Consider the following 41,714-nt stretch of genomic DNA (forward strand, 5'->3'; position numbering starts at 1 on the left):
TCACGGAGCGCCAGGTCCGCCACGGGGAAGCCCCGTCCAACGAGGCGGCTTCCAGCACCTCGGCCGGGATCGCCTTGATCCCCGCGTACACGGTCACCATGACGAAGGGGAACGAGCACCAGACGACTTCGAGGAGGACGAGCGTGAAGGCGCTGTAGCGCCCGTAGGTCCAGGAGAAGTCGCCGAGGCCCAGCAGGCGGTTGACGGGGCCGTGGTCGGGGTCGAAGAGGAACACCCAGACGGTCGAGCCGGTGACGGCGGGGGTCGCCCAGGCGCCGAGCGCGGCCAGCATCAGGGCCAGCCCGGGGAGGGCCCGGACCCGGGTGAGCAGCAGGGCGAGCGCGCATCCGACGGCGAGTGTGGAGACCACGCAGACGGCGGCGAAGACGACGGTCGCGAGGAGGACCTGCCAGAACTGGCTGTCGGAGAAGAGCGTCCGGTAGTTGCCGAGCCCCTTGAATGTGGTGGGCTCACCGCCGCTGACCTGGGCCTGGGTGTATTCGAGGAAGGAGATCAGGCCGAGCTGGTAGATCGGGTAGACCAGCAGCGCGGCGAGGACGAGGAGTGCGGGGGCGAGGTAGAGCCAGGGCGTCCGGCCGCTGCCGTGCCGGCCCCGGGGGGCCCGCCGGGGCCGTGCCGCCGGGCGTGGGACGGTCTTCCGCACCGGGACGGTCGTCGCCGGCTCGGCGGTCGCCGCTCGGGGCGTCATGGCGTGATGTCCATGGGTGCGTGCTCCGTGGTCCGTGGGTCCGTGGTCCGTGAGTCCGTCGGTCGTGAGTCCGTCGCTCGTTCGCCTGTGCTTCAGCCCGCGCTGGTGAAGGCGGCGTCCATCTTCTTCGCCGCGTCACCGGAGGCGGTGGCCACGTCCTTCTTGCCGCTGACGATCTCCTGGAACATGGTCGGCAGGACCGTCGAGGCGTCGATCTGGCCCCAGGCCGGGGATGCCGGCACGAACTTGGCGCCCGCGGTGAGGGTCTTGACGAACGGTTCGACGAACGGGTCCTTCCGCGCGGCCTCGGCCCGGACGTCGGTGTAGGTGGGCAGGAAGCCCATCGCGTCGAAGAGCCCCCGCTGGGTGTCCTTGCCGGCGAGCTGCTTCATCAGGTCGACCGCGAGGGTGCGCCGCGAACTGCTCTTCAGGACACCTATGTTGTTGCCACCCGCGAAGGCGGGAGCGATCTCCCCCTCCTTGACGCCCGGCAGCGGGACCACGGCGTACTTGCCCTTCACCGCGCCGGCCTCGACGGCCTGGTGGCTGAAGTCGCCGCCGATGGCCATGCCCGCGTTGCCGGAGGCGAAGGCGGTGACGGTGGCGTTGCCGCCCATGGCCGCGCACTTGGCGGCCGGGCAGTTGTCGTCCCCGAAGAGCGAGGTGTACGTCTCGATGCCCTTGCGCGCGGCGGCGCCCGCGATCGCGGACCTGTGCGCGCCGCCGCTCTCCTCGGCGAGTTCACCGCCGTTGGCCCAGATGAACGGCATCGCGCCGTAGGTGTAGGCGCCGCCCACGGCGATGCCGTACAGCTCGGGCCTGGCCTGGCGGATCCTCTTGGCGGTGGCGACCAGTTCGTCCTGGGTCCTCGGCGGCTGCAGGCCCAGCTCCGTGAAGACGTCGGTGCGGTAGTAGAGGGCCCGTACGCCGACGAAGAACGGGGCGCCGTAGACCTTGCCGCCGACCGTGACCGACTGGACGGCGGTCGGATCGGTGTCCTTGGCGTCCGGCCAGGCGCCGAACTCCGCGCTGATGTCGGCGAGTCCGCCGTCCTTGACGTATCCGGCGGTGTCGGTGTTGCCGTACTCGATCAGGTCCGGGGCGCTCTTCGGGTCGTTGAAGGCGGCCTTGACGCGCTGGGCGCGGCTCTCGACGGGGATGTACTCGACCTCGACCTTCACATCCGCGTTCCGCGCGGTGAACGCGGCGACCGCCCCGTCCACGACCTTCTTCTTGGGGTCGTTGGCGACCTCCTGGAACAGCCAGACGCGCAGGGTGCCGGTCTTCTCGTCCTTGGTGGCGGTGCTGACGGAGGTCTGCGGGGCGCAGGCGGTGGCGGTGAGTCCCGCCAGGACGAACGCGGCGACGGACACGGCGGTGCGGGAGCGGAGCTTCACGGGCGATCCCCAGACGGAAGACGAGCGCGACAGCGTTGCGCGCTGCGCAACGCCCGTTTCGTACTACACAACTGGGAGGAGGCTAGAACGACTTGCGGACGGGGACAAGTGGTCTCGACCACTCCGTGACCGAACGAGCCGTTCCGGCGGAGCCGCGCACGCCGGATCCGGCCCGGAGCGGGCGCGGACAGCACCCGCGCCCCCTCGGCGGACGTACCGAAGGGGCGGAGTCGCGGGCGTGGGGGCGCTCGGGGAGGGGGACGCGGATCAGTCGGCGCAGGTCGGGCAGAGGCCCCGGTAGGTGACCTCGACCTCGGACACGGCGAAGCCGAACCGCTCCTCGTCGGGCAGGCCTGCCATCGGGTCCCCGCGCGGGTGGACGTCGCGGATGAGGCCGCAGCGGCGGCACACGAGGTGCTGGTGCGGGTGGTGCGCGTTCGGGTCGTAGCGCTTCGCACGGCCGTCGGTGCAGACTTCCGCGACCTCGCCCAGGGAGACCAGCTCGCCCAGGGCGTTGTAGACGGTCGCCCGTGAGATCTCCGGCAGCCGCTCCGCCGCGCGGGCGTGCACCTCGTCGGCCGTGAGGTGGACGTGGTCGCCGTCGAGGACCTCCGCCACGACACGCCTCTGGGACGTCATCCGCCAGCCACGTCCTCGCAGCCGCTCCAGCAGGTCACTCATATCGACTCACCTTATTCGGGCTCGGCGGGATGCCCGGTGTTCACGGCGCTGTCCGAGAACCGATCACATATGGGCTTGGTGTTCTTCTTGACTTGGACTCTGTCCATCGTAGGATCGGTTTCGTAGATAGCCAAGGGACAGGAAGACGCCGGAGCGGCAGGACGGGTCCCGGGCCCCAACTGCTCCACCGTTCCATCCGCACGCAGTTCCCGAGCACCGTGATCCGCCTGGTCCGGAAGGATTCCCATGTCTGAGAACCACGACGCAATCGTCACCGACGCCAAGCCCGAGGGCGGGGGCGGCTGTCCTGTCGCCCACGGCCGGGCCGCGCACCCCACGCAGGGCGGCGGGAACCGCCAGTGGTGGCCGGAACGCCTCAACCTGAAGATCCTCGCCAAGAACCCCGCCGTGGCCAACCCCCTCGGCGAGGAGTTCGACTACGCCGCCGCGTTCGAGACCCTCGACCTGCCCGCGGTGAAGCAGGACATCGCCGCGGTACTGACGACCTCGCAGGACTGGTGGCCCGCCGACTTCGGCCACTACGGCCCGTTCATGGTGCGGATGGCCTGGCACAGCGCGGGCACGTACCGGATCAGCGACGGCCGGGGCGGCGCCGGGGCCGGGATGCAGCGCTTCGCGCCGCTCAACAGCTGGCCGGACAACGGGAACCTGGACAAGGCCCGCCGCCTGCTGTGGCCGGTGAAGAAGAAGTACGGCCAGAGCCTGTCCTGGGCCGACCTCATGATCCTCGCCGGCAACGTCGCCCTGGAGTCGATGGGTCTGGACACCTTCGGTTTCGGCGGCGGACGCGCCGATGTCTGGGAGCCCGACGAGGACGTGTACTGGGGTCCCGAGACCACCTGGCTCGCCGACGAGCGCTACACCGGTGACCGGGAGCTGGAAGGCCCGCTCGGTGCCGTCCAGATGGGCCTGATCTACGTCAACCCCGAGGGCCCCAACGGCACTCCGGACCCTCTCGCCGCGGCGCGCGACATCCGCGAGACGTTCCGCCGGATGGCGATGAACGACGAGGAGACCGTCGCCCTGATCGCGGGCGGCCACACCTTCGGCAAGACCCACGGAGCCGCCTCGGCGGACCACGTCGGCGACGACCCCGAGGCCGCCCCGATCGAGGCCCAGGGCTTCGGCTGGAGCAACTCCTTCGGAACCGGCAAGGGTGGCGACACGATCACCAGCGGTCTGGAGGGCATCTGGACGAACACCCCGACCACCTGGGACAACAGCTTCTTCGACATCCTCTTCGGCTACGAGTGGGAGCTGTTCAAGAGCCCCGCCGGCGCGCACCAGTGGCGGCCGAAGGACGGCGCCGGTGCGGGCACCGTGCCCGACGCCCACGACGCGTCCAGGACCCACGCCCCGACGATGCTGACCACGGACCTCTCACTCCGCGTCGACCCGGCCTACGAGCAGATCTCCCGCCGCTTCCACCAGGACCCGGCCGCGTTCGCCGACGCCTTCGCCCGCGCGTGGTTCAAGCTGACGCACCGCGACATGGGCCCGGTCGTGCGCTACCTGGGCCAGGAGGTCCCCTCCGAGACCCTGCTGTGGCAGGACCCGCTCCCCGAGGTGACGCACGAGCTCGTCGATGCCGACGACATCGCCGCCCTCAAGCGCTCGGTCCTCGCCTCCGACCTGTCGGTGTCCCAGCTGGTGTCCGCGGCGTGGGCCTCGGCCGCCTCCTTCCGCGGCAGCGACAAGCGCGGCGGCGCCAACGGCGGGCGGGTCCGCCTCCAGCCGCAGAGCGGCTGGGAGGTCAACGACCCGGACCAGCTGGCGACGGTACTGCGCACCCTGACGGGGATCCAGGAGTCCTTCAACTCCGCGCAGAGCGGCGGCAAGCGGATATCGATCGCCGACCTGATCGTGCTGGCCGGCGCCGCCGGCGTCGAGCAGGCCGCGAAGGACGCCGGCTTCGAGGTGACGGTTCCCTTCACTCCGGGCCGCGTGGACGCCTCGCAGGAGCAGACCGACGTGGAGTCGTTCGCCGCTCTGGAGCCGACCGCCGACGGATTCCGCAACTACCTCGGCAAGGGCAACCGCCTCCCGGCGGAGTACCTGCTCGTCGACCGGGCGAACCTGCTGAACCTGAGCGCGCCCGAGCTGACCGTCCTCGTCGGCGGGCTCCGCGTCCTCGGCGCGAACCACCAGCAGTCGTCCCTCGGCGTGCTGACCACGACGCCCGGCTCCCTGACCAACGACTTCTTCGTCAACCTGCTCGACCTGGGTACGACGTGGACGGCCGCGTCCGGGGACCAGAACACCTTCGAGGCCCGCGACACCGCCACCGGCGAGGTCAAGTGGACCGGCACCCGTGCCGACCTCGTCTTCGGTTCGAACTCGGAGCTGCGCGCGCTCGCCGAGGTCTACGCGAGCGACGACGCGAAGGAGAAGTTCGTCAAGGACTTCGTCACCGCGTGGGACAAGGTCATGAACCTGGACCGGTTCGACCTCGTCTGACCGTTTCGACCCCCGTCCGACCGGGACCTCCGGGCCGGCCCGCGTGTGCGGGCCGGCCCGGACCCGTTCCCGCCGCGCCCCCGACCGCGTACGGATCCGAAGGCCGGTCAGGATTCGAGAAGCGCCGGCCCCCGCGCCGCGCCTAACGTGGGAGCCACGCACTTCGCCGTCGCCGCGACCGCGCCGACGGAGCCTGCGGGAGCGACCCGACCCGGATGGAGACACCACCGATGAGCAAGGCCGACAAGACGGTCCCGACACCGCCCGCGCGGCACGGCGCCGACAGCCACGACCTGATCCGGGTGCACGGCGCGCGCGAGAACAACCTCAAGGACGTCAGCATCGAGCTCCCCAAGCGCAGGCTGACGGTGTTCACCGGCGTCTCCGGTTCGGGCAAGAGCTCCCTCGTGTTCAACACGATCGCGGCGGAGTCCCAGCGGCTCATCAACGAGACCTACAGCTCCTTCGTCCAGGGCTTCATGCCCACGCAGGCCCGCCCCGAGGTCGACGTCCTCGAAGGGCTGACGACCGCGATCGTCGTCGACCAGCAGCGGCTGGGCACCGACCCCCGGTCCACGGTCGGCACCGCCACCGACGCCAACGCGATGCTGCGCATCCTCTTCAGCCGCCTCGGAAAGCCGCACATCGGCTCGCCCAACGCCTTCTCCTTCAACGTCGCCTCCGTCCGGGCCAGCGGCGCGATCACGGTCGAGCGCGGCAGCGGCACCAAGACGGTCAAGCAGACCTTCACCCGCACCGGCGGCATGTGCACGCGCTGCGAGGGCCGGGGCTCCGTCTCCGACATCGACCTCTCGCAGCTCTACGACGACTCCAAGTCCATCGCCGAGGGCGCCTTCACCATCCCGGGCTGGAAGTCGGACAGTTGGTGGACCGTGCGGACCTACGCCGAGTCGGGCTTCCTCGACCCGGACAAGCCGATCCGCAAGTTCACCAAGAAGGAGATGCAGGACTTCCTCTACCGCGAGCCGACCAAGGTCAAGGTGGAGGGCGTCAACATCACCTACGAGGGGCTGATCCCGAAGATCCAGAAGTCCTTCCTCTCCAAGGACCGGGAGTCGATGCAGCCGCACATCCGGGCCTTCGTGGACCGGGCGGTCACCTTCACCAGCTGTCCCGAGTGCGGGGGCACCCGGCTCAGCGAGGCGGCGCGCTCGTCGAAGATCAAGCGGATCAGCATCGCCGACGCCTGCGCCATGCAGATCAGCGACCTGGCCGCGTGGGTCCACGGCCTCGACGAGCCCACGGTGGCCCCGCTGCTGGCGACCCTGCGCCAGACCCTCGACTCGTTCGTGGAGATCGGGCTGGGCTACCTCTCGCTCGACCGCGCGTCGGGCACCCTGTCGGGCGGCGAGGCGCAGCGCGTGAAGATGATCCGCCACCTCGGCTCCCCCCTCACCGACACCACCTATGTCTTCGACGAGCCCACGACGGGCCTGCACCCGCACGACATCCAGCGGATGAACAACCTGCTGCTGAGGCTGCGGGACAAGGGCAACACGGTGCTGGTCGTGGAGCACAAGCCGGAGACGATCGTGATCGCCGACCACGTCGTCGACCTGGGCCCGGGCGCCGGCGCCGCCGGCGGCAGCGTCTGCTTCGAGGGCACCGTCGAGGGCCTGCGGTCCGCCGGCACCGTCACCGGCCGCCACTTCGACGACCGGGCCCGCCTCAAGGAGAAGGTGCGGACGCCCACCGGGACGCTGGAGATCCGCGGCGCGACGACGCACAACCTGCGCGACGTGGACGTCGACATCCCGCTCGGGGTCCTCACGGTCGTCACCGGCGTAGCCGGTTCGGGCAAGAGCTCGCTCGTGCACGGTTCGCTGCCGCACCGGTCGGGGGAGGCCGGCGAGGGCGTCGTATCCATCGACCAGGGTGCGATCCGCGGCTCGCGACGCAGCAACCCGGCGACGTACAGCGGTCTCCTCGACCCGGTCCGCAAGGCCTTCGCCAAGGCCAACGGCGTGAAGCCGGCCCTGTTCAGCGCCAACTCCGAGGGCGCCTGCCCCCACTGCAACGGCTCGGGTGTCGTCTTCACCGACCTCGCGATGATGGCTGGTGTCGCCACCCCGTGCGACGAGTGCGAGGGGAAGCGGTACCAGGCAGCGGTGCTGGAGTACCGGTTCGGAGGCCGGGACATCAGCGAGGTGCTCGGGATGTCGGTGACCGAGGCCGAAATCTTCTTCGGTTCCGGGGAGGCGCACACACCGGCCGCGCACCGCGTCCTGACCCGGCTCGCCGACGTCGGACTCGGCTACCTCAGCCTCGGCCAGCCGCTCACCACACTGTCCGGCGGCGAGCGGCAGCGGCTCAAGCTGGCCACGCACATGGCCGAGAAGGGCGGCGTGTACGTCCTCGACGAGCCGACCGCCGGACTGCACCTCGCCGATGTCGAACAGCTGCTCGGCCTGCTCGACCGGCTCGTCGACTCGGGGAAGTCCGTCATCGTCGTCGAGCACCACCAGGCGGTCATGGCCCACGCCGACTGGATCATCGACCTCGGCCCCGGCGCCGGGCACGACGGCGGCCGGATCGTCTTCGAGGGAACGCCCGCCGACCTCGTCGCCGACCGCTCCACCCTCACCGGCGAGCACTTGGCGGCCTACGTCGGCGCCTGAGCCGTCTCTTTCGGATCTTGTCGGGCGGAGGGCTCAGGGCTCAGCCGTGTCGGGCGGGCGGGAGGCGCGCGGGAGCCGGGGCGGCCCGTCGTGTCGGCCCCGCCGTTCTGCGATGCTGAGGGGGTGAGCCTCGGGACGGTTCGACCGGAGGGCAGATGGCGGAGCAGGGCGGGGAGCCCGAGGGGGTCCTGGACACCGCGCGGCATCGGGCCCTGCGGCTGGCCGGGCTGTCGGCCGCCCCCGACACCGGGATGGACCGCTTCGCCCGGCTGGTCACCCGGCTGCTCCGGGTGCCCGCGGCCTTCGTGTCGCTGGTCGCCGAGGACCGGCAGGTCCTGCCCGGCATGGTCGGCCTGCCCGAACCCTGGGCGGGGCTGCGGGCGCTGCCGCTGTCCCACGCGCCCGGCCGGTACGTCGCGGCCTCGGGACGGCCCCTCGTCGTGTCCGACGCCCGTACCGACGAAGGAATGCGCGGGGACGCCACGGTCGCGGACCTCGGAGCGCTCGCGTACGCGGGGATGCCGCTGACCGACCGCAACGGGCTCGTCCTGGGCTCCCTGTGCGCGATCGACCCGGCGCCCCGCAGCTGGGGCGAGGAGGAGCTGACCGACCTGGCCGACCTGGCGGCGGCCTGCTCCGCGGACCTGCGCCTGCGGATCCTGTCGGCCCGGCGCCGGTCCGCGCGGGACGTGCTGGAGACCGCGCGGGCCGCGGCCGAACGGGCCCGGGGCGACGCGGTGCGCCTGGAGCACGAGGCGCAGGCCGGCCTGGACCACGCCGAGCTGCTGCTGCGGGCCTCGGAGGAACTGGCGCAGACCTCGGGGCTGGAGGACGTCCGGCGACGGCTGGGCGACCTGTTCGTCGGCGTCGGCAAGCCCTCGTACGTGGGCCTGCTCGTCTCCGACAAGGAGGCACTGCACCGGATCCCCGATCCGGATGTCACCTACCTCCTGGAACAGGAGGCGCTCGTCCTGCCGGCGGACGCGGCGTTCCCGAGCGCCCGGGCGCTGCGGGAGCGACGGTCCGTGTTCGTGCCCGACCGGGACGCGCTCGTGGCCGGCTACGGCCCCGAGGCGGTGGGCCTCTTCGACCGGATGGGCTTCTCCACGGTGCTGTGCCTGCCGCTCTGGGGCAGTCGGGACCTGCTGGGCGTCCTCGCGATGTGCTGGAGCGAGCGGCACGAGGTGGGCGTCCCCGAGCGGGCCGCGCTCACCGCCGCGTCCGGCTACGTCGCGCAGGCAGTGGAGCGCGCCCTCTACCTCGACGAGCGGATCTCTGTCGCCCGGCAGCTCCAGACCGCCATGCTCACCGACCTGCCGCCGGTCGGGGCCCTGGAGACCGGCGCCCTCTACCTGCCGGCCGCCGACGACGACATGGTCGGCGGCGACTGGTACGACGCCTACCACCTACCGGACGCCGGAGCGGCCGGCCGCGGCCCCTCACTCATGATCACCGTGGGGGACATCACCGGGCACGACATGCGCGCCGCGGCGGTGATGGGTCAGATCCGCAGCATGCTGCGGCAGGCGACCCTGGACCATCCCCCGTACAGCCCCGCCGCCGCGCTGACCGCTCTCGACGCGGCCTGCTCGGTGCTGCCCATCGACGCCGGCGGCACCCTGGTCCATGCGCGTCTCGACCCCGTCGAAGGCTCCCCCGACTGGTTCCTGACCTGGTCCAACGCCGGGCATCCGGCGCCGCTGCTCCGCGCCCCCGACGGACGGGTGACGCTTCTGGAGGAGCACGACATCCTCCTCCATCCGGCCCTGGGGCCGGTGCCGCGGGCCGAGCACCGGCGGGAACTCCCGCGGGGCTCGACCCTGCTGCTGTACACCGACGGGCTCGTCGAGCGCCGCGGTCACGACATCGACGCCGCCACCGCCCGGCTCGCCGGCCTGATGGCCCGCCACGGGCACCGGCCGCTGACCGAGCTGCTCCGCCTGGTCAGCGACCGGCTGGCGACCCCGCCCCCCGAGGACGACGTCGTCCTGCTGGCACTGCGCGTCCCCTGAGGGGTGCCGCGCGTACGGCCGGGGACGACTCGTCCGCTGGGCCCGTCGGCTCAGTAGTAGTGCTTGCGCCCGCCCACGGCGTGGCCCGCCGCGCCCAGGATCCAGAGGACGGCTCCGATCACCAGCAGCACGATCCCGATGGTCCACAGGATCGAGATGCCGGTGACGAAGCCGATGATGAGCAGGATGATTCCGAGGACAAGCATGGTGTCCTCCCTTTTCACTTGACGGTGGTTTTCCGGCGGTTACGAGGTCACAGGCGCCATATGGAGTCCTTTCCCGTACGGAGTACCGGTGGGCGCCGCCTCCCGGAGGGGCCTGCGGAGCGCGCTGCGCCCCTGGTCCCAGGCCTCGCGGATGTGCGCCGCGAGGCGGTCCTCCAGCAGCACGGTCGCCGCGCACCCGAAGGCGATGTCCGCCTCCAGGCCGGGCTCGTCGGCCAGCAGTCCGCCGATGACCTCGTGGCGCACGACCTGCTCGTGGACGGCGTCGGCCTCGACGTGCTCGGCGTAGAAGTGTTCGGCGGCCGGTCCCGCTCCGCAGCGCCGCATGGCCTTGGCCAGGCGCCGGGACCCGGGCGAGGAGGTGACCTCGACGCACGCGAAGTGGCCGACGAGCGCGCCGCGCAGGGCGCGGTGCAGGCCGAAGAGCGACATCAGGTTCACGGTCGCGAGCAGCGGGGCCGGCGCGTGGTCGAGGTAGTGCCCGTACGCGGGGTCGAGGTCGAGGTCGGCCATCAGGTCCGCGAACAGGCGGGCGTGGATGCGGTCGGCGCGGCCGGCGCCGAACTCGTCGTACTCGATGGCGACCATGGCGGCCTTGGCCCGCCCGGTGAGCCGGGGGACGACCCAGACGTGCGGGTCGGCCTCCTTGAGGTGGTAGACGGAGCGCAGGGCCGCGTACTCGCGCAGCTGCCAGAGCTCGCCCTCGGTGGCCAGGTGGTGGCTGAGGCTGTCGGAGAGGTCGACGGGCTCGACGAGCAGGGGCGCGAAGGCCTCGTCGACCGAGCGGGGGCCGTCGGACAGCTCGGTGCGCAGGGCGTGCAGGAAGCGGGTTTCGAGGGTTTGGCGCAGCCGCAGCAGGTCCGGGTCCCACTCGCGCTCGCCGTCCACGCCCTCGAAGCCGCGGTAGTGCAGCTCGTAGAGGAGGTGGAGGGCGAGCTGGAGGTCCTCGCCCCACGGGTCGGCCTTCAGCACGGACCCGGTGGCGTACTCGGGCGGCCCGCCCGATTCCAGCGCGTCCCGCACGGCACCGGACAGCTCGCCCCGCCCCTCGACCAGTCGGGGGCCGGCGGCGGTCGTCGTGCTCGGAGCGGGAGGGGTCATCGCTGGTTCCTGTCCTCGGGCGGCGAGTCGGCTCGCTCGCGGGGGCGGTGGCTGGTGTCGCACCACGGGTACGTGCGGCTGCGGCGGCAGGTGCACACCGCGACCACGAAGCGGTCCGAGCGGGCGACCGTGCCGTCGTCCAGGGCGATCTCGACCGGCCCCTCGACCAGGACGGGCCCCTGCGGGTCCACGGACACCCGCCGGGCGGGCCCGGCCGCGGCTGCCGGGGACGGAGTGCTGTCAGCGGCACTGGGCACGGATGATCACCAGCTCTTCCCATTCCTCGGCCTCGGCCGCCAGGCCCCGGCGCTCCAACCAGTCCCGTCGCGACCGCAGTACGGGGCCCCACGGCACGGAGACCCGCGCCGTGACCTCGGCGTCCATCCGCGGGCCCGTCAGCCGGTCCACGGTCTCCTCCGCCCCGCACATCCCCGAGTGCACCATCAGCAGGACACCTCCCGGGCGCAGCAGCGCCGGAGCGCTCGCGCAGATCCGGTCGATGACCACGCGGCCGTCGGGGCCGGCGTCCCACGCGCGCTTCGATCCGCGCGATGGCGGGCGCACCCCGGGGGCCGGTACGTAGGGGGGATTGGCGACGACCAGGTCGTAGCGGTGCCCAGCGGTACGGGCCGCGAAGTCCCCGTGCACAACGCGCAGGGGCAGGCGCCGGCGCAGGGAGTTCAGCCGAGCCGTGACCACGGCGCGCCAGGAGACGTCGACGGCGGTGACCCGGGCTCCCCGGCCGGCGGCGTGCAGGGCGAGCGCGCCCGTGCCCGTGCCGATCTCCAGGGCGTCGGTCCCGGGTCCGAACTCCTCACGGTCGAGGGCCTCGCCGAGCAGGAGGGTGTCCGCCTGGGGCCGGTACACCCCGGGCAGGGCGACGAGGCCGGCGTCCGGGCTGGTGCCCGAGAAGCGAGTCGTGGTGGACACCGCGTACCTCCGGTATCGAATGCGGCCCGCGGGGGGCGCATGTGCGGGGTGAGACCCTGCGGCTACCCCGTCACACGCGCCCCACCCGGAATTCTCCCGATCCTCGGAGGATCGGACGGAAATCCCGGCCGGATTCCTACGGAACACCAGGTGGGGCCAGGGGCGCGGGGAGCGGCGATCACAGGTGCGCCCGTGTGGCGGACTGGGCGGCCCGGACGGCGACGTTCGCCGCGTCCTCCAGGAGCGGGGCGGCCGGCCGGCCGCCCCCGGTGAGGGTCCAGCCGCACAGGGCCGCCCAGGCCAGGGCGGAGGAAGCAGCCTTGGCGCGCTCGGCGCGGCGGGCCAGGAAGGTGCCGAAGAGCAGCGCGTCCCCGACGTCCACCGCGATCCGGCCGAGCACGGCCGTACGCAGTCCCGCGCCCTCGGGGGCGGCCAGCATCGCGGCGCCGATGACCGCGTCCCGTACCCCCAGGGCGCGGATGAGCAGGGCCGAGGAGCCGTGCTCGGCCAGGCCGCAGGGGCGTGCCAGCAGTGCGGGGCGACAGGTGACGGCCACGCCGTATCCGAGCGTGGCCGCGCCCATCACCCGTGCGGCTGCGGTACGCATGTCGATCACTCCGTTCGATTCGATGGGCCCGGCCCGCAGTCCGCCCGGGAGCTGCGACTGATCGGCGCGCCTACCCCTGCCGGGGGCGCGTAATCCCTAGTCGTCGCCGGACTGGTCCTCGCTCGGTCGGTTCTCGCGGGTCTGGTCCCGGGGGCCGGGGCGGGGACGGCGTTCGGCCGAGTGGCCCTGTGTGTCCTGGTCGTTCCGGGTGGTTCCCGAGCGTCCGACGACGGCGTCCTCCGCCTGTCGGCGTGCTTCGCGGTCGCCGCTCTCGCCCTCGGCCTCGGACGGCGTGGTCCTCGGGTTGCTCCGGGTCTTGTCCTGGTCCGCCATCGTGTCCTCCTCGCGTGGTGCCGGTGGTCTCCAGCGACTACCCCGGCCCGGCGTGCTGAGACGTCCGTGCCCGATGCGCCTACGCTGGAGGGAGCACACAGCCGCATCGGAGGGCATCATGATCGTCCTCGGCATCATTCTGCTCATCATCGGCTTCGTCACCGGGATCAGCATCCTGTGGACGCTCGGGATCGTGCTTGTCGTCATCGGCGCCGTCCTGTGGATCATCGGCGCCGTCGGACATCCCGTCGGTGGCCGCAAGCACTATTGGTAGCCCTTCGTCCCGGTAGCGGGCACGTCGAGCGCCGGAAGCTCCGCGGAGCGCGGAGAGCGAGGCGCTCCTCCGTCGCAGGAAAGGCAGGCCGGCCCATGGTCAAGCAGCCGAAGTCATCCCAGCCCTCGCACGGCGAGGGGCCGAGCCCGCACAAGGGCACCGCACAGCACGGCTGGTCCCCCGACGTCGACGAGACCCGGCAGCAGGACAATCCGAGCGCCCACCGTTCCTTCCACCCCGACCAGTACGCCCCCGGCAAGGGCAAGGGCCGCACGGTCGCCGCGGAGGAGGCGGGGAACCCGCACGGCAGGCCCACGGAGAGCACGAGCCGCCGCGGCGAGGACCACAGCGAGGCCGGCAGCGACGACAAGGGCATGCACGACACCGGCCCGCGGGGCCGCTCCCGTCGCCCCAGCGGTACCAAGGACGCCTCCGCCACCACCGGCGTCGACCCCCAGGACCCGCCCGGCACCCGCAGCGGCGGCTGACGGGGCCGCGTCGAGCCGGCCCCGTACGGACGCGCCCGCGCGCCACGAAGCGGCCCGCGCGGCCTCCGTGCGCGGCCGTGACCGCGGGGCCCGCCGCGCGCGCCGCCAACCCCAGCCCCACGCGAACGAGGAGCCGCCCACCGTGTCGACGTCGAGCCACGAGATCTCCGGTGCTCCCTGCTGGGTGAGCCTGCTGGCCCGGGACCAGGAGGGCGCCCGGCGGTTCTACGGCGCCGTACTCGGCTGGGAGTTCCCGCCGGGGCGCCCGGGGGCGGGCACAGTGGTCGCCTTCCGCGACGGGGCTCCCGTGGCGGGCATCGGCGCCCTGGGCGGGAGTTCCGCCGTGCCGGTGGCGTGGACACCGTACTTCGCCGTCGAGGACGCCGACGCGACCGCCGCCCGGATCCGCGAGCGCGGCGCCACCGTGGCGGTCGGGCCGCTGGCCTTCGGGACCGGGCGGGCCGCCCTGGCCGCGGATCCCGCCGGGGCCGTCTTCGGCTTCTGGCAGGGGGAGGTCGTGCCCGACTGGGCCGTGGGCCGCGGAAGCGCCCCGGCCTGGTTGGAGTTGCGGACCCGCGACGCCTTCGCCGCGGCCATCTTCTACGGCGAGGTCCTGGACTGGGGCAGCGACCCCGCCGGGCGCTGCACCGTCGCCTACGAGCACGATCACGTCGTCCTGCGCCACGGCCACGACACCGTCGCCCGCATCAGCGGCGGCGCGCTGGAGCAGGCCCCGGATCCCGAGGCACGGCCCCGCTGGCACGTCCATTTCCGGGTGCCCGACCTGGAGGCCGCGATCGAGGCGGCCGGAGAGCTGGGCGGCCGGGCCGCCTCTCCGGTGCAGACCTCCGCCCTGAGCCGGGGGATCGTGCTGGCCGACCCGGAGGGGGCGCTCTTCACCGTGGTGGCGCTCCAGGACCCGCCCACCCGGCCGTCGCCTCCCGTGAGCCCGGCTTCGCGCGCGAGCGCCGGTACGGACACGCCGAGGTCCGTGTGAGGGCGCGAGGTCCGCATGTCACGCCGGGGTCCGTATGTCACGCCGGGGTCCGGGTGGCGGCCGGCGGCCGCCGCGGATGTGCGGCCCGTCCCGTGCACAACGCGCGATAGCGGGTAAGCGACCTGCATGATCCCCTCAGTTTCGCTCGCCGCTTCCAGCAATTCGTCCCTGTACCTGATCATCGCGGGCGTGGCGGTGGCCGCGCTGCTGATCGCGGCGTTCTGGTACGGGTCCAGGCGCACCGCGCGGCGCAAGGACCCCGGTGCCCGGCCGGTCGACCAGAGCCCCCAGGCACAGGCCCGGCAGGACTCGTGGCACACGCCCGAGGACGACCCGGAGCAGCAGCGCCCGCGCCCCTGACGCGGCGCTGGCACCTGGCACCTGGCACCTGGCAGCACCTGACACCTTCACCATCTGGACGCCGTAGCGCCCGGGCCTGCCGCCCGGGCGCTACGGCGTGTCCTCACGCGGTCCGCCGGCCTCCTCGGCCGAGTCGAGCCGCGCGGTGACGGGGGTGGCCGTGATCCCGTGCAGGAGGACCGAGAGCAGGACGGTGAAGGTCACCACCGCCCACAGTTCCTCGGCGGGTGCGGCGAACTCGGCGGCGCCCAGGGCGTATGCCAGGTAGAAGAAGGATCCGATCCCCCGGATGCCGAAGACCGCGATGACGGCCCGCTCCCACCCGACGGCGCGCCCCCGGATCTGCACCGCCCATCCCACCAGCGGGCGGATCACCACGAAGAGCAGCAGCCCGAGGGCGGCTCCGGGCCAGGTCAGCGCTTCGAGCCCGCCGTCGGCGATGAAGCCGCCGACGAGGAAGAGGACGACGGCGGTGAGGAGCCGCTCGATCTGGTCGGTGAAGGCGTGCATGACGCGGTGGTAGCGGTGGGCCCGTTCGGCGCCGCGGATCGTGCAGGCGGTGACGAACACGGCGACGAACCCGTAGCCGTGCACCAGTTCGGTCAGCCCGTAGGCGGTGAAGGTCGCGGCGAGCGCGACGAAGCCTTCACGGTGCTCGGCGAGGCGCAGCGCCTTCCATGCGGCCTGGAAGAACATCCAGCCGAGGAGGCGGCCGACGGCGAGGCCGACCAGCAGCCCGACCGTGCTGCGCACCAGCACGTCGCTCCAGACCCAGTGCCAGAGCCCTTCCGTCGACCAGCCCGTCGCGGACGCCGCGGTGAGGGCGACGGCGGCCAGGACGAAGGGGAAGGCCAGTCCGTCGTTGAGACCGGCCTCGCTGGTCAGGGCGAAGCGGACCTCGTCCTCGTCGTCCTCCTCGTCGGTCGGCTCGCCCACCCGCACCTCGGCGGCGAGGACCGGGTCCGTGGGCGCGAGAGCGGCCGCGACCAGGAGCGCGACGGCGGGCGGCCATCCCAGCAGCCATGCCGCGGCCGCCGCCGTAAGGATGATGGTGAGCGGCATGGCCAGGCCCAGGAGCCGCCACGTGGTCGACCAGGCGCGCAGTCCGGGAGGCCGGTTGATGGCCAGGCCGGCGCCCATCAGCGCGACGACGACGCAGATTTCCGTGAGGTGCTCCACCGCGCTCCGGTGCCGGACGGGGTCGAGGTCCGGGAGCGCGTCGAGGGGCAGCAGGAAGACGAGGAACCCGGCCGCGAGGAACACTATGGGCAGCGAGAGCGGCCGTCTCGCCAGGGCTCTCGGCAGCACCGCCGCGCACAACGCCCCCAGCCCGGCGCAGGCGTACACCACATCGATCCCGGTCAAAGCCAACACAACCACCATTCCCGTACGGAACCCTCGTCCACGCCTACCCGATCCGGTCGCGGCCGGCCGGGAGCCGCGGTCCTCTGCCGCCGAACGGCCCAACCCGTCCTGCCCGCGGCCGTCCCTCTCCGAGCCGGGGCACGGGAAGGGGCCCGAACTCGTCGAGTTCGGGCCCCTTCCCGTGCCGGGCCGGCGCCGGGGGGCGCCGGCTCACCGCCGCCGGATCAGGCCGGGCGGCCGCCGAAGGGGGCGCCGGTGCCGTAGTACGTGCCCAGCTCGTCGCGGTAGCCCGCGTCGCCGAGGTGCTGGTCGCGGTGGAACTCGGGGGCGTCCTTGACCTGCCCCTTGGTGCGGTCGACGTAGATCTTCTCCTCGGCCGCGTCGATGCGGACCACGGTGCTCGCCGGAAGAAGGACCTCCTTGCCGAAGATCCACACTCCGGTGTCCACGACCAGATAGGCGTCACCGACCTCGTCGGAGTGCTTGTCGACCTTGCCGATGCTCCCGTCGGTCGCCTCGACCTTGAAACCGGTGAGATCAGTACCGGCGAGGTAGCCGGAGGTGGACTTGAAACTCCACACATGCTCAGTCACGCGAAAACACTCCTTCGGTAATCAGTCGGCGGCGAGTATGTCCCTCACCGCTCTCCATTGCCTGAACTCCGCATGCCCGGCACCCGGCCCTTCATTCGCCGGAATTCCGCGGAGGGCGCCCCGCCCTGCCGGCCGCGCATTCCCGCCGCGCGTATCCGAGCGCCGCCCGCACCGCCCGCACCGCACGCCGCCGCAGACCCGGATAGCGGCCGGTGCCCCGGGTAGCCGGACGGCATGGACACCACGGAAACCACCCCGCTGCGCGCCGTAGCGCTCGTCTGCACCCTCTCCCCCTCCCCCGCACCCTCCAGCTCCCAGCTGCTGGCCGAGCAGACCATGGCCGCCCTGGCCGAGCACGGCGTCACCGGCAAGACCATCCGCGTCGCCGACCACGACGTACGGCCGGGGGTGAAGGCCGACATGGGTGACGGAGACGCCTGGCCGCACATCCGGGACACGGTCATGGGAGCCGACATCCTGGTCCTCTCCACGCCGATCTGGATGGGCCATCCGTCCAGCATCGCCCAGCGGGTCCTGGAGCGCTTGAACGCGGAGATCTCCGAGACCGACGACGAGGGCCGCATGCTCACGTACGGCAAGGTCGCGGCCGTGTGCGTGGTCGGCAACGAGGACGGCGCCCACAAGGTGAGCGCGGACCTGTTCCAGGGCCTCAACGACGTCGGCTTCTCGCTGGCTCCGAACGCCGTCACCTACTGGGTGGGCGAGGCCATGCAGGGCACCGACTACCAGGACCTCGACAAGACCCCCGAAGCCACCCAGGACACCACCAGGACCCTCGCCGCGAACACCGCCCACCTCGCCCGCCGGTTGAAGGCGAGCCCTTACCCGCCCGCGTGAGCGCAGCGCTCCCGCCGCGCCGCCGCGACCCCGCCCCCGGCACCGGGGGCGGGGTCGGGGTCGGGGTCGGTCACGTCGTACGGGGCTCGCGCAGCGGAGCTCCGGCCTCGTGCAGGCTGGTGAGCGTCTGCCGGTAGGACTCGACCAGGCTGGTCTGCAGGTAGCTGATCCCCAGTTCCTGGCAGTGGCGGCGGACGATCACCTGGGCCCTGCGCAGGTGGGGGCTGGGCATGCTCGGGAAGAGATGGTGCTCGATCTGGTAGTTCAGGCCGCCGAGAACGATGTCGGTGAGGCGGCCGCCGTTCACGTCGCGGGAGGTCAGTACCTGGCGACGCAGGAAATCCGGTCGGTCCGCACCCCTCAGGACCGGCATGCCCTTGTGGTTCGGGGCGAAGATGGACCCGAGGTAGATGCCGAACAGGCATTGGTTCAGGAAGAGGAACGCGACGGCCTTGCCGGGCGGCAGCACCAGGAACAGCGCGCCCAGGTAGGCCGCGCAGTGGGCCAGGAGCAGCAGGCCCTCCCAGGCCCGGTTCTTGAGCGCGCCGTCGGCCAGGGAGCGCACCCCCGACACGTGCAGGTTGAAACCCTCCAGCAGGAGCAGCGGGAAGAAGAGGTACGCCTGCGAGCGCCCCAGGAGCCGCGGGAGACCCCGGGCGGCGCGGGCCTGGTCCTGCGTGAAGACGAGCACGTCCGGATCGAGGTCGGGGTCGAGGTCCTCGTGGTTGGGGTTGGCGTGGTGGCGGGTGTGCTTGTCCTGCCACCAGCCGTAGCCCATGCCGATGCCGAGGTTTCCGGCGATGCGCCCCGACACCTCGCTCGCCCTGCGCAGCCGGAAGACCTGCCGGTGGGCCACGTCGTGCGCGAGGAGGGCGACCTGGCCGAAGACGGCGGCCAGGAAGCCGGCGGCCGCCAGGGTCCACCAGCTGTCCCCGATCAGGACGAAGGCCGTCCAGCCGACGCCGTAGAGTCCGATCACGAGGGCGGACCGCACCGCGTAGTAGCCGGGGCGCCGCGCCATCAGCCCCGCTGCCTGGATCTTCTTGGACAGCCGGGCGAAGTCGCTGCCCGATTCCGTGCGCCCGGGCGGGGGGCGCGTCGTCTGGTGGGAGTCCATGGTCACGGCGCTCTCTTCCGTTCTCGACCGCGAGGCGACGGCGCAGGACCGCGCCTCCGGCGCCTACCCGCATTCCGGGGGGCAACCATCGCCCGCCCGGTCCCGTTTCCCTCGGCGTTTCCCCGGCGGCCCGCGGCGTCGGCGGCGGCCGCGTACGGGCTGGTCACCCTGCGGTGGCGGCGGTCACCACGCGTGGCCGGCGGCCGGGGCGGGAGTCCCGCCGGGCCGGTGCGGCGGGAGTCCCGCCGGGCCGGTCGGGGCCTGTACGGGCCCGGGCGGGCGCGGCTGCGGAGCGGCTACAGATACGGGTCGAAGGGGATGCCCGCCGGCTTGGCCTCCGCGAGGTGCGACTGGAAGGAGCCGTCCTTCAGCCCGAAGTGCGCGCTGCCGAAGTCGGCCTGGCTGAGCTTGTCCCGCAGGGTCGCGGGGTAGCCCGACCATCCGACGAGCGCGGGGAACTGCCAGGTGCCGCGGTGGTTCTCGGGCGGCTCGTCGTTGGTGTTGGCGGCGCGGAAGCAGTGCGTGCCGACGCCGTCCTTGTGATAGACGATCTTGGGATGGGTGCCGTCCCAGCGGATCTGGTCGCGCGCGTGGATGGTGAAGTCGCCGTGGGCGGAGGTCGCCACGTACTGGGCCTCGCCGCCCTGGATCCAGACCACCACGTGCTCCCAGTCGTGGCGGTGGCCGCCGAGGCTGATGCCGGGTATGGCCTGGTCCTTCTCGAAGTACAGCGCGTACGCCACGGCGCACCAGCCGTTGTTGCACGTCCAGCGGGAGTAGCCGTTGGTGTTGGCGAGGTCGGAGGCGTCCCGGCAGTTGCCGTTGAGCGCGCCGGTGGGCTTGAGGCCCGTGTTCAGGACTCCGCCCGGACCTATGGCGGGTGTCGGATAGCAGCCGTCGGTGTCGTAGTCGTAGGCGGGCTGGAAGGTCTGCTCGATCGCTTCGGCCTGGCCGGGCAGGGCCGGGGGCGGCGCCGCGAACGCCACGTGGGGAAGGCCGACGACGAGCGCGAGGGCTGCGCCGACGACCACGAGAGATCTCCGGATGTGACGATTCGTCCGCAAGGCAGGCCTCCTGGCCGGTCGGTTCGAGGGCGGGCGAAATCGCGGCCCTCCTCGGCCGACACGCCCGCAGCATCATTCGCGAACCGGAGCGGCACAGCAAGGGTGCGCACGGACTCTCTCCCGTACGCGGCAAATGTCTGGACTGCCTTATGAACAAAGGGAGTTGAGCAGATGTCAGTTCAGCACGGCGAAACGGTCGCGCCCATGGCGCAACCCCTGGGCAGGGGGCAGCGGCCCGTACCGGCCCTCCGCACTCGTTTCCCCGGCGCGCTTGCCGCGACCCTCGGCGGGTCGGTGGCCGCGGGACGGGTCACTGCCGGCAGTGACCTGGACATCGCGGTCCTCATCGGGGACGGCGGCGAGACCTGCCGGGAGACGATCCGGTTCGAGGGACGTGTCGTGGAGCTGTTCGTCCACACCCGTGCCGGTCTCGCGGAACTCTTCGCCGCGGACGTCGCCGCACGTCGTGCGGTCCTGCAGAACGTGTACGCCACGGGTCTCGTCCTGGTCGATACCGCCGGCGAGGCCGGCCGCGCACGCCCCTGATCGAGGCCGCCTCACAGATCCTCACCCTGGTCGGCGGCCCCCTGCGCGAGGGCTACCGCAGGACAGGGCACGGCATCACCGAACCGACCGTCGCGCCTCCGGGGCACTGACGGAAGCCCGTGACCGGGCGGGGCGGGAGGAGCGGCGTCAGAGGGTGTTCATCAGGATGAGGGCCGCCAGGTTGAGGAGGATGACGGTGACGACGATGCCGACCGCGATCCAGGCTCTGCGTGATTCGTCCATGCGTACGACTCACTTCCCGGCCCGGGCGGGCCGCCGTGCTAGGGGCCCGGCAGCCGCCCGGAGGGCGCGCCGGCCTTCCGCCATGATGACCCGGTCGGGCCCGAAGCACAGTTCGGGGCGGGGCAGCGCGGTGCCGCGGGCCCGCGTGCGGGCCGCGGGGGCCGCTCGTACGGTGGAGTGGACCCCGGGAGGCGTCGTGGCCGGAGCGTTCGGAGAGCACCGGCCCCGGCGCGCGTCGCTGTACGCGCCGGGGTGCCCGGACCACGTGGCGGTCCCCCCGGACGGGGGCCGGGGGGACAGGGCGCGGTATCGAGCGGCGCGGTTCGGGCGGGTCCCGAGGGGTGCCGCGGGGGCGGGTCAGCTCGCGTCGTGCTCCTGGTTCATCCGCCGCTCCTGGAGCTTGCGCACTTCCTCCGGGCTCTTGCCGGAGACCGGCCTGCTGGCCTCGGGGTGCACCGGGTCGGGACCGGGGTGCTCGCTCATCTGCTCCTCGCGGCCCTTGCCCGGCTCCTGGCGCTTGTTGTCCATGCCGCCGGCTCCCTCGGTGTCCTTGGTGTCCTTCATGACGACAACTCCCTCACCGGTCTCGTCCACAGGTACTCCCCCCGTCTACCCGCGAACAGCACGGCAATCCGCGCGCGGTGCGTCAGCCGCCGACGCCGGGGAAGGGGCCGGGTATGCCCCAAACGATCACTAGCTTCGCCACCCGTGTCGTCCGGCGCCACCGCGATCCGGTCGCCGTGCAGGCCCTGCGCTCCACCGCGGCGGCCGTCCTCAGCTATGTCGCCGCCCTGCAGCTGAGCAGCGAGCCGAATCCGCTGACCGCACCGCTGACCGCCCTGCTCGTCGTCCAGGTGACCCTCTACTCGACCCTGACCACCAGCATCCGGCGTGTGAACTCCGTGATCGTCGGTGTCCTCATCGCGATCGGCTTCAGCGCGCTGGTGGGCCTGACCTGGTGGAGCCTCGGTCTGCTCATCCTGGCGTCCCTGGTCGTGGGCCACCTGGTCCGCGTCGACGAGTTCGTCCCCGAGGTCGCCATCAGCGCCATGCTCGTCCTCGGGGTCACCCAGGTCGCGGACACCGCCTGGGACCGGGTCCTGGAGACGCTCATCGGCGCGGTCGTCGGCCTCCTGGTCAACCTGCTCCTCGCGCCGCCCCTGTGGGTCGGCCCGGCGGGTACCGCCATCACCGACCTCGCCGGGCGTATGAGCAGGCTGCTCGACCACCTGGGCGAGGATCCGCTCGGGCCTGCCAAGGTCGAGCGGGCCGCGGCCCGGCTGCACGAGGCGCGACGGTTGGACAACGACATCGCGCAGGTCGACGCCGCCCTGCGGCAGGCCGAGGACAGCCTGCGGCTCAATCCGCGCGTCAAGGAGGGCCTGCTCTTCCGGTTGGTGCTGCGCACCGGCCTGGACACCCTGGAGATCTGCGCGGTGGTGCTCCGTGTGGCCTGCCGGACACTGACCGACCTGGCCAAGGCCCGTCCCGGCGACGGTCCGCTCTTCCCGTCCGAGACCACGGCCGCCCTGCAACAGGTGCTCCGCCACACGGCCGTCGCCGTGGAGAGCTTCGCGCAGCTCATCACCGCGCAGGTCAGCGCCAACGCCGAGGAGGCGGAGGCCCGGCTGACCGGGGAGCTCGCCGTGGCGCGGGCGTACCGCGACCGGCTCGCGGAGCTGCTGGCGGCCGGCGCCCGCGAGGACCCGGAGCACTGGCAGCTGCACGGGGCGCTGCTCGCCGAGATCGACCGCGTCCTCGACGAGCTGGGCGTCGACAAGCGCTCCCAGCGGCTGCTGGAGGAACTGGACGCCCACACCCGCGCCCGGCGCACGGGCCGCTTCCGCGGGCGCCTGCTCACGCGTCTTCGCCGCACTGCCGGGCAGGACGTCCGGTAGACCGGCGCGGCGCCCCCCCGTAGACCCGTACGGCGGTGCCCTGCCGGGTCCGGCCCGGCGGGGCACCGCCGTCCGGCGGGCTCCAGGCGCCTGGACCTGCTACGCCCCCGATGACTGCCGGACGGCCGCCAGGACGAAGGAGTGGCCCGCGGGGTCGGTGTACCGGCGCTGGTCCGTGCGCTGCTCCGGCCCCATGGAGTCCTGTGTCGCGTCCACGGGGCGGGCGCCGAGCCCGACGGCCTCGCGCTCGGCCTCGTCGAGCAGGTCCGGTTCCACGAGGATGCGCAGGTGCGCCTGGAGCGAGTCCTCCGGGCGCGGCCAGCTGGGCGGGGCGTGTCCGAGGTCGCGGCGGATCCCGAGCAGGACCCCGGCGCCGCCGGTGAGGAGGAGGAGGTCGCTGTCGCCGTCGGCCGGTCCGACCTCGGCGTCGAGCAGCGCGGCGTAGAACCGGGCCAGGGCCTCCGGTTCCGAGCAGTCCAGTACGAGTACTCCGGTCTTGGGTACGGTCATGTCCCGCACTTACCCCGCGCGACCGACCCGACACGGGGTGTTCCCGCACCGTTCCCCGCCGTCGGCGCCCGGATGCCCGGCCCGCGAGCGGGTAGGGGCGCGGTGGAGGTCATACCGTGTCCCATGCAGAGTGGTTCCTGGAGTCCGGAGAGCGTGGAAACGCCGCGACCCGCCTGGAGAAGCGCCGTCCCGACGGGGCGGCCTGGTCCGAGGGCAATCACGCCCGCCCGCTGGTGCACGGCGCCACGTACTTCGCCGAACTCCTCACCCGGATCCGGGACATGCGCGAGGGCGATCTGCTGCTGTTCACCGACTGGCGCGGCGATCCCGACGAGCGGCTCGACGGACCGGGTACGGAGATCGGCGCCGTCCTGGGGGCGGCGGCCGAGCGCGGTGTCGTCGTCAAGGGCCTGCTGTGGCGCTCCCACCTCGACGGCCTGCGGTTCAGCGAGGAGGAGAACCGCCACCTCGGCGAGGAGATCGCGGCGGCGGGCGGCGAGTGCCTGCTGGACCTCAGGGTGCGGCCGGGGGGCTCGCACCACCAGAAGGCCGTGGTGCTGCGCCACCGCGGCCGTCCGGAGCGCGATATCGCGTACGTGGGCGGCATCGACCTGTGCCACAACCGCAACGACGACGCCCGGCATCTCGGGGACCCCCAGTCGCTGCCCATGTCGGCGGCGTACGGCCCGCATCCGCCGTGGCACGACGTCCAGCTGGCCCTGACCGGGCCGGTCGTCGGCGACATCGAGGCGGTGTTCCGCGAACGCTGGGAGGACCCGTCGCCGCTCAGCCGCAGTCCCCTGACGCGCCTGCGGGAGCGCCTGAACCGGGAGGACACCCACGCGGACGACCTGCCGCCGCAGGGCCCGGACCCCTCTCCGTGCGGCACGCACTCCGTCCAGGTGCTGCGCACCTATCCCAACCGCCTGCTGCGCGGCTACCCCTTCGCGCCGGACGGGGAGCGCAGCATCGCGCGCGGGTACCTCAAGTCCCTGCGGCGGGCCCGGAGGCTGATCTACCTGGAGGACCAGTACCTGTGGTCCCCGCACGTCGTGGACTGCTTCGCGCGGGCGCTGCGCGCGAACCCGCAGCTGCGATTCGTCGCCGTGATCCCCTCCGTCCCGGACCAGGACGGCCGGCTCACGCTTCCCATGAACCTGATCGGCCGGATCACGGCCCTGGCCGAGCTGCGCCGCGCCGGTGGGGACCGGGTGGCGGTGTACGGCTTGGAGAACCATGCCGGGACGCCCGTGTACGTGCACGCGAAGGTCTGCGTGATCGACGACGTGTGGGCCTCCATCGGCTCCGACAACGTCAACCTGCGCTCATGGACGCACGACTCCGAGCTGAGCTGCGCGGTGCTCGACCGCGGCGCCGACCCGCGGGAGCCGCGCGATCCGGGAGGGCTCGGGGACGGGGCCGGTGTGTTCGCCCGCGAGCTGCGGCTGGAGCTCATGCGCGAGCACCTCGACGCGGAGGACGGGTCGGGTCCGTGGACGGATGAGGCGCTCTGCGATCCGGAGACCGCTTTCGAGGCGTTCCGCGCGTGCGCCGCCGCGCTCGACGCCTGGCATGCCGGCGGGCGCCGCGGGCCCCGTCCGAAGGGCCGGCTGCGCCGGTACGTCCCGCAGGAGCTGTCGCGTTCCCAGCGGGTGCTCGCGGGCCCGCTGCACCACGTACTGGTCGATCCGGACGGCCGCCCGATGGGGATGCGGCTGCGCAACCGCTTCTGAAGAGGGCATCGGCGATCGTTTGGAGCGAATGGATCCTTTCGATTGATAGATCTTGACGATCGGAACGCGGCTTCCTAGAGTCGGCGCGGCCTCATCCCGCCGCAAGGAGCACCCAGATGCCTGGTCGCCGCCCGCGCACCCTGCTCGCGATGGATCCCGAACTGCTGCCCCGCCTGTTGGACGGGCCCGCCTCCCAACGCCTGCTGCGGGTGGCCGACGTGGATCCCGCGCTCGTCGCCGGCGACTTCGACGGGCCGGCGGTGGCGGCCGCCCTGGCGCACGCGGAGGTGCTGCTCACCTTCTGGGGCGCCCCGGTGATCGATGCCCGGGCCCTCGCTGCCGCCCCGCGCCTCAGAGCCGTCGTGCACGCCGCCGGATCCGTCAAGCACTTCGTCACGGGGGCCTGCTGGGAGCGCGGCATCCTCGTCTCCTCCGCGGCCCGCGCCAACGCGCTCCCCGTGGCCGAGTACACCGTCGCCATGGTGCTGCTGTCGAACAAGCGGGTGCTCCAGCTGCGCGAGGAGTACCGCACCGTCCGCGGGAGACCGCACGACTGGCACCTGCGGTACGACGACGCCGGCAACTACCGCCGCACCGTGGGGATCGTGGGGGCGTCACGCATCGGACGCCGGGTGGTCGAGCTGCTGCGCCCGTACGATCTCGACCTCGTCCTGTACGACCCGTACGTGACGGACAGCGCGGCCGGGGAGCGCGGCGCCCGCCGGGTCGGGCTGGACGAGCTCTGCCGGGTCTCGGACGTCGTCAGCCTGCACGCGCCGGAACTGCCCGAGACGCGCGCGATGATCGACCGCGGACGGCTCGCGCTCATGCGCGACGGCGCCACCCTGATCAACACGGCGCGCGGTTCGCTGGTCGACGGCCCCGCCCTCACCGACGAACTGGTCTCCGGCCGGCTGCACGCGGTCCTCGACGTCACCGAGCCGGAGGTACTCCCGGCCGACTCCCCGCTCTACGACCTGCCGAACGTGCTGCTCACCCCGCACGTCGCGGGGTCGCTCGGCAACGAACTGCACCGGATGGCCGATTCCGCGATCGAGGAGGTCGGGCGCTACGCCGCGGGCCTGCCGTTCGCCCATCCCGTGCGCCGCGAGGACCTGGCCCGTAACGCCTGACCGGTCCGCTCGGCACCACCACCGCCATCGCGCCGCTGCCTCGCCCCACCGCATCGCGACACCCGCGAAATGCAGACGCCGGCCGGCGTGGGCCGGCGTCGCGGCCCGTCAGTTGAGCGCGACCCTGATCCGCTGGGTGGCGCCGGCCAGCCCGGTGAGGTCGCCGAAGGCCAGTACGAGGGCGGATCCGGTCCTAGCCGAGGTGACCGTGGCCGGCTTGGACAGCACGGAGGCCACCGGGCGGTGCCAGGTGACCGTGAGGCCCGTGCGCATGCGCATCGGGTCGGAGACGCACAGGGTGGCCGTGCCGTCGCCGTGCTCCCGGACCAGGACGCAGGCCGGTTGGTCGGCGGTGAGCCCGCCGACCGTGCCGGCGAACCAGAAGTTCACCGCCGTCACGCCCAGCGAACCGACCTCCACCCCCTGCTGCTGGTTGTCGTTGGCCAGGACGGTGAGCCAGCCGGTGTCGGCGGCCCGGGCGGCGGCGCGGGCCGCGGTGGCCCCGGGCATCAGGATGTGGGCGCAGTGGGCCGCGACGGGGTCGGTGCCGTGGTCGAACCAGAGGGTCAGGTAGCGGCGGGTGATCGGGTCGGTCGTCCCGCCGGTGTTGATGTCGCGCCAGGAGCCGGTCCGTTCCTGGCGCAGGGCCTTGACGGTGGCGCCGCCGGGGAACACGTAGCCGCCGTGGCCCGCGATGTGCGCCCACCGGGTGCCCGTGAGCGTGGCCGACCAGCCCGGGGCGGTGGGCTGGGCCGCGCCGTTCACGGTGAGGGCCTGGGTGCCGGCGGCGCCCAGGTTGCGGTTCTCGATCACGGTCTCGACCGCGGCGCCGTCGGTGGAGCGGACGGAGCCCGCCAGGCAGACGATCGCGTCGGCCAGGCAGAACCACGACTTCTTCGCGTACAGCGTGCTGGACAGACCCCGGACGTACTGCCCCACGGCGGCGTACTCCCCGTCCGTGGCGCCGCCGACCCAGTTGGCGTCCGGTCTCGGCAGGCCCCAGGCGCCGCCCTCCGCGTCCGCGAGGGGGGTACGGGAGACGGTGGTGCCGGGCAGCCGGTACGGGTCCACGGTGGGCCAGAAGCCGTCGGTGTACTGGCCGTTGCCGTGGGTGTCCCCCCACCACTGGAGCATGCCGGCCCCCGCGTGCCAGCCGCGCAGGTTCTCCCCGTTGCCGGTCTCGTAGAGGCCCATGCGCTTGGAGGCCATGCTGATCGAGGCGGCCCAGCCGGGGCGCCGGTGGACGGCCCGGTCCATGCTCGGGAAGAGGCGGTGCCCGGTCGGCTCGGCGATCGCGACGACGGAGCCGTCGTCGCGTACGGCCTTGAGCCGGGCCAGGGCAGCGACGCTCAGGTCGGTGTCGGAGAGCACCGGGCTGTAGTAGTCCCGCTGGATCCAGCCCTTGACGAGGCCGCGCCAGTACTGGTTCTCGGCGGCGCTCGCGGCGGTACCGAGCAGGGCCAGCGAGGCGAGGGCGCCGTGGCCCCGCCCGTGGTCGCCGCCCTGCAAGCCGTAGGCGTTGCTCCGCGGGTTGCCCCGGCTGGTCGAACGGCCCGAGACGGCGTCCATCATCAGGCCGTTGTAGAGGAACGGGGCGAAGGACTTCGCGACGGAGTCGAAGACGGTCTGCCGGCCGGGGTCGGTGACGGCCCACGGCGAACCGTCGAGCAGGGAGAGCAGGCCGGCCAGCCCCCCGAGCAGCACCAGCCCGTACGAGCCGGTGTAGGACAGGTAGGTGTGCTGGACGAAGGACCCGTCCGCGTAGAAGCCGTCTCCGGTGGTGACGACCGGGAAGACCGGGGACAGGGCGTCGCGGGCGAGGGCGACCTTGGCGGGGTCCTTGCCGAGGATCCCGCGCAGGGCGATCGAACGGCACAGGTCCACCCGGTTGGCACCGGTGCTGGTGCCGGTGTAGCTGCCGACGCAGGAGTCGGGGACGAAGCGGTCGACGGCGGCCAGGTAGGCGGCGAGGCGGGCGGCGGGGAGCTGGTCGTGGAGGAGCGTGCTGATGTCCAGGAGGGCTTGCGGGGCGCCGATCTGGAAGTCCCACCAGTTCCCGAACGGGCTTCGGGAGGGGTTGTAGGCCCGGGCGTGGAGGTGGTCGAGTCCGGTTCTGACGGCGGCGGCCAGGGCCGGGTCCCCGGTCAGGCCCGTGCCGGGCTGGGCGTAGGCCTGTGTCATGGTGCCCAGCCGGGTGTAGCCGGCGGTGATCGAGGAGGAGGCCGACAGGGGCAGGTCCGGCCAGAGCCATCCGGGGGCGGCGTCCATGGTCGCGCGGAACGCGGCCGCCTGGGTGCCCAGCAGGGCCAGCTTCTCCGCGAAGGGCGCCGCCGCCGGGTCGAACCCGCCGCCCAGCAGGGCTGCGCGCCACGTGGCGCGCAGGGCGTCGTAGGCGTCACCCGCGCCGCGAGCGGCGCCCGCGGCGTGGGCGGCGCCGGCCTGCGGGAGGGCGGCCAGCAGCAGGAGGGCGGTGGTGCCGGTGAGGTGGAGGAAGGAGCGGCGGGACCACGGAACGGGCACGGGGCCTCCAGTTCTGGGCACGGGGCGCGATACACCCGTTGACGGTTTAGCACGTGACCGAAATGACGCTCAAGAGGCGCGTACGGGTCGATACGCTCAAACGATCGGCCCGGGTGGCGGCGCGGCGCCCGACCGGGTCGGGCCGCAGGCGGGCCGTCTTGTCGGCGCTCCCCCGGATCGCTACCGTCTCCGCAGGAAGCGCCTGCCGCGTAGGACCGCCGGTACGGGAAGCGGGTCGGATGCCCTCGGTCGTCACTCTTGCTGTCGTCGGTGCCGGAGACCGGGGCACCGTTCACGCGCGCTGGGCACTCGGCCGTCCGCGGCGGGCCAGGGTGGTCGCGGTCGCCGAGCCGAGAACGGTCCGGCGGGACCGGCTGGCGGCCGAGCACGCCCTGGGGGCGGGGGCGGCCGTGGACGACTGGCGGGTCCTGGCGGCGCGCGGCCGGATCGCGGACGCCGTGCTGATCTGCACCTTGGACCGAGACCACCTGGAGCCGGTCCTGGCCTTCGCCGCGCTCGGCTACCACATCATGCTCGAAAAACCGATGGCGCTGACCGAGGACGAGTGCCGGCGCATCGTGGCCGCGGTGGAGGCGGCGGGTGTGATCCTCTCCGTCGGCCACGTCCTGCGCTACACGCCGTACACGCGGGCGCTGAAACAGGTCCTCGACTCCGGGCAAATCGGGGACGTCGTCAGCGTCCAGCACCTGGAGCCCGTCGGGTTCTGGCACCAGGCCCACTCGTTCGTACGCGGCAATTGGCGCCGCGAGGACGAGGCGACCTCCATGCTCATGGCGAAGTCCTGCCACGACCTGGACTGGCTGCAGTACGTTCTCGGACGGCCTCCGGTGCGCGTCTCCAGCTTCGGCCGGCTCTCGCACTTCCGGGCCGAGAACCGGCCCCCCGGCGCCGCCGACCGCTGTCTGGACTGCGCGGTGGAGAGCACGTGCCCCTACTCCGCCACGCGTGACTACGGCGACCGGCTGGCCGGGGGCAGGCACGGCTGGCCGCTGAGCGTCGTGGTCGACGAGTTCACTCCTCGGGCTCTGGAGACCGCCCTGCGCGAAGGCCCGTACGGGCGCTGCGTGTACGCCTGCGACAACGACGTGGTGGACCACCAGGTGGTGGCCATGGAGTTCGCATCCGGCGCCACGGCCACCTTCACCATGACCGCCTTCACCGAGCAGGCCGACCGCCAGACCCGTGTCTTCGGCACGCGCGGCGAACTGCGGGGCGACGGCCGGCGGCTGCTGCTCTACGACTTCCTGACCCGGGGCGCGGAGCTCGTCGAGGTCGGCACCGACAGCTCCATGGACGCCGCGGGCGGCCACGGCGGCGGGGACGCCGGCCTGATGGACGCCTTCGTTCGCGCCGTCGCGGCTGGAGACCCCGGTCTGGTGGCATCGGGCCCCCGCGAGTCGCTGAGCAGCCACCTGACGGTGCTGGCCGCCGAGCGCGCCCGTCACCACCGCACCGTCGAACACATCGGGGCACCGGCCTCGGGGACCTGAACAACGCCTCCCTAGTCCTCCTTCCTGCCGGCTTCGGCGGCCTGGGCGGCGATGTCCTCCAGGACGGTTTTCGGGTCGCTTCCGGGCTCGACGGCGCGGCCGATGTTGCGCTTGACCGTGTCGCTCACGGCCATCCAGGAGGGGTCGTTGACGGGGTAGAGGCGCGCCGTGCGCAGGGCGACCAGGAAGTTCTGGTCGGTGGTGCCGAGGCCGCCGCCGGTGGGGGTGCGGGCGGCGGAGACGGTGGAGGGGAGCAGGTGGTAGCGGCCGGCGAAGTCGGTGAGGTTCGCGTCCTGGTAGAGGAAGTTGAGGAACTGGCCGATCTCGGTGCGTTTGCCGTTCTGCTTGAAGGCCATCATCCAGTCGGCGACGCCGACGGTGGGCGGGCTGTCGCCGGTGCCGAGGAAGTCGGAGACGGGCATTTCGACGGTGCCGACGTCGATGCCCTCGGCTGCTGCCTCGTGGGCGAGTGAGGGGTAGCCGTTGAGCATGCCGACCTCGCCGCGCAGGAAGGCGGCGAAGGCGTCGGCGCGGTTGAACTGCCCGGGCGGGGTGGGCCCGACCAGGCCCGGAGAGACCAGGTTGTCCTTGACCCACTGCCAGGTCTGGATGTTCTGGTCGGAGGCCAGACTGTAGTCGCCGCTGCTGTCGGCGTAGCCGCCGCCGTTGCTGATCTCCCAGATCATGGCCTCGGCGTGCGCCTCCTCCGGACCCAGCGGCATGGCGTACGGGAACCGCACGCCCTCGTCCTTGAGCCTCTTGGCCGCGGCCCTGAGCTGGGACCAGGTCTTCGGCGGGCCGGCGACGCCCGCCCTGGCGAACAGGGCCTTGTTGTAGAAGAGGAGCCGGCTGCTCGCCACGAAGGGCAGGCCGTAGAGGCGACTGTCGACGGTTCCCGCCTCGGCCAGCGGCTGCAGGAAGTTGGCCTCGGCATTGACGGGGAGGAGTTCCTCGGCCGGATAGAGCTTCCCCTCTGCGGCGAAGTCCGAGTACGAACCCATGAGGGCCATGTCCGGGGCCTTGCCGGCCTTGACGCGGCGGGAGACCTCGCGGTCGATATCGGCCCAGGGCAGGAGTTCCACCTCGACCCGGACGTCGGGGTGGGCGGTGGTGAACTCGTCCGTCACCTTGTCCCAGAAGGCCTTGGAGCTGTTCGCCGGGGTGTTGCCGTACTCGGCGGCGACCAGGCGGAGCGTGCCGCTGTCACCGGCGCTGTCGTCGGAACCCCCGCAACCGGACAGGGGTATCAGCAGGCCGAGCACGACCGCGGAGGCGGTCGTGCCGAAAATCCTTCGTCGCACGGGTGTATTCCCCTGTTTCCGCTTGGAAGTTGCCGCTCATCGGGCCTCGGGCGCGGGGAAGCTCCCGGCCCGTCGGCCGGAATTCTCCCCCGAGGTCGGAGGGATTGATTCCACTACGGCCGCAGGTGTGGCCGATGATCCAGGCCGCGGCGCCCCGGCTGGTGTGTTCCGACATGCGGATCCGTCCTCCGACGCGCGTAGACGGTCGCGGCCGGGGCCGTGGGGCGCCGCGGCCCGCGTGGCGATCATCGGCCGCGGCCACCAGACTGGGACGTCCGGAGAAGCGGAACGATGGACTCAGGTGAGCGTTCATGTGCCGATGGCTCGCGTACTCGGGGACGCCCCTGCTGCTCGACACCATCCTGTACAAACCGGTCCACTCCCTGATCGACCAGAGTCTGCACTCCAGGCTCGGCGTGGTGACGACGAACGGCGACGGCTTCGGCGTCGGGTGGTACGCCCCCGAGAACACCGATACGCCCGCGCTGCTCCGCGACGTCGGCCCGGCCTGGAGCAACCGAAACCTGCGGGAGATCGCGGACCACGTGACCTCGCCGCTGTTCTTCGCCCACATCCGGGCGTCGTCGGGCACGACGGTGCAGCAGTCGAACTGCCACCCCTTCCGCCACGGCCGGTGGATGTTCATGCACAACGGCGCGATCGCCGGCTTCCACCTGATGCGCCGGGACCTCACCCTGCTTGTCGACCCGGCCCTGTACGCCGACATCGGGGGGACGACGGACTCCGAGACGATGTTCTACCTGGCCCTCACCTTCGGCCTGGAACAGGACCCGCCGGCGGCGGTCGCCCGGATGGCGGGGACCGTGGAGCGCGTCGGACGCGAGCACGGGGTGCGGTACCCGCTCCAGATGACCCTGGCCGTGACCGACGGCGCGAGGGTGTGGGCCTTCCGATACTCCAGCCAGGGCGATTCCGGGTCGCTGTTCTACAGCAGCCGGGTGGAGACCCTGCGCAGGCTGCACCCCGACGTCGCGTTCCTGCGGGACGTGTCCGACCAGACGCGCCTGATCGTGTCCGAGCCCCTCGGCGATCTGCCGGGCGCCTGGCACGAGGTGCCCGAGAGCAGCTACGGCATCGTCGAGCCCGGTGGCGACGACATGCGCTCCTTCACCCCGGAGCCCGTCTGACGCGGGGGACGCGACGGCGCTCCCCCGCGACTCACACGCCGCCCCGCCAGATGTTGTCGAAGGCGGCCTCGTCGATGGCCCGGCGCTGCCGTACCGAGCCGAGTTCCAGGACGGCGTCGTTCGTGGCGGCCAGGACGGCCGCCACCGCGTCGTCGGCCACGTCCGGGGCGTCCCCGGTCCGCTCGCCGGGGATCCCGGCGGCCTCCGCGAGGGCCGCGAGTACGGGGTCCCCGGAGTTCCAGCGGTCCACGGCCCGGCGGCGGTCGGGCGTATCGGCCGGCGCCGGCGAGCCGACCCGGAAGCGGCGGCGTTCCCGCACGAGCTGCCCCTCCGTCTCCAGCGTGGCCCCGTAGACGGCGGCCAGGCCGCGGCCGCGGCGCCACAGCCAGTCGGCGAGCGACTCGTGGGGGGCCCCGCGGACGAGCTCCGCGAACGCCGCGGCCAGCAGCGGGTCGGCCGGCGCCGGCCGGTCGGCCGGCACGATGCGGTCGCCCTCCAGCCGGACGGCCTCGGCGCCGAGGAGGTCGGCCATCTCGGCGCCCGCGAGGGCGAGTGACAGGTCGCCCTCTTCCACGGGGCGCTCGGCCCCCCGGTCCATGGCGACGATCAACAAGTCCCGCGAAGTGGTCATGGAGGGCCTGCCGTCCGATCCGTCGGTGGTGAGGAGACCTCTGAGCGCGTCGGGCGCTCCCGCGCGAGCTTACGGAGCCGGGGCGGCGGCCGCACGCGGATGGCCGAGGCACGGCCCGCCTGCCCCGCCGGGCCCGTGGACGCGTGCCACCACCGTGATCTTCCGTGCCGGACGGGCGTATTGGCGGTGCGACGGGACGGGGCGCCGCGGGTCCGGGGGTGTGAGCCGCTCAACCCGACGGGGTAGGAGGCCGATGAGGGAGGGACGCCGCACGGTCCCGAGGGACCCCGACAGAACCCGTGAGGAGCCGCATGCCGGACCCTGAGCACGTAGTCACCCCCTTCTCCGACGCCGGGGACGGGCCGGTGTACGTCGTCACGGCCGCGGCGGGCGGGCAGGCGGCCGGCTGCCTGGTCGGGTTCGCCTCCCCGTGCTCGATCGAGCCGCCGCGCTTCGTCGTCTGGCTGTCGACGGTGAACCGGACCTACCGGGTCGCGTGCGAGGCCCGCTACCTGACCGTGCACATGCTGCGCCGGGACCAGAGGGCGCTCGCCGAGCTGTTCGGCGGCCGCACCGGCGACGACGTGGACAAGTTCGCCGGGCTCGACTGGCGGCCCGGCCTGGGGGGCGCGCCGGTGCTCGCCGAGGCCGGCTCCTGGTTCACCGGCCGCGTCGAGGGCGTCGTGGCGGGCGGCGACCATGTGGGGTTCCTGCTCTCGCCCGCCGAGCAGTCGCCGCCCGGCGGCGGCGCGGCAACCCCGGCGCTGCGGTACTCGGACGTCCGCGACCTGGAGGCCGGCCACCCGGCGTGAGGGCGTACGGCGGCAGCGGGGTGCGCGCCGAGCCGGCGACCGGGCGGCCGCCCCGGGCCCGGTCACCGGGGGGCCGTCACCGGCCCACGACGGCCCGTACGTTCTCGACGGCTCCGCAGTCGGCCGCCAGATGCCGTTCGCGTTCCTCCAGGAACGCGGCTCCGAGCTCGGCCCTGCGCTCGTCGGAGACGTTCTCCCGGGCGCCGTTGAGGATCGTCCGCTCCTCCTCGTCCAGGTGGTGGGACACCGCCTTGACCAGGTCCTCCAGCCGGGAGTCCCATACGTCGGAGCCCACCTCGTCGACTTCGAGCAGCGCCAGCAGGGCCTCGTTGGCCTCCGCGTGCTCCTCCGCCCCGTGCTCGACCTCTTCGTCGTCCACGTCCTTGTAGCGCTTCAGCGCGCCGTAGACCTTCGTCTCCTCCGCCTCACCGTGCGCGATGAGGAGGGCGGAGAACTTCGCTAGCGCGCCCGCGCGGTCCGCCTCCACGCTCCGCATCCGGCGGAACAACTCCTCCATGCTGCGGTGGTCCTTGAGGATCAACGCCACTACGTCCAGATCCTGGTGCTGCCGGTCGGCGGCCATCCGTGTGCCTCCTCGCTCGGGGTCCAATCCGTCCCCCGACGCGTGCTCGGCGAGGCACGGTTGAAACCCCCCGGCCGCCCTGCGACCCACCTGGGGGGGCGGCCGCTCCGGGCCGCCCCCCACGTCGTACGCCGCCTGCCGGCCGTCCATGCGTCAGCGCGTGGCGCCGAAGTTCTGCGTCCAGTAGTGGCCCGGCTGCGCGAGGCCGATGCCGATCTCCTTGTACGAGCAGTCGAGGATGTTCCGCTTGTGGCCCGGGCTGTTCATCCAGCCCTCCATGACCTTCGCGGGAGTGCTGTAGCCGTAGGCGACGTTCTCGCCGTACGTCCTCCACTCGTACCCGGCCCGCGTGATGCGCGCGCCCGCGTCGGAGCCGTCGGAGCCGGTGTGGGACATGGTGCCGTGGGCGGCCATGTCGGCGCTGTGGTCCTGGGCGGCCTTCGTCAGCTTCGCGTTGACGGTGAGGGCCGAGCAGCCGACGGCGGCGCGCTCCTTGTTGACGAGCGCGAGGACCTCGGCCTGGGCGCCGGTGGGCGCCGGGGTGCCTTCGGGTGCCTGGGGCGCGGTCGTCCCGACCGGGGGCCGGGCGGGCCGCTGCGGCTTCTGGGGCGTCTGCGGCTTCTGCGGCGCGGGGCGCGCGGTCTCCTCGACGGGCGCCGCGGGCGGCCGGACCACCGGCTGCGCGGCGGGCTCCACCGGCGGCGGGGTCACTTCGGGGGCTCCGGCCTGGACCGGCGACTCGACGGGCTGCTGGGAGCCCGGGTCTCCGAGGGGGGCGTCCTGCCGGTCGCGGATGTCCTGGCGGGCCGCGGTGGGCCGTCCGGAGCCGCTGTCCTGAGGGCCCAGGCACGCCATGGCGGCGGTGGGCACGCCCACGATCGCCAGGGCTCCGACAGCGATGGCTATCTTCCTCTGGTGCGTCTTCTTACGGTGCTTCTTCATGCGTGACCTCACTCGGTGATCGCGAAGCTCCCGGCGCCGGACCGCGGGGGGCGCCGGAGGAGCCGCCATTCTGAGAAGGCCGGCGCCGGCCTGGCAAGCGGCGTCTCCCGGACGGCCCAGGAGTTACGAGGCCGGGCTTGAATCGGCGGAGGGATCGTGCATGCGACGACCGCGATGACACCGGCGTACGCCTGACACCTCACCAGAACCGACCCTCACCGGCCGGGTTGGTGGGGGCAGAAGAAGAGGGCCTGGTTCCGTTTCTGGCGGAGTGAGGCATATCAACGCCAAACAGGCACAAAGCGGGAAATGTCGAGGGCCCCAGGTCGCGCGCAGGGCCGAGTCGGCCGCGGTCCGCACCGTGACGGATGTCACGGTTTCCGGCGCAACCGGACGGCCTCGTCCGCTCCCCCACCGCTCCGGTTACCCGCGCGGGACCGCCCGGGGAGGGCCTCGGCACCTCACCCGGATGCCCGGCCCAGTGGGCGCGGGGGCCGCCGGGGCTTTGAACTGGGAGTCCGGACGGGCTCGACATCTGGAGGCGTGGTGGCGGTGAAGGCATGGAAGCGTGGTGCGGCGGGTGCGGTGCTGGCGGTGGCGGTTCTCGGCGCCGCGGGCTGTTCGAACGGTGGCGGCGACCCGTCCGCCGCCGTGTCGAGCGCGGCGGCCGCGGTGGAGTCGGCCGGGGACGCGGTGGCCTCGGCCGCCGCCGAGGCCGGGAAGGCCGCCGAGTCCGCCGCGGCCGTGGCGAAGGACAAGCTCGCGGGGGTCAAGGACGGGGTCGACGCCAAGGACCAGGTGTCCCTGGGGTCTCCGGCGACCGGCTCCGACGGTTACACCACGGTCCCCGTCACGGTGCGCAACACCGACAACGGGACCAAGTCGTTCGCGGTGCAGGTCGACTTCAAGGACGAGAGCGGCAACCGGCTCGACACGGTGGTGGTGACCATCTCGGACGTGGCGGGCCAGGGCACGGGGCAGGGCGAGGCCCGCAGTACGCACAAGCTGTCCGGCGCGGTGTCGGCCGAGACCGGCACGGCTCTGCGCTACTGATCCGGCGCGGAACTACTGATCCGGCGGGGAGCTACTGATCCGGCGGGGACGGCCCGGAGCGCTCCGGTGGGCGTGGTCGCCTGCCGGAGCGCTCCGGGCCGAGGGGCCGCGAGCGGCTACTCGACGTGGTGCACCCAGCTCTTGCACAGTGCCCAGATGATGAACACGTCGATCGCGATGATGATCATCGACCACCAGGGCTGGTAGGGCAGCCACAGGAAGTTGGCGATCAGGCTGATGCCGGCGAGGGCGATACCCGCGCCGCGGGCCGCGTTCGAGCCCTTGAGCAGGCCCACGCCGGTGAGGATGGCGATGATGCCGATGACGAGATGGATCCAGCCCCATGCCGTCAGGTCGAATTCGAAGACGTAGCTGCCGATGCGCGCGTAGACGTCGTCCTTGGCGATGGCCGCGATGCCCTGGAACACCGCGAGCAACCCGGTCACGATCAGGAGGATCGCCGCGAACAGCGTTCCCGTGCTTCCCGGCGCGTCGTCGCTGCCGGGGAACAGCGGCGTGTTGCCCGGCGCGGGACCGGTGTTCCAGTCCCCTCCGGTCGGTGTCGGCTGGCCCATGGAATTCACCTCACAGTTGACGGTATGGACCCGGACCGTCCTGCTCCGGATCCGTCGGGGCCGAGCCGGAGGCATCGGCACCCACCTCGCAGTCTCGTCCGCCGGGCGGGTCCGCGTGATCACCCGAAGCGGGTGGTCTTCTTCCCCCGGCCCGGGCGGGCGACGGCGGCCGGGTATCAGGCGGGGAGACGGCGCATTTCGAGCACGCGCATGCCCAGCGACTGGAAGCGCGTGAGCAGCCCGTACAGGTGGGCCTCGTCCAGGACGGTGCCCAGGAGGAGGGTCTGCTCCGGTACGGGCATCCGGTCGAGCTCGGGGAAGCTCGCGGCCAGGGTGTCCGGCACGATGCCCGAGACCCGGAATTCGTAGCGCATGGGGGCACCCACTTCTCTCGGAGCCGAGGCGTCGGACGGGGGCGAGGGCTCGGCACGCGGGCCCGGCCTCCCTGCCATCGTCGGCCCCGCCCGGCGGTGGGGCATCGCCCGCTACGGGCGAGAACGACGCGCGCGGCAACCGGTCACAGGATCCCGAGGTCCTGGGCACGGTGGACGGCCTCGCTGCGCCGGGCGACCGAGAGCTTGCGGTAGATGCTCTTCAAGTGTGTCTTGACCGTGTTGGCCGACACGTACAGCTCGGCGGCGATCTCCTCGGTCGACAGCATGTGCGCGGCCTTGCGCAGGACCTCGGTCTCCCGCTCGCTCAGGGGTTCCACCACGGGCGGTCGCCCGTCGGCCGCCGACCCGGGCGCGCGCACCGGGCCACGGGGAGACGACCGGCTCCGGGGCCGGGCCGGCCGGGGGTCGTCGCGCAGGCTCCGGCGCACCCAGGGGCCGCTCTCGACGAAGACGCGGCGCAGGTCCTCGGACCGGGCGTACCGCAGTGCTTCGTCCAGCCACCGCCGCGCCTCCTGCGGGTCGTGGACCGAGGCGGCGGCCTCCGCCCGGAGCAGGCACGCCCGGACCCGTACCGGCACGGGGACCTCGGCGTTGGTTCCGACCCCGGCCCCGCCTCGGCCCCCGCCACCGCCCCCGGCGTCGCCCGGCAGGCCCGCCAGCGCCTGCGTCGCCCGGTCGGTGTGCCCCGCCGCCAGCAGGGCCCCGGCGCGTGCCACCGCGTGCTCGGGCCGTTCGGACGCCACGGCGTCGAGGACGGCCAGGGCGCGGGCGGTGTCGCCGAGTGCCAGGTGCACCGCGGACTCGGCGACGGCCAGCTCGTCGGCCAGCCAGGCGGTCGGCCCGGCCGGGGGCACGTCCGGTCCCACCGCGTGCAGGGTCGCGAGCCCGGCCCGTGCTTCCCCTGCCGCCACCGCGAGCCGCGCACCGAGGACGGCGGCCACCACGGCGACCACCGGTTCCGGACGGGGTCCCGCCGCGTCGGCGGCCACATCGAGGTGGCTGCGGGCGGCGGCGAGGTCGTCGCGCGCGATCTCGACACCCGCGAGGACCAGGTGGTCGACGCCGGCCCGGTGCTGCGGCGGGAGCGCCGCCCCGTCGGCCGCGGTGCACGCCTCCCCCGCGTGCCGGGCCGCCCGGCGCAGCCGGCCGGCCAGCAGTTCCGCGAGAGCGAGCGAACCGAGCGCGTCGCACCGGGGGTGCTCCGTACCCGGCGCCCCGCACGCTTCGACGGCGGCCGCGAGGACGGTCTCGGCCCGGGCGAGGCGCCCGGCACCGAGCTCGGCCGCGCCCAGGTTCGCCAGGACCAGGGCCCGGAGTTCGGGGCGCGCGGTGAGCAACGGCGGGGGCGTCCCTCGGAGCAGCCGGTCGGTCTCGGCCGCCGCGCGCTCCGCGGCCGGCGCGTCGCCGGCCAGGCGCCCCGCGAGGACGGCCAGGAAGGCGCGGTTGAGCTTCACCGCCGGATCCGGGGCGGCGCCCGGGCCCGGGGCGGCCCGGGCGAGCTCGGCCTCGTACCCGGGGAGGTCCCGGTCTGCGAGCCGGCAGGCCGCGGCGACCAGGGCCGGGGCCGCGCCGGGCGTTCCGGGCGGCATGTCGGCGAACGCCCGGCGCAGCCGGTCCGCCTCGATGCCGGTGAAGAGCCGGCCGATCGCCAGGCGGTCGACCAGCAGCGACGCCGCGAACGGCCAGTCACCGGCAGCGGCCGCTTGGGCCACGGCCTCGGTGAGCCGCCCGGTCCCGGCGAGCCAGCGTGCCGCCCGCGCGCGCAGCCGGGGCTCCAGGCCGGGGCGGCGCTGCCGCAGGTGCGCGCGCAGGACCTCGGCGAACAGGGGGTGCAGCCGGTACCAGGCGGAGGCGTCGATCTCCTCGACGAAGGCGTTGTCGCGGGCGAGGCCGGCCAGGGTGGGGGCCCCGTCGTCCCGGCCGGTCAGGGCGTCCGCGAGGTCGGGGTGGACGCGGTCGGTGACGGAGGTCCGCAGCAGCAGGTCCCGTGTGAGGGGCGGCTGTGCGTCCAGCACCTCCTTGAGCAGGTAGTCGGCGATCGTCGTGCGGTCCGCGGCGAACTGCCGGACGAAGGCCTCCGGGTCGGCGCTGCGCTGCATCGCCAGGGCGCACAGGCGCACCCCCGCCGCCCAGCCCTCGGTCCGCTCCACCAGCAGCCGGACGCCCTCCGCGGAGAGCGTGAGCCGGTGCTCGCCCAGCAGTGCCTCGGCGTGCTCGCGGGTGAACCTGAGGTCGGCGTGGCGGATCTCGGTGATCTCGCCGGCCGCGCGGTAGCGGTGCAGCGGCAGCAGCGAGTCGGTGCGGCTGGTGAGCACGGTGCGCAGGCCCTCGCCGGCGTGCCGGAGCACGAACTCCAGTCCCTCGGTGATCGCGGGCGCCCGGGCCGTGTCGAACTGGTCGAGCACGAGCACCGTGGGCCGCGCGGTCCCGGCCAGCCCCTCCGCCAGCCGCACCAGGAGCGACCGGCTCACTCCTTCCGCGCGGGTGGGCCTGCCCACGTCGTCCGGCAGCGCCACCCCGCCCCGGTGGAGGCTCTCCAGGAGGTACGCCCAGAAGGCGCCGGGAGCATCCCCGGGTTCGACGGTGAGCCATACGGCCGAGCGCGGTGCGAGCCCCTGGGCGATCCACTGCGCGGCGAGCACCGTCTTGCCCGAGCCGGCCGGTCCGCTGACCAGGGTGAGCGGTCCCCGCGCTCCGCCGGTCAGGCGCTCCAGAAGGTCCGGACGGTGGACGAGGAGCTTGGGGACGGGGGGTACGGCGAATCTGGCGGTGAGCATGGGGTCGCCGGTCGGCGCCGGGTTCTCCGACCGCGGCGCGTCGGGGGCGCCGGGTGCGCCGGGTCCGCCGGGTCCGGGGGCCCGTACGCTCCCCGGAGTCCGTACGGCGCGGGCGGTCCGTACGGCCCTCAAGGGTTGCTTCTGCATGCGGCCACCGGGATCGACGGGTGCGGTGCGGACTGCGGCCGGGCCGCACCCCCCACTCAAACCGCGATCGGCGATGATCACCACTCGTGTCACCCGGACCGGGTGGGGCGCGTGCTCAGAACAGAGCCGTGGGCAGGCGCCCCCACCATCGTGACCGGGCGGTCAGAACGCGAACACCGCGTTCCCGTTCAGCGTCGCGGACATGGCGCAGGAGTTGGAGAAGGTGTGCTTCCAGGCGATGCGTTCGCCCTGCCACACGCCGTCCGCCGTGACGGTGACGGGGTCGTAGTGCATCGGGCACGCCCGGTCCGGGTCGGGGGCGGCCAGCAGCTGGTCGAACGCGCCGTCGGTGGCGTTCAGGGCCCCGCAGGCGGCCTCGGGGTCGGGGTGGGTCCCCTGGGCGGTCGGGGCGCAGCTGAGGGTGGACGCCCGTACGACGGTGCCCGCGGCCTCGTCGCCGCCCTGGGCGACGGTGAAGACCATGGCGGACGGGGCGTACAGGCTTGCGGGCTCGGCCTCCGCGATGCCGGCGGCACCGGCCAGGCACAGGAGGGCAGCGGCGGAGACCGTGGTGAAGCGACGCACAGCGAAACTCACTTTCGATTCTAAGGTTGAACGCGATACTTCCTTGCGATATCGCGAACTGACATGCACCACACTGACCGATGCGAAGGCGCCTCGCATATCGATGACCGATTTACGGACAGAGCGTTCGCATAACGACGACCGAATGGTCGTTCGGGCAGTTCACGCGGGGTGCGTCCGCCCTCGCGGAGGCGGCGGGCCCGGCGCCGGCCCCGCACGGTACTGCTCCGACCTGCGCCCCGAGCCACCGCGCGCCGCCCGCCCTTCATCGAACAGCCATGCAGCTTGACCGGAACACAGCGGTCCCGACGCGCGCCGGCGCCTAAACGGGGGTGTTTCGTATCGGGCCGGTATCGGTCAGCGCTCGGTCGCACTCCGCGCGGGGCCGTGCGGTGCGGCGCGGGAATACGCCGTAGGCCGAGGGGGCCGGGACCGCCGTACGGC

The 41,714-nt window shown here is 73.1% G+C and carries 40 protein-coding genes (1 of these 40 only partly in view); 16 read left to right on the forward strand and 24 right to left on the reverse strand.

From position 1 onward, the window contains the following. The 3 genes from ACFWUQ_RS06520 to ACFWUQ_RS06530 form a co-directional block, all read right to left on the reverse strand. Nucleotides 1-709, reverse strand: the 5' portion of a protein-coding gene (locus tag ACFWUQ_RS06520) for a carbohydrate ABC transporter permease (RefSeq protein ID WP_384533697.1). It extends 269 nt beyond the left edge of the window; only the first 709 of its 978 coding nucleotides appear in the window; the start codon lies at nt 707-709; its stop codon lies off the left edge, out of view. Between the two features lie 92 nt (nt 710-801). Beyond that, a complete protein-coding gene (locus ACFWUQ_RS06525) occupies nt 802-2,106 on the reverse strand; it encodes an extracellular solute-binding protein (protein ID WP_384533701.1) in 1,305 nt (434 codons plus the stop codon). Between the two features lie 267 nt (nt 2,107-2,373). Next, entirely contained in the window at nt 2,374-2,787 is a 414-nt protein-coding gene (locus tag ACFWUQ_RS06530) for a Fur family transcriptional regulator (RefSeq protein WP_384533703.1), read from the reverse strand. Nucleotides 2,788-3,033: 246 nt separating this feature from the next. On the opposite strand from ACFWUQ_RS06530, the gene katG reads away from it, so the two are divergent. The 3 genes from katG to ACFWUQ_RS06545 all read left to right on the forward strand — a co-directional run bounded on the left by katG (nt 3,034) and on the right by ACFWUQ_RS06545 (nt 9,916). Then, on the forward strand, nt 3,034-5,265 hold the full coding sequence (gene katG, locus ACFWUQ_RS06535) for a catalase/peroxidase HPI (RefSeq protein WP_384533705.1): 2,232 nt from the start codon (nt 3,034-3,036) through the stop codon (nt 5,263-5,265). A 230-nt stretch (nt 5,266-5,495) separates the two neighbouring features. After that, nucleotides 5,496-7,904 (forward strand): ATP-binding cassette domain-containing protein, encoded by a 2,409-nt coding sequence (locus ACFWUQ_RS06540; RefSeq protein WP_384533707.1) that lies wholly within the window; start codon nt 5,496-5,498, stop codon nt 7,902-7,904. Nucleotides 7,905-8,059: 155 nt separating this feature from the next. Next, nucleotides 8,060-9,916 (forward strand): GAF domain-containing SpoIIE family protein phosphatase, encoded by a 1,857-nt coding sequence (locus tag ACFWUQ_RS06545; RefSeq protein ID WP_384533710.1) that lies wholly within the window; start codon nt 8,060-8,062, stop codon nt 9,914-9,916. A 50-nt stretch (nt 9,917-9,966) separates the two neighbouring features. On the opposite strand, the gene ACFWUQ_RS06550 is transcribed toward ACFWUQ_RS06545, so the two are convergent. The 6 genes from ACFWUQ_RS06550 to ACFWUQ_RS06575 form a co-directional block, all read right to left on the reverse strand. After that, the gene (locus ACFWUQ_RS06550) at nt 9,967-10,122 is read right to left on the reverse strand and encodes a DUF6131 family protein (RefSeq protein WP_384533713.1); all 156 of its coding nucleotides are present in this window, start codon (nt 10,120-10,122) and stop codon (nt 9,967-9,969) included. 39 nt (nt 10,123-10,161) lie between these two features. Further along, the gene (locus ACFWUQ_RS06555; RefSeq protein ID WP_384533715.1) at nt 10,162-11,241 is read right to left on the reverse strand and encodes an iron-containing redox enzyme family protein; all 1,080 of its coding nucleotides are present in this window, start codon (nt 11,239-11,241) and stop codon (nt 10,162-10,164) included. Next, nucleotides 11,238-11,498, reverse strand: coding sequence for a CDGSH iron-sulfur domain-containing protein (locus tag ACFWUQ_RS06560; protein ID WP_384533718.1), 261 nt, complete (start codon nt 11,496-11,498; stop codon nt 11,238-11,240). Before ACFWUQ_RS06560 ends, ACFWUQ_RS06555 begins: the two co-directional genes overlap by 4 nt. After that, entirely contained in the window at nt 11,482-12,171 is a 690-nt protein-coding gene (locus tag ACFWUQ_RS06565; RefSeq protein ID WP_384533721.1) for a HemK2/MTQ2 family protein methyltransferase, read from the reverse strand. Before ACFWUQ_RS06565 ends, ACFWUQ_RS06560 begins: the two co-directional genes overlap by 17 nt. 178 nt (nt 12,172-12,349) lie before the next feature. After that, entirely contained in the window at nt 12,350-12,778 is a 429-nt protein-coding gene (locus tag ACFWUQ_RS06570) for a hypothetical protein (RefSeq protein WP_384533724.1), read from the reverse strand. Nucleotides 12,779-12,874: 96 nt separating this feature from the next. Further along, complete coding sequence (locus ACFWUQ_RS06575; RefSeq protein ID WP_384533726.1) at nt 12,875-13,111, reverse strand: hypothetical protein; 237 nt, start codon at nt 13,109-13,111, stop codon at nt 12,875-12,877. A 118-nt stretch (nt 13,112-13,229) separates the two neighbouring features. Here ACFWUQ_RS06575 and ACFWUQ_RS06580 point away from each other — a divergent pair, with 118 nt between their 5' ends. The 4 genes from ACFWUQ_RS06580 to ACFWUQ_RS06595 all read left to right on the forward strand — a co-directional run bounded on the left by ACFWUQ_RS06580 (nt 13,230) and on the right by ACFWUQ_RS06595 (nt 15,230). Further along, nucleotides 13,230-13,385, forward strand: a complete 156-nt coding sequence (locus ACFWUQ_RS06580) for a DUF6131 family protein (protein WP_384533729.1) — start codon at nt 13,230-13,232, stop codon at nt 13,383-13,385. A 95-nt stretch (nt 13,386-13,480) separates the two neighbouring features. Continuing rightward, complete coding sequence (locus tag ACFWUQ_RS06585; RefSeq protein WP_384533732.1) at nt 13,481-13,873, forward strand: hypothetical protein; 393 nt, start codon at nt 13,481-13,483, stop codon at nt 13,871-13,873. Between the two features lie 142 nt (nt 13,874-14,015). Then, a complete protein-coding gene (locus ACFWUQ_RS06590; RefSeq protein WP_384533734.1) occupies nt 14,016-14,870 on the forward strand; it encodes a VOC family protein in 855 nt (284 codons plus the stop codon). Nucleotides 14,871-14,996: 126 nt separating this feature from the next. Further along, a complete protein-coding gene (locus tag ACFWUQ_RS06595) occupies nt 14,997-15,230 on the forward strand; it encodes a DUF6479 family protein (protein ID WP_384533737.1) in 234 nt (77 codons plus the stop codon). 90 nt (nt 15,231-15,320) lie between these two features. Here the strand turns inward: ACFWUQ_RS06595 and ACFWUQ_RS06600 are convergent, their stop codons facing one another. Continuing rightward, nucleotides 15,321-16,613 carry a cation:proton antiporter gene (locus tag ACFWUQ_RS06600; protein WP_384533740.1) on the reverse strand — a complete coding sequence of 431 codons (1,293 nt, stop codon included), beginning with the start codon at nt 16,611-16,613 and terminating at the stop codon, nt 15,321-15,323. 206 nt (nt 16,614-16,819) lie between these two features. Beyond that, entirely contained in the window at nt 16,820-17,188 is a 369-nt protein-coding gene (locus ACFWUQ_RS06605; RefSeq protein ID WP_384533743.1) for a PRC-barrel domain-containing protein, read from the reverse strand. 234 nt (nt 17,189-17,422) lie between these two features. Between ACFWUQ_RS06605 and ACFWUQ_RS06610 the strand changes: the two genes are divergently transcribed. Next, nucleotides 17,423-18,046 (forward strand): flavodoxin family protein, encoded by a 624-nt coding sequence (locus ACFWUQ_RS06610; protein WP_384533745.1) that lies wholly within the window; start codon nt 17,423-17,425, stop codon nt 18,044-18,046. Between the two features lie 70 nt (nt 18,047-18,116). Here the strand turns inward: ACFWUQ_RS06610 and ACFWUQ_RS06615 are convergent, their stop codons facing one another. Beyond that, entirely contained in the window at nt 18,117-19,163 is a 1,047-nt protein-coding gene (locus ACFWUQ_RS06615) for a fatty acid desaturase family protein (RefSeq protein WP_384533805.1), read from the reverse strand. Between the two features lie 296 nt (nt 19,164-19,459). Then, entirely contained in the window at nt 19,460-20,227 is a 768-nt protein-coding gene (locus tag ACFWUQ_RS06620; protein ID WP_384533748.1) for an NPP1 family protein, read from the reverse strand. Between the two features lie 171 nt (nt 20,228-20,398). Between ACFWUQ_RS06620 and ACFWUQ_RS06625 the strand changes: the two genes are divergently transcribed. Next, a complete protein-coding gene (locus ACFWUQ_RS06625) occupies nt 20,399-20,773 on the forward strand; it encodes a nucleotidyltransferase domain-containing protein (protein ID WP_384533751.1) in 375 nt (124 codons plus the stop codon). 600 nt (nt 20,774-21,373) lie between these two features. Here ACFWUQ_RS06625 and ACFWUQ_RS06630 read toward each other — a convergent pair. Continuing rightward, nucleotides 21,374-21,580, reverse strand: a complete 207-nt coding sequence (locus tag ACFWUQ_RS06630) for a hypothetical protein (RefSeq protein ID WP_384533754.1) — start codon at nt 21,578-21,580, stop codon at nt 21,374-21,376. A gap of 113 nt (nt 21,581-21,693) precedes the next feature. Here ACFWUQ_RS06630 and ACFWUQ_RS06635 point away from each other — a divergent pair, with 113 nt between their 5' ends. Then, nucleotides 21,694-22,914 carry an aromatic acid exporter family protein gene (locus ACFWUQ_RS06635; protein ID WP_384533756.1) on the forward strand — a complete coding sequence of 407 codons (1,221 nt, stop codon included), beginning with the start codon at nt 21,694-21,696 and terminating at the stop codon, nt 22,912-22,914. A gap of 99 nt (nt 22,915-23,013) precedes the next feature. On the opposite strand, the gene ACFWUQ_RS06640 is transcribed toward ACFWUQ_RS06635, so the two are convergent. After that, nucleotides 23,014-23,424 (reverse strand): VOC family protein, encoded by a 411-nt coding sequence (locus tag ACFWUQ_RS06640; protein WP_384533759.1) that lies wholly within the window; start codon nt 23,422-23,424, stop codon nt 23,014-23,016. A gap of 116 nt (nt 23,425-23,540) precedes the next feature. Here ACFWUQ_RS06640 and ACFWUQ_RS06645 point away from each other — a divergent pair, with 116 nt between their 5' ends. Further along, on the forward strand, nt 23,541-25,157 hold the full coding sequence (locus ACFWUQ_RS06645; protein WP_384533761.1) for a phospholipase D family protein: 1,617 nt from the start codon (nt 23,541-23,543) through the stop codon (nt 25,155-25,157). Nucleotides 25,158-25,273: 116 nt separating this feature from the next. Continuing rightward, nucleotides 25,274-26,290, forward strand: a complete 1,017-nt coding sequence (locus tag ACFWUQ_RS06650; RefSeq protein ID WP_384533763.1) for a hydroxyacid dehydrogenase — start codon at nt 25,274-25,276, stop codon at nt 26,288-26,290. Between the two features lie 108 nt (nt 26,291-26,398). Here the strand turns inward: ACFWUQ_RS06650 and ACFWUQ_RS06655 are convergent, their stop codons facing one another. Beyond that, a complete protein-coding gene (locus ACFWUQ_RS06655) occupies nt 26,399-28,810 on the reverse strand; it encodes a polysaccharide lyase 8 family protein (RefSeq protein WP_384533766.1) in 2,412 nt (803 codons plus the stop codon). Nucleotides 28,811-29,049: 239 nt separating this feature from the next. Between ACFWUQ_RS06655 and ACFWUQ_RS06660 the strand changes: the two genes are divergently transcribed. Continuing rightward, nucleotides 29,050-30,321, forward strand: coding sequence for a Gfo/Idh/MocA family protein (locus tag ACFWUQ_RS06660; RefSeq protein ID WP_384533769.1), 1,272 nt, complete (start codon nt 29,050-29,052; stop codon nt 30,319-30,321). Nucleotides 30,322-30,332: 11 nt separating this feature from the next. Here the strand turns inward: ACFWUQ_RS06660 and ACFWUQ_RS06665 are convergent, their stop codons facing one another. After that, a complete protein-coding gene (locus tag ACFWUQ_RS06665) occupies nt 30,333-31,622 on the reverse strand; it encodes an extracellular solute-binding protein (protein WP_384533773.1) in 1,290 nt (429 codons plus the stop codon). Between the two features lie 311 nt (nt 31,623-31,933). Here ACFWUQ_RS06665 and ACFWUQ_RS06670 point away from each other — a divergent pair, with 311 nt between their 5' ends. After that, nucleotides 31,934-32,770, forward strand: a complete 837-nt coding sequence (locus tag ACFWUQ_RS06670; protein WP_384533776.1) for a class II glutamine amidotransferase — start codon at nt 31,934-31,936, stop codon at nt 32,768-32,770. A gap of 31 nt (nt 32,771-32,801) precedes the next feature. Here ACFWUQ_RS06670 and ACFWUQ_RS06675 read toward each other — a convergent pair whose 3' ends face one another. Beyond that, nucleotides 32,802-33,401, reverse strand: coding sequence for a GPP34 family phosphoprotein (locus ACFWUQ_RS06675; RefSeq protein ID WP_384533779.1), 600 nt, complete (start codon nt 33,399-33,401; stop codon nt 32,802-32,804). 311 nt (nt 33,402-33,712) lie between these two features. On the opposite strand from ACFWUQ_RS06675, the gene ACFWUQ_RS06680 reads away from it, so the two are divergent. Next, complete coding sequence (locus ACFWUQ_RS06680; RefSeq protein WP_384533781.1) at nt 33,713-34,213, forward strand: flavin reductase family protein; 501 nt, start codon at nt 33,713-33,715, stop codon at nt 34,211-34,213. Between the two features lie 76 nt (nt 34,214-34,289). Here ACFWUQ_RS06680 and ACFWUQ_RS06685 read toward each other — a convergent pair whose 3' ends face one another. Both ACFWUQ_RS06685 and ACFWUQ_RS06690 read right to left on the reverse strand, forming a co-directional pair. Then, nucleotides 34,290-34,796 carry a hemerythrin domain-containing protein gene (locus tag ACFWUQ_RS06685; protein WP_384533784.1) on the reverse strand — a complete coding sequence of 169 codons (507 nt, stop codon included), beginning with the start codon at nt 34,794-34,796 and terminating at the stop codon, nt 34,290-34,292. 153 nt (nt 34,797-34,949) lie between these two features. Further along, entirely contained in the window at nt 34,950-35,738 is a 789-nt protein-coding gene (locus tag ACFWUQ_RS06690; protein WP_384533787.1) for a CAP domain-containing protein, read from the reverse strand. A gap of 552 nt (nt 35,739-36,290) precedes the next feature. Between ACFWUQ_RS06690 and ACFWUQ_RS06695 the strand changes: the two genes are divergently transcribed. After that, complete coding sequence (locus ACFWUQ_RS06695) at nt 36,291-36,791, forward strand: hypothetical protein (RefSeq protein WP_384533791.1); 501 nt, start codon at nt 36,291-36,293, stop codon at nt 36,789-36,791. 116 nt (nt 36,792-36,907) lie between these two features. Here the strand turns inward: ACFWUQ_RS06695 and ACFWUQ_RS06700 are convergent, their stop codons facing one another. The 4 genes from ACFWUQ_RS06700 to ACFWUQ_RS06715 all read right to left on the reverse strand — a co-directional run bounded on the left by ACFWUQ_RS06700 (nt 36,908) and on the right by ACFWUQ_RS06715 (nt 41,282). Continuing rightward, nucleotides 36,908-37,366 carry a hypothetical protein gene (locus ACFWUQ_RS06700; protein WP_384533793.1) on the reverse strand — a complete coding sequence of 153 codons (459 nt, stop codon included), beginning with the start codon at nt 37,364-37,366 and terminating at the stop codon, nt 36,908-36,910. 176 nt (nt 37,367-37,542) lie between these two features. Then, nucleotides 37,543-37,740: a hypothetical protein gene (locus tag ACFWUQ_RS06705; RefSeq protein WP_384533796.1), complete on the reverse strand. Its 198-nt coding sequence runs from the start codon at nt 37,738-37,740 to the stop codon at nt 37,543-37,545. Nucleotides 37,741-37,883: 143 nt separating this feature from the next. Next, complete coding sequence (locus ACFWUQ_RS06710; protein ID WP_384533798.1) at nt 37,884-40,538, reverse strand: LuxR C-terminal-related transcriptional regulator; 2,655 nt, start codon at nt 40,536-40,538, stop codon at nt 37,884-37,886. Between the two features lie 309 nt (nt 40,539-40,847). After that, nucleotides 40,848-41,282, reverse strand: coding sequence for a subtilase-type protease inhibitor (locus tag ACFWUQ_RS06715; RefSeq protein ID WP_384533800.1), 435 nt, complete (start codon nt 41,280-41,282; stop codon nt 40,848-40,850). Nucleotides 41,283-41,714 lie beyond the last annotated feature (432 nt).

Origin of the sequence: Streptomyces sp. NPDC058662, from assembly GCF_042716255.1 — a bacterium.
Classification (GTDB): domain Bacteria; phylum Actinomycetota; class Actinomycetes; order Streptomycetales; family Streptomycetaceae; genus Streptomyces.

What these genes read in the sequence shown, in the direction of transcription:
- ACFWUQ_RS06615 (WP_384533805.1), bottom strand. Translation starts at nt 19,163, where the DNA reads ATGGACTCCCACCAGACGACGCGCCCCCCGCCCGGGCGCACGGAATCG.
- ACFWUQ_RS06610 (WP_384533745.1), top strand. Translation starts at nt 17,423, where the DNA reads ATGGACACCACGGAAACCACCCCGCTGCGCGCCGTAGCGCTCGTCTGC.
- ACFWUQ_RS06585 (WP_384533732.1), top strand. Translation starts at nt 13,481, where the DNA reads ATGGTCAAGCAGCCGAAGTCATCCCAGCCCTCGCACGGCGAGGGGCCG.
- ACFWUQ_RS06650 (WP_384533763.1), top strand. Translation starts at nt 25,274, where the DNA reads ATGCCTGGTCGCCGCCCGCGCACCCTGCTCGCGATGGATCCCGAACTG.
- ACFWUQ_RS06685 (WP_384533784.1), bottom strand. Translation starts at nt 34,796, where the DNA reads ATGGCCGCCGACCGGCAGCACCAGGATCTGGACGTAGTGGCGTTGATC.
- ACFWUQ_RS06680 (WP_384533781.1), top strand. Translation starts at nt 33,713, where the DNA reads ATGCCGGACCCTGAGCACGTAGTCACCCCCTTCTCCGACGCCGGGGAC.
- ACFWUQ_RS06630 (WP_384533754.1), bottom strand. Translation starts at nt 21,580, where the DNA reads ATGAAGGACACCAAGGACACCGAGGGAGCCGGCGGCATGGACAACAAG.
- ACFWUQ_RS06705 (WP_384533796.1), bottom strand. Translation starts at nt 37,740, where the DNA reads ATGCGCTACGAATTCCGGGTCTCGGGCATCGTGCCGGACACCCTGGCC.
- ACFWUQ_RS06625 (WP_384533751.1), top strand. Translation starts at nt 20,399, where the DNA reads ATGTCAGTTCAGCACGGCGAAACGGTCGCGCCCATGGCGCAACCCCTG.
- ACFWUQ_RS06690 (WP_384533787.1), bottom strand. Translation starts at nt 35,738, where the DNA reads ATGAAGAAGCACCGTAAGAAGACGCACCAGAGGAAGATAGCCATCGCT.
- ACFWUQ_RS06540 (WP_384533707.1), top strand. Translation starts at nt 5,496, where the DNA reads ATGAGCAAGGCCGACAAGACGGTCCCGACACCGCCCGCGCGGCACGGC.
- ACFWUQ_RS06660 (WP_384533769.1), top strand. Translation starts at nt 29,050, where the DNA reads ATGCCCTCGGTCGTCACTCTTGCTGTCGTCGGTGCCGGAGACCGGGGC.
- ACFWUQ_RS06635 (WP_384533756.1), top strand. Translation starts at nt 21,694, where the DNA reads ATGCCCCAAACGATCACTAGCTTCGCCACCCGTGTCGTCCGGCGCCAC.
- ACFWUQ_RS06675 (WP_384533779.1), bottom strand. Translation starts at nt 33,401, where the DNA reads ATGACCACTTCGCGGGACTTGTTGATCGTCGCCATGGACCGGGGGGCC.
- katG (WP_384533705.1), top strand. Translation starts at nt 3,034, where the DNA reads ATGTCTGAGAACCACGACGCAATCGTCACCGACGCCAAGCCCGAGGGC.
- ACFWUQ_RS06580 (WP_384533729.1), top strand. Translation starts at nt 13,230, where the DNA reads ATGATCGTCCTCGGCATCATTCTGCTCATCATCGGCTTCGTCACCGGG.
- ACFWUQ_RS06570 (WP_384533724.1), bottom strand. Translation starts at nt 12,778, where the DNA reads ATGCGTACCGCAGCCGCACGGGTGATGGGCGCGGCCACGCTCGGATAC.
- ACFWUQ_RS06670 (WP_384533776.1), top strand. Translation starts at nt 31,934, where the DNA reads ATGTGCCGATGGCTCGCGTACTCGGGGACGCCCCTGCTGCTCGACACC.
- ACFWUQ_RS06595 (WP_384533737.1), top strand. Translation starts at nt 14,997, where the DNA reads ATGATCCCCTCAGTTTCGCTCGCCGCTTCCAGCAATTCGTCCCTGTAC.
- ACFWUQ_RS06530 (WP_384533703.1), bottom strand. Translation starts at nt 2,787, where the DNA reads ATGAGTGACCTGCTGGAGCGGCTGCGAGGACGTGGCTGGCGGATGACG.
- ACFWUQ_RS06600 (WP_384533740.1), bottom strand. Translation starts at nt 16,613, where the DNA reads ATGGTGGTTGTGTTGGCTTTGACCGGGATCGATGTGGTGTACGCCTGC.
- ACFWUQ_RS06555 (WP_384533715.1), bottom strand. Translation starts at nt 11,241, where the DNA reads ATGACCCCTCCCGCTCCGAGCACGACGACCGCCGCCGGCCCCCGACTG.
- ACFWUQ_RS06545 (WP_384533710.1), top strand. Translation starts at nt 8,060, where the DNA reads ATGGCGGAGCAGGGCGGGGAGCCCGAGGGGGTCCTGGACACCGCGCGG.
- ACFWUQ_RS06700 (WP_384533793.1), bottom strand. Translation starts at nt 37,366, where the DNA reads ATGGGCCAGCCGACACCGACCGGAGGGGACTGGAACACCGGTCCCGCG.
- ACFWUQ_RS06550 (WP_384533713.1), bottom strand. Translation starts at nt 10,122, where the DNA reads ATGCTTGTCCTCGGAATCATCCTGCTCATCATCGGCTTCGTCACCGGC.
- ACFWUQ_RS06575 (WP_384533726.1), bottom strand. Translation starts at nt 13,111, where the DNA reads ATGGCGGACCAGGACAAGACCCGGAGCAACCCGAGGACCACGCCGTCC.
- ACFWUQ_RS06640 (WP_384533759.1), bottom strand. Translation starts at nt 23,424, where the DNA reads ATGACCGTACCCAAGACCGGAGTACTCGTACTGGACTGCTCGGAACCG.
- ACFWUQ_RS06710 (WP_384533798.1), bottom strand. Translation starts at nt 40,538, where the DNA reads ATGCTCACCGCCAGATTCGCCGTACCCCCCGTCCCCAAGCTCCTCGTC.